Below are 57,671 nucleotides of genomic sequence, written 5' to 3' on the forward strand. Positions count from 1 at the left end.
CCAGCAATAACTAAGCCACCCCAAACGCCATCTACACCTGGTTCCATAACTACTGGGTTAGCTTCAGTTCCATTTATGTTTATAGTGCCACCTTTTTGAACGACTAAATAAACATCTGTACCAGTTCCTGTTGTGATATTAGTACCTGCTGGGATAGTTAAAGTTGCTCCATCCTCAACGCTTAAAATACCAGGTAATTGATAATTTACAGCGACATCTAAGCTAACATCACCTGTAATGCTACCAGAAAGTATTTCTGATTGATTTCCACTATTTCCAGTTGCCCAGTCAAACATGTTTATGTCAACCGTAGCGGGTCCAGTATAACCCATAGCAGGATCTGCATCAGCCCCATCAATTTGAACATTAGCTAATGGACCATCATCTCTCATATCAACTGATGTCTCATAGCCTGAAAGAGAAATATTATTGATTGTAGCTCCAGATTGAGCTTTAAATTGTAAAGCAGTACCACCAACAGTAGAAACCGCTGTTAAGTTTTGAAGTGTTGGGTTACCATTTTGACCGTCTGCTTCAACTGCAGTAGAAAAGTTAGCATCAGTATGAAGAATATAAGCATTTTCTAAAGTTCCATTCCAGCCTTCAGTCCAATCTACAGCATCATCTTGAAGATTTTCTGCATAAAAATTAGTCACATTAGCAGAGCCACCAAAGAACTCAACACCATCGTCTTGACCACCTAATACAGCAATATTTTCTAGCGTAGTTCCTGAACCAACAGCATAGAGTGTTAAGCCATTAAATTGAGATTCTGGATTGATTTGAGCCCCTGTTTGGCTTAACAATAAATAGCTGATAGAGCCTGAACTATCATTGTCATCAGTACCACCATATAGGATACCTCCAACTTCTGCAACAGCATCAACACCTTCGGTAGTAGTTGCATTACCCGCAATGACTAAACCACCCCAAACACCAGTTCCCCCAGGTTTCATAACTACTGGATTAGATTCTGTACCGTTAATTACGATGTCAGCACCTTTTTGGACTACGATGTAAACATTTGTTCCTGTACCAGTTGTTATACTTGTTCCAGCAGGAATAGTTAAGGTTGCTCCAGATTCAACTGTTAAAATACCATTTAAAGTATAATCTAATGTCGCATCTAGAGTTAAGTTTTCAGTGACAAAATCGCCACCTAACTCGGTATCTTCCCCTTCTATTGGCGGATTTGTTGTGCCATTGTCATCATCACTGCTACAGCTTGTTACCATAAAGGTAAATGCTAAAAGCGTAAGCAAGTAAGCAAAAGATTTAATTGTTGTTTTCATGTTTAAATTAATTTAATTGTTATTTACTGTTTATCAAAATTTATAATTTATACCAAAAGAGATTTGAGCACCTTTTTTGTAAGATCTAACGACTTCTTTTCTTGCAATACCAGTGTTAAGAGGTCTTATGATTTGTGTTTGTTCAATTTCTGGATTTAATAAATTTTTCCCAGAGAGTTGTAAACTTAAATTTTCATTGATGTCTTTTATCACAATAGCATTGAGAATTACGAAACCTTGTTCTACAATTTCTTCATTAAAATATTCATCAGGACTGACTTGATTTTCTGGGTTACCTAATGAGTATATTTTATCAGAAGCAAAGTTTGCAGAAATATTGGCTATAAGTGGATTTTCATTAGTCGTTTCAAATGTTGTATTTAAGTTAAAAATCCAATCCGAAGCACCTTGTAAATCAGTTTTAGTTTTACCATTATATCTAAATGTTCTTAAAAGACGCCTTTCGCCATTAACATCTCCATAAACTTCTTTAAGATCTTGTTCGTGCCACATTCTAGTTGCGTTAAAGTTAAGCTTTAAAGCGTAACCTAAATCTTTGTTTTTACCAATAACATCTAGTTTTGTATCAATTTCTAAACCATATATTTCAGCTTGATCACCTGAGTTAAAGTATGAAAAAATACCTCTTGCTCCTCGCTCTAATACACGGTTGATAGGATCATTGATTTGTTTATAAAATCCAGTTAAAGAAATCAATTGACCTTTTGTCGGAAACATTTCCCATTTTAAGTCTAAGTTATAGTTTTCACTTGCTTCAACTTCAGGATTCCCTTGAGTGACTTGACCTCTTGGGTCAACATATTGAAAAGGTGCAATTTCTTTAAATTCAGGAAGAGTAATGGTTTTACTTGCAGAAAGTCTTAAATTATTTCTTTCGTTTAACTCGTATTTAATATTCACACTTGGTAAGAAGTTATCGTAGTCTTTCGTTGCAGTTCCTGTTCTGCCAGGGTAGTTGTTTACATCCCAATTTGTTTCTATTTCGTCAACCTCATATCTTAGACCTAAATTGAAGTTCCATTTATTCAATTTATAATTTCCAATCATATAACCTGCATATGCGTCTAGTGTTCCATCGTATATGTCTGGTGTTCTGTCTAAAATAGTTAAAAGATTGTTTTCAAAATTTGCTGGAATAAAAACAGCAGAGAGATCATCCAATGATGTTGGGTTTACATTATTTAGGTTTGTTTCTTGAACTCCAATAAACTGCGATAGGAAGTCTCTTTTTTTATGTCTATAATTACCGCCAATATCAAGTCGTAGCCCATTTTCATTATCTACTTCGTCTATATTGGTTATTTTAAATGAGTCATTTATTCTTGCATTTATTTCATCGTCATCAATAAATTGACCACTTTTTCTTTGCTGAAAACCACCAGTTCTTCCAAGCTCTATTGTGTTGTCATCAAAGTTGATTTCATTTCTAATTCTGTTGGGTTCGTCTGCAGTTACAATGTTATAACCAACTGCCCAATCAATTTTGTGATTCCCAAAATTATTTTCTCCTATAAGTTGATTAATCCAAAGTTGAGTTTTTCTTAAATTTTGGTCTCTTATAAATTGAGAAAGACTAGAGTTAGGGTCAACCTCATCAAAAACAACACCTTCACCATTTCTACCTGATTCAAATACATTCCCTTGAAGCTTGTTGATAAACAAACTTGTGAATTTGATGTCATCGTTTTCATTATAACTGTAGCGTAAATCAAGAAGTGCTGAAGTAGTCACGGTTTTTTTGAACTCATTTACATCAGTAAACTTATCTCTAAAGTTATTGTTGTCATACTCCTGAAAGGTTCCTTCTCTGTATTCAAAGTCATTTTTCTGAGATACCGTTAATAAAGTTCTGAAGTTATCCCCAAATTTTTTACCAAGTGTGAAGTCATAGCTAGAGTTGATAGGTGCATCTTCTGTTGACGTATTCCAAGTTTGTTGTGTGATGGCTTGAAGATTAGTGAAATCTTCACTGTGAAAACCCAATGTCACTTCGTCTTCGTAAGCACCAATAAAGAAGTTGTCGGCATCAATTGCTTTTGTGTTAACTCCAGTCTTAAACCCTATAGAATACTCTTCATTACCTACTAACTCTCTAGAAGAAATATCAATATTACCAGATGCTTGATCACCATAAAGATTTGAAGTATAAGCTTTACTTATAGAAATATTAGATACAACTCTTGTTGGGAAAAGGTCTAAATCTATATTTTTCCTTTCCACATCATCAGATGGAATTGGCAATCCATTCATAGTTGTAACCAAATACCTATCACCTAAGCCTCGAATAAAAATATCTCCAGAACCCTCAGAATTAGAAACTCCCGAAATTTTTGTTGTAGCGACTGCTACACTAGAAATCCCCATTTTTGATAATTCAATTGAACCGATACTTTCTTTAATATTGATTGCTCCTTTTTGATCTAATAATAAAGCCACTTCAGAATCTTGCCTAGCTACTGTTGTGATTACAACTTCATCTAAAGTTCTTGCAGTAGCTCCCATTGCAGTATTTACTTCTGTTACTTTGCCTGCCACAACTTCTACATTTTCAACTGTAATGGTTTCATAACCAACGTATGAAAATTCTACGGTATATTTTCCTGGTTGAAGATTACCAATATTGTAAAGTCCATCAGCATCTGTTGTAGTCCCTTTATTTGAACCTTTAAGAACAACATTAGCAAATGGCAAGGGTTCGTTATTGAACTCTTTATCTGTAATTTTACCTACGATGTTTCCTGTAGTTTCTTGAGCCAATACTTGTAAGCTCAATAATCCAATCAAACATAACAGTGAAAACTTTCTCATTCAGAATTATTTTGATGCAAATAAAGCAATTCAACAACTGTAAATGTTTAATTGTATATTATTATGAAATTATGTTATGTTAAATAATCTTTAAGCAACTCGAACAAGTGAATTAGTTAAAACACTGTAAATGTGCGTTTTAATAAATATATAAAAATATAAAAATTTACATAAAATTTACATTGAGTGTATTATAAGTTAACAAAAAGGCGTTTTTGTTTTTTGATTGATAAACTAGTTTTAACATTGATATTAATTTAATGCATAAATTTGCTATGTAAATTTCTTAATCATGAAAAAAAAGAACATTAGCATTCTCATTGTAGATGATGAACCTGATATTTTAGAAATACTCAGTTACAATTTATCTAATGAAGGTTATAAGGTTGAAACTGCTGATAATGGGGCTAAAGCCGTAAAGCTGGCTAAAAAAGTTAAACCTCAACTCATTATTCTCGATGTGATGATGCCTGAAATGGATGGTATTGAAGCTTGTGAGCAGATTAGAAAAATTAAATCCTTAGAAGATACAGTCATCGCATTTTTAACCGCAAGGGGTGAAGATTATTCAATGGTAGCAGGTTTTGAAGCGGGTGCAGACGATTATATTACCAAGCCTATAAAACCCAAGGTGTTAATCAGTAAAGTCAAAGCTTTATTACGCCGTTTTAGATCTGATAAAAAAGAAAAACAAATCTATAAAGTCGGCAATATCACCATCAATAAAGACGAATACAAAGTCATAAAAGATAAAACCGAAATGCCTTTGCCCCGAAAAGAATTTGAACTCTTATCTTTGTTGACCTCAGAACCTGGCAAAGTCTTTAAACGAGAAGATATTCTCGATAGTGTTTGGGGCAACGAAGTGGTGGTTGGTGGCAGAACTATTGATGTGCATATCAGAAAGTTACGCGAAAAACTCGGCGATAAATCGTTTAAAACCATTAAAGGCGTCGGGTATAAGTTTGTAGTCTAAATGGGTGAACAACAATTTAAACGATCTTACAGATTTGCGTTTTTTTCATCGCTTTATATCACTCTATTTTTAAGTTTAACTCTATTACTCATTGAATATTTCTTTTTTGATATCTTATGGCTGAGTGTTTTAATTTTTGCCATAATTGCTTATGTATTGGCTTTTTTGGTCATACAATTGCGCATAGAGCATTTTATATACAAACGCGTAAAAGCCGTTTATGACTCCGTAACTTTACTGGATGCCTCTTCACTTCAAGAACAACGCGTTACTACAGATATGGCAACTTTGACCAAGGAAGTTGAAAAATTTGCTCAAGACAAAAAAATAGAAATTGAAAGTCTTAAAGTTCGTGAAAACTATCGAAAAGAATTTATGGGCAATGTATCTCACGAACTTAAAACGCCACTGTTTACCGTTCAAGGCTATATTTTAACCCTACTTGACGGTGCTTTAAAAGACAAAAAAGTCAGAAAAAAATACCTCAAACGTGCCAGTAAAGGCGTTGATCGTTTGATCTACATCGTCAATGATTTAGATATGATTACAAAACTCGAAACAGGTGACCTGCACCTTTACGAAGAAGAATTTGATATCATTGAAGTTATTAAAAATGTTTTTGAACTTCTGGAGATGAAAGCCGAGAAAAAAGAAATCAATTTAAGTTTTGACAAAGTTTATGAACCTCTTATGGTGAAAGCCGATCAAGAACGCATTCAACAAGTCTTGACGAATTTGATTGTCAACTCCATTAAATACGGAAAACAAGGTGGAACCACAGAAGTCAGTATTGAAAATCTGTCAACTCAAAAAATTTTAGTGAGAATAACCGATAACGGAGAAGGTATAGGAAATGAGCATCTGCCAAGGCTATTTGAACGCTTTTATCGAGTGGACAAAAGTGGTTCAAGAAGCGAAGGCGGTTCAGGACTCGTACTTTCAATTGTCAAACACATTATTGAAGCCCACGATGAAAAAATCTATGTAGAAAGCGACCACGGCGTAGGTAGCGAATTTTCATTTACCCTCAAAAAGGCTGAAAGCATCAATCAAGCTGAGATCTCTACTGAAGATCGAAGCATTTAATCCACTATAAAAATCAATTTCATCTAACTGACTCAACTTAAAATTGTCTTGCTGACAGTAAGGTGCAATATGGTGTCTTTGAAGTCTTTTGGCTAAATATTGTTGTTCAAATTGCCCTGGCGTTGGTATAAAAAGGGCTTTTTTATTAAGCTTAGCCAAATCCATCAAAGTGGTATAACCCGATCTTGCAATGACAACTTTACTCTGTAAGATTATAGTTTCTAAAGGTTTTGCAGTGAGATAATCATAAATTTTAATTTTTGAATCCTCTAAAATATTGTCTTTCCCATCAACCAAACCTCTGACCAAAACAACTTTTCCTTTGTAGTGTTTTAATTCTTCTAAAAGCCTTTTTTCCAGTAAACTTCGTTGTGGTTCTGGGCTAGAAAGCAAGATTAAAATATCGTATTTGATAGGCTCTTTTCTCAATTCAAACCGGCTCAAAACACCGATGTATTTCAGGTTCAGTTTAGAGTGTTTGAGATGACCTAATTTTCCACTTAAATAAGGACGTTCAGCTTTATCTGGCACCCAACATTCATCGTATTTTTTAATATAAAATTGATGCAGTTTAGATGTTAACCAAGTAGAACTGCCAGAAAATACGCGAAGTTGATGTGAAATAACAACTGAAGGAATTTTAGAATGATATAAACCTAACCGATTATCAGCAATGATGCCTTCTATCTCAATTTGTTGAGATAAGTTTTTGATAAAATGCCGTTCTTTTCTGATGCATTTGATAAGTTTAAGGAGCTGAATTATAATTTTAAACTTAAACCAAAAACCACGTTTAGCATATTTGATTTTTAACGAAGGCAACTCATACCATTCCAAATCTGGAAATTCTTCTTTGAGCAAGCTTAGTGCCGCACCATCTGAAGCTAAAACGGGTTTATACCCATCAACCTGAAGTGCTTTGATGATAGGAATACAACGTGTAGCATGACCTAAACCCCAATTGAGCGGTGCAACTAAAACCAAGCCTTTTTGCATTAGATTTTTTTAAGTTTAAAAATTAATTAAATTTACAATTTAAATCTAAACAGTATTGGGCGACAAAAATAAATTACGAAGATTTAAAGATAACGAAACATTCGGCAACGTTATTCAGCCAAGCCGAGAAGAAGTTGTCAATCAGGGTTTTAAATATAAAAGCCATTGGAACGCTTTATATTTTAAAAACACCAACCCTATAATAGTTGAACTCGGTTGTGGCAAAGGTGAATATACAGTTGGTTTAGCAAAAAAATACCAAGATAAAAATTTTATAGGTATCGATATAAAAGGTGCTCGATTTTGGCGTGGTGCAAAAACGGCAATTGAACAAAAAATGAATAACGTCGCCTTTTTAAGAACCCAAATCGAATTAGTGGCTGATGTTTTTGGAGAAAATGAAATTAGCGAAATTTGGATTACCTTTCCAAATCCGCAAATTAAATATAAACGCAGCAAACACCGTATGACCAATCCTGAGTTTTTAGACAAATACAAACATATTCTCAAGCCTGAAGGTATTGTTCATCTAAAAACCGATAGTGAATTTATGCACGGCTATACTTTGGGGATCCTTGAAGGTTTAAATCAAGAAATTTTGTATAGCCATCACGATATTTATGTCAATCATGAAGCTCCAGAAGATGTCGTTGGTATTCAAACGTTTTATGAAAAACAATATTTAGAAAAAGCTAAACCGATAACATATCTAAAATTTAAACTGAACTGAACCTATTTTGCACGAAGTTAACCTGTTTATTATCACCTTTTTTGCGACCTTAGCTGGAGTTATTCCACCTGGGTTAGTCAATATGGAAGTGGCTAAAACCTGTGTTAATGTGAGCATAAAAGCAGGCAAATTCAAAGCCTTTGGTGCAGCAAGTGTTGTGTTTATTCAAGCTTTAATTGCTATACTTATTGCAAAAGCAATATTAAAAAATCCGAGTTTTAAAGATAATATACTATTTGTGGGCATAATCGTTTTGTCTATTTTATTTGTCTATTTTATAATCTCTGCAAGACGACAAAAGTATAGTGCCTTACAACCTAAAAGCACAAAATTGACCCAAAGTTTTTTGAAAGGTGTCTTTATTTCAGGGCTTAATGTTTTTCCTATTCCTTATTTTGTCGTGATATCAACATTGTTTACGCCTCAAAACCATATTGAGTTTTCTTGGACAACCAAACTTGTTTTTTCTTTGTCTCTGCTTTAGGCAGTTTGACTACGTTTTTGTTGTACGTCTATTTTTTTGATAAAATTATCAAGCAAAATCTGTTGTTCAAAAAATATTCAAATTACTTTATGGCAGCGTTGATGTTGTCTTTATTACTAATAACCCTTTATCGATTGTATGGCTAAAACCTCTTCAGATTTTTTTGAAAAAGTTTACGACATTGTGCGTCAAATTCCACAGGGAAAAGTCACAACTTACGGGGCAATTGCCAAAGCACTTGGAGCCGCTAAAAGCTCAAGAACAGTAGGTTATGCCATGAATGCTTCACATCAATACGACGATGTACCAGCTCATCGTGTGGTGAACCGTAATGGAGTTTTAACTGGTAAACATCATTTTCCAGGAACAGATGTTATGCAACAAATGTTGGAAGCTGAAGGCATAAAAATAAAAGATGATAAAATTATCAATTTTGAGCAACATTTGTGGACACCTGAAATTCAGTTTTGATTATACGAATTTTTGAACTTTTAATAAGGATATCCTCATTCTTCTATAAACCACTAAATAGTTGGATTGGAGCCATTCTATTTATAACAAATCCGAAATCTATAACTTTAAATTCTGACTTTCTGTGGAAACCCTAATAATTTGGACTTTAAAATTAAATTTCGAGTTAATGCTTTGGCGTTTTATAAATCAAACTCAACATCAAAGACAACAGGATCATTGCCAAAATCAGGACAAATGACCACCATAGACTACTAAAATCAGCTATAAAACCTAAAAAAACTGGACCGATTAAAAAGCCAATATATCCAGAACCTGCAATTAATGCAATAGCTCGAGATTTTTCTAAATATTGATATCGACCGCCCATTCTAAACAATTCTGGAATCACTACAGAAAGCCCAAACCCGACCAAACCAAAACCGGAAATTGTCCATAAAACATCTTTTAACAACACTAAACCAAACCCTAAAACAGAAGTCAACAAACCAACCACCAAGACTTTTTTACTCCCATAACGATCACTAATGGCATCGCCTAAAAATCGACCTAAGGTCATAAAAACCGAAAAAGACAAAAACCCAATCGCCAACCAAAATGGCTCTGCCTTTGATATATCTTTAAGGTATAATGCACTCCAATCGGCCACAGCACCTTCTGCTCCCATGCAAATAAACCCAATGATGAGTAACACAAATAATGGCTTGATATACCTTAAATCAAATGATGGCGAATTGCTGTGATCCAAATCAATATTGATGTAAAATTTTGAAAAATAAATATTTAAAGCCAAAACCAAAACACACAAAACAAGCACATAACTCAATGGGATGTCTCCAAAATATGCCATACATAAAGCTCCTAAACCTCCGCTTAAAACCCCACCTAAACTAAAAAAACCATGATTTGCTGACATGATATTAACATCTTGTATTTGTTCTATTTGTGAAACTAAAGTATTCATCCCAATATCAATAAATCCTGTGCTGAGTCCAAGAATAAATAAAGCTACACATAAAATCACATAAGAAGAAACAAGATATGACTCTAAAAAACTTAACCCAACAAAAATTATACCCAGTAAACAGGCTTTGCCTAAACCAAAACGCTTGATGAGATTTGGGGTAATCAAAAGCATTATAAACGTCCCTAATCCAAAACATAAAATGGCAATACCTAACTCGGCTTCAGAAAATCCAATTCTAGATTTTATCTGAGGAATACTCACAGCCCAAGTTCCTACACACAAATTGAGTGATAGAAAAATAAATGCTGGAGCGAAATAATACTTAGATTTTAAAATTAAACCAAGTGCTTTCATAGGAAAATATAAAGCTTAAATATAGGAGAAAATTTATAAGTCTTCACACTTAATTATCATTCTACATCACACGACCAATTTTGTCTGAGATCAGCATTTCTAATTTTTTGTAGTCTTTGGTTTCCATCAAAACTTCAATATGGCTCTCCTGAACATTTTCTTTTATACTATAACTTAAATCTTCAATTTTTTTTTGAATCAATAATCGGCGTAGGTTCAAGATGGTTTGTGTTACTTCTTTAGGGTCAATGTCTTCTTTTGGAGTAACAAATATGTTTTTGTCTTCCCAACGGTGTAAATTATGACTTTCATTGTCAAGCAAAGCTGAAGATATTTCAGCATTAATGTCTTGGTTGTCTTGTGATGATAAACTTTTATGATCTATGGATTGATACTTTGAATATTGTTCACAAATCAATTCATATATGGTCTTAAATATTGGGTTTGTAAATTCAATTTCATCTTCTTGCAATTCCATATAAATTTTATTGAAGACTATTTCCTCATTTTTTTCAGTAGCCAACTCAAGTTCACCTTCATCATTTTCTTTGAGAAGATAATCTACAAACTCCGCTTTTTGATTGCCATAACGCAACAACAAACTGATAATGATGCGTTCTAACTCTTCTTGTTGATTGACTTTTTTTTGTGAAGCAGGTTCTTGAGTAACCACTGCCATTTGTTGATTTTGACGGCTTTGTCTTTCAGTGCGTCGGGCTTCTTTTTCGTTTCTGGTTTTAATCTGAGCCAAAGTGCTAAATAAAACCTCTTCAGAAACTTGCATGATTTCTGCACAAGTTTTTACATACAATTCTTGTTGGATAAGATCAGGAATTTTAGCAATGCTGTTGATAATGTCGCGAGTAACTGCCGCTTTTTGGCTTGGGTCATCTTTTGCTGTAGCATTGAGCAGTTGAGCTTTATAGCGTATAAAATCTTTAGAGTTTTCTTCTAAATAGGCTTTGATTTCCTCTTGACTATGAGCTTTAGCAAAACTATCTGGGTCTTCACCTTCGGGAAAGCTACAAACTTTGACTTGCATATCTTGCTCCAAAATCATATCAATTCCTCGAATTGAGGCTCGAATTCCTGCATCGTCTCCGTCGAATAAAACTGTAATATTAGGAGTGAGCCGCTGAATAAGTCTAATTTGTTGCTCGGTTAATGCCGTTCCAGATGAAGAGACAACATTTTTAATTCCCGCTTGATGAAACTGAATCACATCGGTATAACCTTCTACAAGATAGCAATTGTCAGCTTTGGCAATTTCAGCTTTGGCTTGATACAAACCATACAAAACCTTACTCTTGTGGTAAACCTCGCTTTCTGGTGAGTTGAGATATTTTGCTGTTTTTTTGTCCTGCGACAAAATACGACCACCAAACCCGAGAACACGCCCAGTGAGTGAGTGAATAGGGAAAATGACTCTGCCACGAAATCGATCAAATTTTTTATCGTCTTTAACAACAGTCAGACCTGTTTTTTCTAAAAACTCAAGTTTGTAGCCTTTGCTGATGGCTTTGTCAGTAAGTGCTTGCCAAGCTTCTGGCGAATAACCTAATTTAAAAGTTTTTATGCTGTCTTCATTAAAACCACGTTCTTTAAAATAACTTAAACCCACAGACCGACCTTCGTCGGTTTTCATCATTTGATTAACAAAAAAATCTTGTGCAAAACTATTAACCAAATACATGCTCTCACGCTCGCTGCTGCTTCTTTTTGCTCGTCGGTTTGTTCGGTTTCTTCTATTTCAATATTGTATTTTTTGGCGAGATATTTGATGGCTTCGGGATACGAAAAATGCTCGTGCTCCATGATAAAGGAAATGGCATTGCCACCTTTGCCACTCGAAAAATCTTTCCATATTTGCTTAACAGGAGACACCATAAAACTCGGCGTGCGTTCGTCTGTAAAGGGACTTAAACCTTTAAAATTACTCCCGGATTTTTTTAGTTGAACAAAATCGCCTATCACCTCTTCAACCCGAGCGGCGTCAAGAACGTTTTGGATGGAGGATTGGGAAATCATCAGGTTTTATTTTAGTCAAATGTAAAGATAAAACATCCTCAAAAATAACATCATTATTTAAGAACCAAATAAAAAACTAAACATCTAATTCCAAAACCACCTGATTTCTTACCAAATCTTCAAAAGTTTCTCGTTGGCGAATCAAATGGGCTTTGCCTTTATGCCATAACACTTCAGCAGGTCTAAATCTAGAATTATAATTACTAGCTATAGTTTGACAGTAAGCACCAGCATTTTTAAAAGCCAAAATATCACCTTCACTGATTTCGCTGATCATTTTGTTGTTGGCAAACGTATCGGTTTCACAGATGTAACCCACAACAGAATAAAATCGTTTTTTACGATCAGGATGCGAAACGTTGATAATATCGTGTTGTGCACCATAAAGCATCGGACGAATTAAATGATTGAAACCCGAGTCAACTTGTGCAAAAACCGTTGATGTGGTTTGCTTAACAACATTCACTTTCACTAAAAAAAATCCAGCTTCACTCACCAAAAATTTACCTGGTTCAAAGGCTAAAGCCAACTCACGGCTATAAGATTTGCAAAATGCATTAAAACGCTTAGTGAGTTTTTTGCCCAATTCATCAATATCGGTTTGAATATCGTTGTCGTGATAAGGCACTTTAAAACCGCTACCAAAATCTAAAAACTCTAAATCCTTGAAATTTTCTGCGACTTCAAACAAAATTTCAGTCGCATGCAGAAACACATCAATATCTAAAATATCACTTCCCGTATGCATATGAACGCCGTTGATGTGCATTTTGGTGTTTTCTACAATACGTAAAATATGTGGCATTTGGTGAATAGAAATCCCAAATTTAGAATCGATATGTCCGACAGAAATATTGGTGTTACCACCAGCCATCACATGCGGATTGATACGAATACAAACTGGCACCTCAGGATGTTTTGTACCAAACTGTTCTAAAACTACAAGATTGTCTATATTGATTTGAACCCCTAAGCCTATCGCTTCTTCAAGCTCTTCAATTGAAACACCATTAGGCGTATAAATAATTTTAGAAGGCTCAACACCAGCTTCTATACCGAGTTTAACTTCTTGAATAGAAACCGTATCTAAACCACTACCTAATTGATTGAAAAGCTTCAGAACACTCAAATTTGAAAGCGCTTTAACAGCGTAATGCAAACGCAAATTTTCTACATTTTTAAAAGCATTAGTCAAGCGTTTGTATTGTGAAATAATTTTTTTACTGTCATAAACATAAACAGGACTTCCAAATTCTTCGGCAATGTGAACTAAATCTTGTGTTTTCATTTTTTTAAAATATTAAACTAAAAACCCCACCAAACTGGCAGGGTTTCAAAAGTATTGAAATTTCTGCAAAGTTAAGCATTAAAATATTTGCTTTGCCAAATCGCCGTATTAAAATTTTTACCTTTAGCAAATCCATAATAAATTGCCATTCCCAATAACCATTTAAACATAAAAATAAATAAAAGGAAAAATTCTGTGTTAGAATTTTCGTTCATAAAAAGACCATTCGGCACTAATGATGTGATAATTAAACTCAACGCAAACATTGAAAAAACAAAATTTTCTAAGGTTTTGACTGGCCAAACCAAAAACCTGCGTAAAGGATGTAAATCGTCACCCCATTTGTGGATAAAATAATAGTAGTCATTTCCCATTGATGCCATTAAAATAGGATCATCAGCGTTTTTTAATTTAAATAATTTTGATGGTGCTATGATTTTAAAGCCTTTTAATTCTGTATGGTGTTCAGTATTAAGGCGTTTGATTTCTTGTATTGCTTCCTGTGGCAAATCACCTTTAAATAAGTTAGAATTTAAAAACCGCAAACGGTAATTCACACATATTTTTTCAATCTGAGAGATATGATAAATGCGTTTGGTGTCTAAATCGTCAAATACAAAATCATTCACATCATCATCAGAATCTATGTTTTTTAAAACTTGCTTTCTAATGTTTTCATCCTCATTTTGAAGTTGATTTAAAAAACTCTTTACATCATCCAAAAGCTTATCTTCATTTGCTTTAGAACGTTCTTTATCTAATTTTTTTAATAAATTAAGCCTTTTCATCTTTCAATTTTTTATAAAACTATAAACTACTTTTTATTTGTGCAACAGAATTTTTAAAATTTAACGTCCGTTAAGTAGATATTTAATTAGAATTGATAATTCGGTTTTTAATTTTAAAAAAATAGACAATGTTTAAGACATGTGTTTTATATTTGAGAATTTAAGTTAAAATGTATGAGCAAGACTTCACAAGAATTTGATGATGTAATCAAAAAATGCAGAGAACTTTTTATAAAAAAAATGTCTGATTACGGTAGTGCGTGGCGTATTTTAAGATTACCATCACTGACCGATCAAATTTTTATCAAGGCCTAGCGCATCAGAAGTTTGCAAGACGGTAAACCTCAAAAAGTTGCCGATGATATAGAAGGTGAATTTATTGGTATTATCAATTATTCGGCTATGGCTTTGATTCAACTTAAAAAAGGCGTAGCTCAACAACCCGATTTAGACGTTGAAGAAGCCACAAAACTTTACGATCAAGTGGTCAAAGACACGAAGGCTTTGATGGAAAACAAAAACCACGATTACGGTGAAGCTTGGCGAGATTTGCGTGTGAGTTCGCTTACCGATTTAATTTTACAAAAACTATTGAGAGTCAAACAAATAGAAAACAACAAAGACCAAACTCAAGTCAGTGAAGGTGTTGATGCCAACTATCAAGATATGCTGAACTATGCTGTATTTGCTTTAATATTAATGAAAGAATCAAAATAATGAAGTTATGAAATATATCTATCAAATTGCAAGAATAATAGTAGGAGCTTTATTCATTTTCAGTGGATATGTTAAGCTCGTTGACCCTTTGGGTTTTTCGTATAAGCTAGAAGAATATTTTGGTCCTGGTGTTTTTGAATTAGAATTTTTAGTCCCATTAGCATTGCCTCTATCAGTTTTTATCGTAATTTTTGAATTGCTTCTCGGTCTAACTTTATTACTCGGTTTTGCTCCTAAATTCACACGATGGAGCTTGTTATTGATGATTATCTTTTTTACGTTTTTAACCTTTTATTCGGCTTTTTTCAATAAAGTAACAGATTGTGGATGTTTTGGTGATGCTATTCCATTAAATCCTTGGCAATCATTTTATAAAGACCTGATTTTATTGGTTTTAATTCTATTTATTTTCTTTAAAAAACAATATCTCAAACCCATTCTGCCAAAATCTGTGGCGTTTGTGGTGTTTTTAATTGCGTTTGTGGTTAGTGGATATTTAAGCTATTATGGCTTAAACCATTTACCTGTTGTGGATTTTAGACCATACCACATCGGTGCCAACATTCCCGAGTCGATGACTGTGCCAGAAGGTGCACAAAAAGCTGTTTATAATTATCATTGGAAATTTAATATTGACGGTGAAGAAAAAACCATAACCACTCAAGGCAGTTATCCACAAGTTGACGGCGAACTTATTGAATATGAAACTGAGCTTGTTGATGAAGGTTATATTCCGCCAATTCACGATTTTTCATTAGAAAAAAACGGAGAAGATTATACCGAAGAATTGATGGCTGAACCTCAATTGCTTATGATAGCATCTTATAATTTATCTAAAAGCGAAATTGAAGCTTGGAAAGCGATTCAACTTGTTCTTGAAAAAGCAAAATCAAAAGGCTATAAGCTGATTGTGTTGACTTCATCAGGCATAAAAGCACAAAACATAATAAATGAACAATTACAAACCGAGCTCGATTTTTACTTTGCAGATGAAACCGCTATCAAAACCATTGTGCGTTCTAACCCTGGGTTATTAGTTTTGAACAAAGGTACCATCAAACAAAAAGTGCATTGGCATGATGCTGAAGATTTAGAGTTTTAGATTACGCTCAATCAGAGTTTAAAATATACAACTTTGCTGATTTTATTATTTAAAAGAATAGGCTACGCATTACTCACCTTATTTGGTGTGGTCACGGTTATATTTTTTATGTTTTCGGTATTGCCTGGAGACCCAGCTCAAATGATGTTAGGTCAAAACCAATCGCAAGAACAAATTGATAAAATCAAACAAAAATATGGTTTTGATCAACCTATTTCAGTGCAGTATTTATACTATTTAAATGATTTATCGCCATTATCCATTCATAAAAAAGATGACAATCATTACACTTCGTTAAGTTCAAATAAATATAAAGCAACACAATTATTTAGTATTTCAAATTACGAAATCGCTCTCAAAACGCCATATTTAAGAGAATCATTTCAGCAAAATGGTCGAACTGTAGCTTCAATTATTGCTGAAACTTTGCCTAATACCGCTATTTTGGCTATCAGTGCGATTACGATTGCATTACTCGTAGGAATTTTACTCGGTATTTTTTCAGCTATTTTCCAAGACACGGTTTTAGATAAAAGTATTCAACTGCTAAGCACCTTAGGGATGAGCTTGCCTTCTTTTTTCAGTGCTATTTTATTTGCTTGGTTTTTTGCTTATGTACTTAAAGATTTAACGGGTTTAAACATGACAGGAAATCTTTATGAATTAGATGATTTTGGTGAGCAAAGACATTTGATTTTAAAAAATTTACTGCTTCCTGCTGTGGTGCTTGGCATTAGACCTTTGGCGGTTGTCTCACAATTGATGAGAAATGCTTTATTAGAACAGTTGCAAGAAGATTACATCAGAACCGCACGTGCCAAAGGGCTTTCTGAGTTTAATATCATTTACAAACACGCACTTAAAAACGCATTAAATCCTGTGATTACTGCTATTTCAGGTTGGTTTGCATCAATGCTTGCTGGAGCCGTTTTCGTTGAATATATTTTTGGTTGGAATGGTTTGGGAAAAGAAATTGTTAACGCTTTAGAAACCTTAGATTTACCAATTATTATGGGTGCTGTGCTTATCATTGCACTTATGTTTATCATTATCAATATATTTGTAGATATAATTTACACTTGGCTCGACCCAAGAATTAGATATTCTACTTAACCTAAATAAAAATATGATGAGAAAACACATTGTTGCTGGAAACTGGAAAATGAACAAAACCCTTGAAGAGTCTCAACAACTCACAAAAGAATTAACCACTAAAGTGCCTAAAAATACTAAAGTTGAAGTGGTTATTGCACCGACATTTCCAAATTTATATTCCGTTAACGAATTGATAAAAAATTCTAATATTTCACTTGCGGCTCAAAACGTGCATTTTGCTGATAGCGGTGCTTTTACAGGTGAAGTCAGCACAGATATGTTGAGTAGTGTTGGCGTTTCAACGGTGATTATTGGACATAGCGAACGCCGTTCTATTTTTAACGAAAGTCACGAACTATTAGCACAAAAATCATCTAAAGTGGTTCAATCTGGAATGCAGTTGATGTTTTGTATTGGCGAAGTTCTAGAAGACAGAAAAAACAACAAACATTTTGATGTAGTGAAACAACAACTTGAAGATTCTGTTTTTCAATTGAGCAAAGATGAATTCAAACAAGTGGTTTTAGCTTATGAACCTGTTTGGGCTATCGGCACTGGCGAAACCGCTTCCCCAGAACAAGCCCAAGAAATGCACGCGTTTATACGTTCGCTTTTGGTTGAAAAGTATAATCAAGAAACGGCTGAAAATACGTCGATTTTATACGGCGGTAGCGTGAAGCCTAACAACGCCAAAGAAATTTTTTCTCAACCCGATGTCGATGGCGGTTTAATCGGTGGTGCTTCGTTAGAAGCAGATGATTTTGTGAGTATAATCAAGGCTTTCTAAAGTTTTAAAAATGACATACACGGAAGTTCGTTTTAAAATAAAACCTAAAGAAGAAGGCACACAAATTTTAATCGCTCAACTCGACGAACTCGGTTTTGAAAGTTTTGTTGAAGAAAACAATCAGCTTAAGGCTTACATTAAAACTGAACACTTATCAACTCTAAACATTGATGATTGTCAAATATTTCACAATTCAGATTTTGAGTTGAGTTACACATTGCACGATATTGAAGATGTCAATTGGAATCAAACTTGGGAAGATAATTTTAAACCCGTTTACATCACTTCAAACTGTGTGATAAGAGCTCCATTTCACAAGGCTTTTAATGTTGAACATGAATTGATCATCGAACCTAAAATGTCTTTTGGCACAGGTCATCATCCTACAACACATATGATGATGGAAATGCTCCTCGAAGAAAATTTAAAACATCTTTCGGTTCTCGATATGGGTTGTGGCACTGGCGTTTTATCAATTCTATCAGAAAAACTGGGTGCAAAACATATTTTAGCTATTGATATTGACGAATGGTGTTTTATCAATACTTTAGAAAATAAAGACCGAAATCAATGTAAAAATATCACTGTAAAACAAGGTGGCGAAGAACTAATTGAAGGTCAATTTGATGTGGTGTTAGCCAATATCAACAGAAACATACTTTTAGAACAGTTACCTGTTTATAATCGACATTTAAAGAAAGGTGGCAAAGTTTTTTTAAGCGGATTTTACGAAAATGATTTAAGCAAAATTGATGATGTTTGCCAAGAATTAGACTTAAATTGTGTTAAATACCAATTAAAAAACGACTGGATTTGTGCAAAATATATGAAAAATTAATTTTGGACTATTATATTTGCAGTATGAGTCAAAAAGAACAAATACAAGAAGATGTTGTCTTAGAAGAACAGATTTCAAAAGAACACGAAATCATTGTTTATAATGACGAAGTCAACACATTTGACCATGTCATTGAAACATTGATTCAAGCCTGTGATCACGATCCTATCCAAGCTGAACAATGCACAATCCTTATTCACTACAAAGGTAAATGTGCTGTAAAATCAGGTACATACAAAGACTTAAAACCCCGATGTTCTAAGATTTTGGATGAAGGAATCAATGCTGAGATTGTTTAAATAACGAGAGTTCGACTAATCAAATTTACGGCAGTCAGGATAGAGAAAGAATTGTATTGATGTCAAATTATACCAATCTGAAAGAATAATGTCATTAAAAAAAGCATAATACCGATGTATCAGCCTGTGGTAAACAGGTGTTTTAAGAATCTCGTATATATGGGAGACATCTAAAATAACATTAAACAATAAAATCCCACTTCTTTTTTTAAAGAAGTGGGATTTAAATCAAAACTAGGATATATGTCTCTTTCGTCGCTATTTTAGTTTTTTATAACCAATCGTCGCTCCAACAATCACTCCTAAGGCTACCAAACCAGAAATAGGTGCTGGTGCTGTGGTGTCATCTACATTGGTATCGCCAAAGCCAGGTGGCAACTGTGCATAAAGTGATGAAGTTGTAACCAATATCACGGCTAAAATTAAACTTGTCTTTAAGATTGTGCTTTTCATTTTGATTGTTTATTTAATGATTAATTTGCTTTTATATCTTTGGTCTGCTTGATTAAGCTCTACCATATAAACGCCAGATGAGAGTTCAGATGCGTTAACTTTTACTTCGCCATTAGCTTCTACGTTAAACGTTCGGCTCAAAACTTGTTGACCTAAAATATTGTGAAGTTTTACATCAACCTTGTCTCCATTTAAGTTTCTCGTTTTGATGCTAAATACCCCATCTTGAGATGGGTTAGGATAAAGGCTAAAGCCTGCACCAAAGTTGCTATCATTGACACTTAAAGTCGTGTTATCAAAGTTTAAGCCAAAACGGGTTTCTGACATACTTTCTGGAATACTTGTATCAACACTAAAACTATAGGCTTGATTTGGTGTTATTAATGTTTGTGTGTTGAGATAATTATCAACCACATATACATTAATCGCATCATCCCAGTTGGCGGTGTCTAATCTGAACTCGTATTGTGCGGTTTGGAATTGTGTGATAGACAATGGCACAATCTCATCTGCTTGAGGCATATCTCGTCTTTCAATAGACAAGAGTGTATTTCCGTTAACAGAGGCTAAATTTTCAGTTGGGTTTGATAATTTACCCGCATCAAAATCATCAATGCCGTTATTGGCTCCAGCTTCAAATCTAAACTTGACAATATCTAGACGCACATCACTCGGATTATACAACTCAAGGTTTGCTATTGCGATTTGATCTGTGTTAAACACACTTGTAATCATACCTGAAGTATTTTTAGCCGTTTCTGTAAATACCAATCCAGGAGCAGTTGTAACTGTTGCAGAGTTTTGTACAAAGAAACTTTGTCCAGGTTGTATCACTTGTTGAGCTGGTCTGCATTATCAATAGCTTCATAAGCACCTTGTGTGGAGGCATTAGGATTCCAAATAAACAACATATTGCTATTAATGTCACCATTAAAAGTTAAGGCATTAAAATCAACAATGGCTTGGTAAGGATTACCGAGCAAACTCCATTCGGCATTGCCTGTAGCAAGACTTGATGATAAATCTAAACTTCCAGTAGTTAGACTTCCTGTTGCTCGTAAGGTAGTGTTGGTGGGCGTTTGAGGACTGCTTGTTAAGTCAACACTTCTGTCTCCACGAACAAATAAATTATAGGCATTACCAACTTCTAACGTATTAACATCAGTATTGTCAATTGGACTCCAGATTTGAGTTGAATTATCAAATAGCAATAAAGATGGGTTTCCAGAGATTGTTCCATCAAAACCATTTGTACCATCTATAGTTGAGCCTGTAATGTGTGTTCCAAATCCTGGATTTGGATCATCTGTATTGCTCGCGACACCTTCTTGCCAGTTCATTCTGATAGAATTGCTTGTGGTTACAGGTGAAGCGAGAAATCTAAAGGCTCTAAGGGTGTTGTCTCCTGCAGGAATGAAGCGTTCAACTGTTACGTTTCCAGTAATGCTTACACCAGAGGCATCAGCAAGTTGGGCTGTGCTAGTTGCATCGCTTTTGAAAGTAAAAGTTCCATTATTATTTATCGATGAGCCAATATTAAGCACATTGCCAGAGCTTATTTCAACATTAGCACCAGATAGAACAGAAATAGAATTTAAATTGATATCACCAGAAGTTACATATGTTCCGTCTTGAACCAAAGCATCATCTGCACCAGTAGAAGCACTTGGAGCGTTTGGAGACCAAGCTCCAGCAGTATAAATTAAGTCGCCGTTATAGACTCCTTCTAATTTTATATTATCAAATGCAGAAAAACCATCTCCTCCATTATTTCTAACAGAAATAAGTAAACTTACACTGGTTGAGTTATCAGGAACATTAAAAGAAACACTTCCAGATCCATCAGTAGCATCAACGCCACCGTCAACAAGAAAAACTTCACCTTGACTTACGCCATCGACTATAATTTCATATTTAGCATCATCATTATTAGCATTATAATTGATCACTTGCCAATCAAAACTAAGAGTTATATTTGAAAAATTAACAACAGAAATTTCTTCAAAAGTTACTGTGGCAAAACCAGTAGTTCCATTATCTCCTTCGTCATCTAAGTCATTTTCAAATAAAACGTTTTGAGAAAAATTAGGGTTATTTAAACTTGGATTTGTTGACACAGGAAATACACCATATTTGCCGTCAGTTCCATTGTCAAAAAATAGTATGTCATTAGAAAAAGTCCAGCTTGGCGTAGAACCATCAAAATCTTCTATTGCAATGGTTGTTAAGCCAGCTACTGTAACTTCACCAGCTAAACTGAGGTCTTGTTGTAAAGCACCTGAGCTTGTTGCTGTAAGAGTCCCACTAAAAGTGTTAACAGTTAAGCCAGAAGATAATCTTACATAAATTGTTGTAGTTGCAACTTCGCCACTTGTGGGTGTTAATGCAATTGAGTTTGCAAAACCTGAACCTGAAGTTGTTGAGATTTCAAAATTTGTCGGTGCTGTTAGATTGAGATCACCACTTAAATTAGTCCCTTCTACAGTAAAAGTTTGCTCTGAAGATGGACCATTGCCTTCTTCATAAGTAAATCCAGAAAGTGAAGTTTCAGACAAAGTTATGATTGGTGTAGAACCTGAAATGATATTGATGTTTTGAATTCTCCAATCTTCAGTATCTGCACCTGTAACGGTTTCGTCATAAATAAAGGCTAAAAAAGCCGTTCCAGAAACTCCTGATGCATCAACATTAAAGGTTGAAGGTGCTGACAAGCCAGAGCCAGTTGAAGTGTTATTTGGGTCAAAGGTCAAGTCTGTCCAAGTTGCCGTAGTGGGATTGCCTAAACCGTCATAATCAGTTGAGTAAACTAATCTAAATTCGCCGGGTTCATTAACTACACCACCAAATTGTTCAGCAGTTGTAACTGCTATGGTAACCGATGCAAAGTCATCAAAATTGATTCTAAAATCAGAGACTAACCAATCAATATCATCGCCAGTGCCACCAGAAAAACCATTCATTGCATATTCTCCACCACCGCAAGTCCAAGAATTTGAACCCGCTTGGTCAAATGCTGTCCATTCTGCTGTGGCACAACTTGCAAAGTCTTCATTGTAAGGTAAAGCTATTGGTCTTGCTAATTCATCATCTTGTATCGTTAAATCAAATGTGTTTTGAGCACCGATTTGGGCATTAGTTCCTCCTGTAACGTTTTGCAATGTAAAAGTTAAATTTTTATCGGCTTCATCTATTGCATTATCTGTGACATTAACCGTTAGCGTTTGATTAGCGACTGAACCCGCAGGAAAAGTTACCGTTTGTGTGGTATAATTACCAATATCGGTGGAGTTACCTGTGGTTAAGATCACATCAACCGAAGTGGGGTTGGTATCGTCTTCATTGGTGATGCTCAAAGTTAAATCAACGCTACCAGCATTTTCTAAAACTGAAGTTGATGCCGAGGCAAAATTGACTTGGGTGTCTGAGGTTAAGGGTGTTCCAGTTACAGTAAACGAAGATGTTTCATAACCGTCGCCTCCACCATTTTCATTAAATTCAAATCCTACTACTAAAGTTGAAGTAGCTGAAACATCTAAATTTAAGACATTGTAGTTAACAGCATCACTTGTGATAGTAGCACCAATATTTGTATTAACTCTCGCACCACCATCTAAAATATAGAAATAAGTGAAATTATCATCATTGGCACCAGAATTCACTGAAGTAGCACTAATATCAACACTAGCCATCCCTGAAACATCAATTACTTGACTCTCAAAAATACCTTGCCCGCCCCAGTCATCTGATTTTAAAACTCCGCCTACAACCTTAAAAGAATTAGCAGTGCCATCAGTCCCTGGAATTGATGTATAACTTAATATCCAAGAATTTGGTGCAGTACCAAATGGACCTACACTTGCTGGTGCAGGAGCAGGAGGGTTAGAAGTTGTGTGATCTGCAAAACCATCTCCCTCGTTGGAAAAGTCTGCGTTGTAAATCGTCGTCTGTCCAAAGGCATTTGGTATAGCCAAAAGGGCTAAAACACCGATGAGTAAAAGTTTTTGGTAAAGTGTTTTCATGTTTAGTTTTTTTTTATAAAACAAAGTTAAAGTATTTAACTACTTATAAAGAAAATGAAGTTTAAGAATAAGTTAATTAATTAAAATATAGTTTAGTGTGATATGGCATAAAAAAATCTCTTAATTACTGTTGTAAATATTCTTGCTTTAAAATTTTGATGTCTTTAATTGCTTGTTCAATTTCTTCGGGATTGGTGCCATCATAAACGCCACGAATGCGTTTTTCTTTGTCAATCAATACAAAATTTTCAGTATGAATCATATCGTATTTTCCGCCATCGCCTGTGGTTTTGGTGGTAAAGTAAGACTGGCGAGCTAATTTGTAAATTGCTTTCTTATCGCCAGTGACCAAATGCCATTTCCCTTTTATGGCGTTGTGCTCTTCTGCGTATTTTCGCAAACGCTCAACATCATCAATTTGTGGGGTTACGGAATGTGAAAGCAACATAACCTCATCATCATTTTTAAAAGTTGCTTGAATTTTTTCCATATGTTTGGTCATAATTGGGCAGATGCTTTGGCAAGTGGTAAAAAAGAAATCTGTGATGTAAATTTTATTTTTAAAATTGTCTTGAGTTACAGTGTCGCCGTATTGGTTAATCAGCTTAAAATCACTAATATGATGGAATTTTCTTACGCGTTGAAGTGAAGTATCTACAAGTTCTTTGGTAAATTCATCAGGTTGATAAACTTTTAATCGAGGTTCGGGTTTGTAGAGATTATAAATTATTGTGACGATAATTACAGATAAGATAAACATCACCACAGCAATAAACTTATATCTTGAAAAAAACTTGAGCATTCTAATTTTTTACAAATATAACCAATGCTATAAAGAGTTTGAGTGGATGTATTCTACAATATTTTGTTAAGATGAAAATAAAAAAAAGGCATATTTTTTTATGCAATTTTAAAAGTCTATTTTTGTCAACTTTTTGATATAAAAATTTTATGGAAACCTTTTGGATAAAAGCTATACAACTCATTTTAAGTTTATCAATCTTAGTGGTATTGCACGAATTAGGACATTTTATACCAGCAAAACTATTTAAAACTAGGGTTGAAAAATTTTATCTCTTTTTTGATGTAAAATTTTCTTTGTTTAAAAAGAAAATTGGAGAAACCGTTTATGGCATTGGTTGGTTGCCACTTGGTGGTTATGTGAAAATTGCAGGAATGATCGATGAAAGCATGGATAAAGAGCAAATGGCAAAACCACCTCAACCATGGGAATTTAGAAGCAAACCCGCTTGGCAACGACTCATAATTATGCTTGGTGGAGTTACTGTAAATATTATTGTGGGAATTGTCATTTATATCATGGTGCTTTTTGTTTGGGGTACAGATTATATTCCTAAGGAAAATTTAGACAATGGCTTAGCCGTAAACGAAGTCTTATACGATTATGGGTTTCAAGATGGTGATGTGATTCTAAGTGTGGATGGCGAGCCATTAAAAAATCAACCTGAAGTCAATAAATATTTGATGTTAAGAGATGTCAGCACAATCACTGTAGAACATGCTGATGGAAACAGAGAAACCATTAAACTTCCTGAGGATATAGGCAGTCAATTATTTCAGAAAGGTGTGATGTTTCCTTTTGGTTTTAAACTAGAACCTATAATTGATTCCGTATTGCCTAATCAACCTGGTGTCAAAGCAGGATTAGCAAAAGGCGACAAACTTTTAGCCGTTGATGGAAAATCAACACCTTATTGGGATGATTTTACAAAAGCCGTTGCTGGAGCTAAATCCGATACCATCCAGTTGACTTATATCAACTCAAATTCAGAAAAAATCACTACTGAAATTGTGTTAAATGAAGACAAGAAAATTGGTATTGCTGTTCAAAATTCACTAGCTGATCGATTTGAGCATAAAAGTTATTCACTAAGTGAAAGTATTAGCTCTGGGATTAGTTACGGATATTGGACCTTAAGAGATTATATCGCACAGTTTAAATATGTGTTTACCAAAAAAGGGGCTTCACAAGTTGGTGGTTTTGGGGCTATTGGTAGTTTATTTCCACCTGCTTGGGATTGGCAGTCCTTTTGGATGACTACGGCTTTAATTTCTATTATTTTAGCCTTTATGAATATATTGCCAATTCCAGCTTTAGATGGTGGTCATGTCGTTTTCTTATTGTATGAAATGGTAAGTGGCAGAAAACCTAATGAAAAAGTTTTGGAGTACGCCCAAATGATTGGATTCTTTTTGCTGATAGCTTTAGTGCTTTATGCTAATGGTAATGATATTTATCGTTTTGTGTTTAAAGATTAAATCGGTCTATTTTTTTTGAAAAATCAAGAATTTTGTTTTTTAGTATTTAAAATTTAAATTATATTTGCACTCGCAAAATCCATTTTTAGCTCAGTTGGTTATAGTCCCGCACATGCGGGATTAATCAGAGGAGCTATCGAGATTGAAATAAAAAGAGTTAAATTCCTCCTTAGCTCAGTTGGTTAGAGTCCCGCACATGCGGGATTAATCAGAGGAGCTATCGAATTGAAATAAAAGAGTTAAATTCCTCCTTAGCTCAGTTGGTTAGGTCCCGCACATGCGGGATATCGAGAGCTTGAATTGAAATAAAAAGAGTTAAATTCCTCCTTAGCTCAGTTGGTTAGAGTCCCGCACATGCGGGATTAATCAGAGGAGCTATCGAGATTGAAATAAAAGAGTTAAATTCCTCCTTAGCTCAGTTGGTTAGAGCATCTGACTGTTAATCAGAGGGTCCAAGGTTCGAGTCCTTGAGGAGGAGCAAATATAACCTAGCATAACGCTAGGTTTTTTGCTTTTTAGATGTTTTACCTTTACATTTTATACTCAGATAAATTTGATAAATATTATGTCGGTTCTTCGCTGAACTCTTGGAAAAGACTAGTGAAACACAACTCTTCTAAATTTAATACCTTTACTTCTAAATACAGACCGTGGGTTTTGAAAGCGGTTTTTGAAGCTGGCAAAACTCGTGGCGAAGCGGAAAAAATTGAAAAATTTATCAAAAAACAAAAAAGCAGAAATCTGATTGTCAAACTTTCACAACCTGATTTTATTCCCAACGGAAAACTAGCTCAGTTGGTTAGAGTCCCGCACGTGCGGGATTAATCAGAGGGTCCAAGGTTCGAGTCCTTGAGGAGGAGCAAATATAACCTAGCATAACGCTAGGTTTTTTGCTTTTTAGATGTTTTACCTTTACATTTTATACTCAGATAAATTTGATAAATATTATGTCGGTTCTTCGCTGAACCCTTGGAAAAGACTAGTGAAACACAACTCTTCTAAATTTAATACCTTTACTTCTAAATACAGACCGTGGGTTTTGAAAGCGGTTTTTGAAGCTGGCAAAACTCGTGGCGAAGCGGAAAAAATTGAAAAATTTATCAAAAAACAAAAAAGCAGAAATCTGATTGTCAAACTTACACAACCTGATTTTATTCCCAACGGAAAACTAGCTCAGTTGGTTAGAGTCCCGCACGTGCGGGATTAATCAGAGGGTTCAAGTTTTTTAGCCTATTGAGGCTGAAGAGTTGATACCGAGTTTATCGAAGTAAGTCCTTGAGTGTAGTTTTAAAATCGAAAATTTAAATAAGTGTACTGCTTTTTAATTATCAACTGAAACAAATTTGTAACACAAAAGAGCTCTTAACAACGTTTTTGATATTATTATACCTTATTATCTATTAAATAACAGGAATATTTGTTTTTTCCCGTAAAGTTTGTAGGCTTCCCTTAATTATAACTGTTTATTATTCAAATACTGTTACAAATTTCTTGTATTTCATATTTCATTGGTATAATTTGAAATTTAAAATATCACTCCAATCTATCAGGGAACTTAATTACATAAACTACTCGCGATTTAGAAAAGTATTAATGCAAATATTTTTTTCGAAATTCTGTCGGATTTTCTTGAGTAATTTTCTTGAAAACACGATTAAAATACGACAAACTATCAAAGCCAGAACTGTAGCAAGCATCGCTTACAGTATTACCTGACATCAAAATTCTTTTTGATTGACTAATTCGGTAACGATTTAAAAATTCAGTAAATGTGTGTTTTGTCATTTTTTTAAAATAACGGCAGAATGCCTCTTTAGTCATATTACTGAGATTCGCCATCTCTTGCAGTTGGATTTTGTTTTGATAGTTTTTATCAATATAAGTAAAGATATTTCTAATCCTTTTTTGATTTTTATCACTTCTCAGATTGTTGTATGGTCTGTTGTGTAAAAGCTCAACGTCATCAATATTCGAAAGCTTATCTAATATTCTGAGTAATTTAAAATATTGCTCAACTGGATCAAGCTCTTCTAGTTCAAATAACTCTATTCCTATTTGCTTCTTTAAACCGCTATTGAACGCAATACCATGTTTTGATTTTTCAAATAGTTTATTGATAGTTTGCAATTCTGGAGTACCATAAAAATAGGTCTCCACCAATTCTTTTTTGAGATGTACTACAACTTTTTTATAGTCTGATTCTACCCCATAATCAAAATTTAAATGTGGAATATTTGACCCTATTAATACTAGGTCACTATTTTTATAGGTAGTGATATGATTCCCAACATGACGTGTGCCATCCGCCCCTTCAATATAGACCAATTCATATTCAGGATGAAAATGCCAAAAGAACAGATCATTTAGTCTCGGATTAAACATCAAACTGAACGATCTATTCAAGTTGTTAGTGATGGTTTCTAGCTGAACTTTCATTGAAAATATTTACAAACACACATATATATAAATACAAAATTAAACGAAATATATCAATATAGTACAAATACTTGTTAAGGCTATTAAACTTTTATTCATGATTATAACTAATCTTTGTAATTGAATATTTAGCACAATTCTAATATTAATAGAGTTTAATTTATTCATAATGTATTTTTAAAACTGATATATTGAATTAAAACATTAATATCTTAAATATCAATTATATAAATGAATTACGACATAATTATTGACATAATAATGTTTTTATTTAATCACATTTAAAAGTAGCTAAGCTGTTAGTATCACGAGTTAACAAAACAAATTATTATCTGTTTAGCTAAAACTCAAGATACTTTGAAAAGAGATAATTTGATTTAAAAAAATAAAACAACTTATAGGTATCAAAAATTATATCAATAAAGTATAAATAAGTTAAAAAAAAAATAAACGCTTATAAATCTAATTTTAAACTTTAAGACAATGGAAAAAACAAAACAAAAAATTAACACGGGTAACGAACACCGAGATATTCCTGGAAATCCTTCTACTTCAAAAAGTAGCAAAAGTAAATTACGAAAAACCGCAACTGCTGATTCTCTTAAAGTCTTATCATTAAAACAATGGAACTTTTGGAAAGAAAACGGTTATGTTGTCATTAAAAATGCTGTGTCACGTGAACAAGCTAAGAATACAGCGAAATTTCTTTGGGAATACGAAGAAAAAAATGCTGAGGATAAAGAAACTTGGTACACTGCTCCACGAGCCAAAATAAAAATGAAGGAACTCGCTGGAACAGGTATGGTAGAAGTGTACAACAACCAGCACCTCTGGAACAATCGTCAAACACAACGTGTCTATGATGCTTTTGTCGATATTTGGGGAACCGAAAAATTGTGGGTAACAATAGATCGTGCTAATTTGAATTTCCCAATGCGTCCTAGTCACTGATACAAAGGTTTTATACACTGGGATTATGATCCAGAAACAAAACCTCAAAATGTTCAAGGCGTATTAGCTTTAGCGAAAGTCTCTATGGAAGCTGGAGATTTGTTGATATTTAATAGTTTACAACCACACGGCATACGACCCAATCGTTCTGAAAATGGAGTGCGAATTGCCCAGTATATTTCAATGATGCCCGCAGAGGAGGACAATCTAGAACTAAGGAAATGGCGTATCAATTCATGGAAGAATCGTGTTGCACCCGAAGGATATGCCTTTCCTGGAGATCCTCGAAATTGGGAACAGACTAAGTATAAAAGAGCAGTATTGTCAAATTTAGGTGAGAAATTACTAGGTTTAAAAAAATGGTGATTTTAAAAATGAACTTATCGAAAGTAAAACACCAAAGGGGGAATCTCATTTTAGGTGTTTTAGAAATATAAATTTATATTTACAAACCATTTGAGTAATATCGCACATGCGGGATTAATCAGAGGGTCGAAAGTTCGAGTCTTTCAGGAGGAGCAAAAGCCTTACATTAGCGTAAGGCTTTTTTGTTTGTTATCATGTTTTACCTTTACATTTTATACTCAGATAAATTTGATAAATATTATGTCGGTTCTTCGCTGAACCCTTGGAAAAGACTAGTGAAACACAACTCTTCTAAATTTAATACCTTTACTTCTAAATACAGACCGTGGGTTTTGAAAGCGGTTTTTGAAGCTGGCAAAACTCGTGGCGAAGCGGAAAAAATTGAAAAATTTATCAAAAAACAAAAAAGTAGAAATCTGATTGTCAAACTTACACAACCTGATTTTATCCCTGATATAGTTGAAGTTTTTTTAAACATCAAATTTATGCTCCAATTATAATACATCAAATATGTAGTTAGTCGGTGGGATACAAATAATAATCACCTTTTGAGTTTTATAACTTTAGGGTGATGTTTTCTAAAACAAAAAAGCCGCCAAAAATTGACGGCTTTTCAGGTTTAAATTTAAAACTTAGAAATTAATTTAACGCTTGATAAATTTCAAGCTATTTCCTTTTTCATTTTTGATAATATAAATTCCCCTTGATAAACTCTGAACATCAATTTTTGAAGAATTTTTAATTTCAATCAATTTTTGTCCATTAAGATTAAATATGGTATAATCCCCAACTTGATCTGCTTCTAAAAGTGAGTCCACAGGGTTTGGATAAACTTTGAAACTCAAATCGTTTAAATCAAAATCTTGTGTAGAAAGCGTAATATTACTCAATTCATAAATAGATAAAGTTGCACTGACTTCATTAGACAACACCAATAAAGCTTTACCAGTGCCACTATCTTCAGGAGCAATATAAACAATACCTTCAGGACCTAAATCTCCACTTTCTTGTCCACCTGGCGTGGCATCTCTATTGTTTTCATATTCTAAAAACACAGGTGCAGAAGGATTTGTAACATCGTAAGCCATTACTCCACCAATACGTTCTAAAATAATAAATGCGTAATAATTGCCATTGATTTCTTTAACAATCACATTTTCAGGCTCAACCCCTTTATTGTCACTTCTATTTTTAAAAGAATTATTACTGTTACTGGCATTAAATATAGCACCGTAAACTGGATCAGTTGCCGTAATATGAGCAAAATCATTGCCACTATCGTAAACCAAGTTTCCAGCATCAGCGTTAAAAATACTAAATGAACGACCACCTAAAATATGAATTTCTTCAAACAATCCGTCTCCATCAGCATCACCAGAAGCATTGGTTACATTTATAGCTCCAAGGTTTGCTTCAAGGGCTAAGATATCTATATCTTGAAAAACGGCTGGATCTAAGGTATAATCAGCATCTGTAATATTTCTTTCTTCTTCAAAAGCATCATATTCTCTAGCATCTCCTTCATTTGCAGTAATGAGATAATTAACTCCGCCAATATTATAAGTAACAATGCCATCAGGCATATACAAGCCTTTTATCGGCCAATTGGCATCAAAAATAAAGTCCGTTTCGTCAGAAGTATCTAAAGTGTTTTCTGGTAAACTGTGATCTTTTAAACCAAAAGATTTAATGTCTGTTACAGTATTTGTGGTCAAATCTATAATAGCATAAGCGTTGTTTTCTTGACAAACTACATAAGCTGTTTGAGAGTCTTCACTTACTGTAATATATTCTGGCTCCAAATCTTGAGAAACACTAGCTCCTGGACCAAAAATTCTAATGTCATTGGCATTAAAAGAAGCTTCTTGTCCATCAAAAGCATTGAAATTAATTTCTGTCACATTAGCTTGGGTAATTCCTGCTAAACCACCAGTAACATCAATTTTACTTATACTGCCTTCTGGATCAATAGTATAGTCTTGACTAGGTTGACCTTCATTAGCCACTAAAACTGAATTACCATCAGGTGTAAAAGTTAACATATCAGGTAAAACTCCAACCATTACTTGAACGGGGTTGTTGCCATCTACGTCTGTAAAAACAACAGATCCTGGATTAGTTTCTACATTATCGGCAACTGCAATGGCAACAAGTCCATTTCTGACGTCAACACTTTGTGCACTTGCACCAAAAGGTGTTATATCAATATTACTAATGGTTGAAGGTGCGGTTGGAACAGATAAATCTATGATTTCAATTTTAGTATCGTTGACTACAAATAAGCGTTGTGTAGTTGGGTCAAACTTAGAAATTTCTGCTGTACCATTTGGGTCAACGGTATAGCTGTTCAGGTAATTTATATCCAATACAGTTTCATCTGCTTGTGGCACATCGTTGTCATCGTCTAAAATATAAACTGGTAGAACAGAGTTGCCTAAAGTAGCATTAACTGGGTTTGATAACTCTAAAACAAAGAATACACTACTATCATCTGTATTGTTATCAATAATAGGAATCGTTACACTTTGTGCTACTGTAGAACCAGAAGTGAAATTTAAAGTTGAAGTTGAAAATGTAAAATGTGTGCCGTCTAAAGCCGTTCCTCCCATCATAACAGAAACATCTACGCTTGATGCATTAGAAGGTGCTATTGATGGTGAAACATTAATAGTTACATTACCTCCATTTTCATCTACTGAAACAACTGTTTCTTCAAAAGCCAATTGAACTTGAGTAGATTCTGGTGCATTTCCTGGAGATGCAATATTAGGTGTATCTGCTTGATCACCGCCTAATTGTAAGGTTGCAACTGCCCCGTTTGCATTGCCAACTGTGCTAAAAGTTGCCAATTCCACATCATAAGATTGACCATCGTTGGTCGCTGTATCAGGATAAGAAGCGGTTTCAAAAGGTGAAGAAGCTAAAGGATCGCCTAACCAAAGATTGACAGTATCGCCACCACTACCAAGTCCAGCACCATCAACAAACCCAATTTCTACGGTGGATAAATCTAAAACTTCACCCCAAACATTTTGAAAAGTAGTAATATCAGCAGTATTGCCTGTGATTAAAACCACAACAGACTCGCCTGGTTGAATGTCTGTAATTCCTTGAATTAAATCGGCGGTTGTTGCATCTGCTGATTCGTCATCGTAATATAAATCTGGGTCAACGCCTGATATCCAAGCCACTCCACCATTATTTTTGATTTCAAACCAATCTTCGGTTAAATCGTTACCTGCTTGACCTGAGAATATTTCTGTAATTTGAAGGTCAAAACTTCCAGGACTTGGTGCAACACCAAAACCATCTAAACCACCATTTGCAATATCTGAAGGCGTAGTGTTGATGGTTTCAAATCTTGTGCTTGGATCTGTGAAACCCGTTAATTCTCCAGTAGTAATACTGCTTAATAATGCAATATTTTGGTTTTGTGTTGAAACGCCATTACCTTCCCAAGCACTCCCAGGATCGGTATTGGGACTTCCAAAAACATCAGTAGTTGTCGTCCCAAGTTTCAGAACTAAAGCATCATCACCGTTAAAAGTAAAAGCTTTTTCATAAAACAAAACACCATTTGAAGTGGCTACAGTCTGCATGTCAATGGTGCCAACAACAAGAACTTCTCCAGGTTGTAAAACACCACTATCAATAGTAAAATCTGAACTTGGAGCTCCACCATTGGTTCCTTTTTCTATGATGAGATTATCAACTGAAAAATCAATTGCTACACTTGTGTTGTTCAAAATTTCGAGACCTTTTGGGGATGTCCCGCTATCGGTTTCTACATATTGACTGATAATCTGAGCAGATGCCCAACTAGAAATCAATAATAAAGCTAATAAAGTAATGTGTTTCATAAGACTATAATTTTAGATTAAATTTTGGCTAAAATTATTACACTAAATCTTAAAACACATTAGCTAAAAATCAATAAATTGTTTAGAAATTTAGAATGAAAGTTAAGTTATGGTTAAATCTAAAGAAGATTTGTTTTTTTGATAAAATTTAATTTACATTCTCAATATTGTAACCTAAATATTCTACCATATGTTCTTTAAATTTGATATCATATTCCTCTAAATCTTTTAGAATAGGATTGTAAATATCTGGATAAATGGGTCTTAACACGCCTTTACGGGTTATATCTCCATTTAAAATTTTAAGTGTAGCCATACCTACGGGAAGTCCTACTGTTTTAGCCATAGCGGTGTAAGTTTGGTCTTCGCCAATACTGACCATTGTAGAGTCAATTTGATGTTTTTCATTGTTTAATTCATAACCAAATTTATGATACATCACAATCATGTCTTTGTCGTTGGGTTGCAAAGTCCATTGATCTTCTAATATTTTTTGCAGTGCTTGAGCTGGTGTGGCTTGATCTAAACCTATTTTTTTATCAGGGTTAAATAAATCAAGCTCTAAAAGCTTTTCCCAAATCAAATCATCTTGATCAATTTTAAGATCATGTCGCAACTTCAACTCAACAGAATCTGTTGGCGAATAAGGTAAAAATGAATTAACAAACTCACGGTAACTCATATCTTTGGTGTTTTCCATAATATATGTATCGTCTGTCATACCGAGCTGAACAAAAACATTCCAAGCTTTTGAATAACCAACTCGACGTAATGTGCCACGATATATAGTGGGAATATTTTCTAAACCGTAAATATCTCTATATTGCAATGAATTTCGATTGGCAATACCTTCAAATCTACCATATTCTGGCACATTCATAAACTCAGTTCGTCTAAACAAACGCTGATAAGGAATGTATTTGTATTTGCCTTCTTGGATAAATTTTGTCGCACCACCTTGACCAGCTACGACTACATTTCTGGGGTTCCAAGTAAATTTATAATGCCATAGATTATCATCGCTTTCAGGGGCAACAAGACCTCCTGTAAACGATTCAAACATCAACATTTTGCCGCCTTGATTTTTAATTCGATCTATCACTTGCATTGCACTCATATGGTCAACACCTGGGTCAACGCCAATTTCGTTCATAAAAGTTAAACCCTTGGATTTCACTTCATTATCTAATGCTTGCATCGCTTCAGAAACGTAAGAAGCTGTAACCATATTTTTCCCAAATTTCAAACAATCTTTAGCCACTTCAATATGAAATCTCGCAGGAAGCATTGAAACAATAATGTCAGCTTGTTTTATAGCTTTCTGTCTATCATCTGCATTAAAAATATCTAAACTTTCAGGTTTTAAGTATTCTGAAAATTTAGTCATTTTTTGAGCTTGCTTCAAGTCCTTGTCTGCAATAGTGATTTCTAATTGTTGTTCTTGAGATTTTTGGGCTAAAAATCGAACTAAAGAAGCAGTAGATTTTCCTGCACCAATAATGAGTATTTTACGCATAAATTTATATGATTTTTGTCTGTTTTTGTTGTTTTTACGAAGGTATATAAATCTACCATTTTGACTAATAATAAGCCGATAATATTATATGCTAATTTTAAAAATACCTGAATTCAACAATTAAAAGTAACTTTTGATTTGATAATCCAAACTTAATCTCTACCAATTTAGTAGGAAATAAAAATTATTGTAATTTTGTAACTTATTCTTAGTTTATGAAAAAAGAATACAAACAGGCTGTATTGGTCGCTATAACTGGTGGTAAAGAAATTTTAAAGGTTTACAATACCGATTTTGAAGTTGAATATAAAGGAGATAATTCGCCCTTGACGCTCGCCGATCAAAAGGCTAATGAAGCCATTGTAGAGAAATTAAAGCCATTGGGCATTCCTATGATTAGTGAAGAAAATAAAAATAAAACTTTTACTGAAAGAAAAAACTGGTCTCAATGTTGGATCATTGATCCATTAGATGGCACCAAAGAATTTGTAAAAAGAAACGGTGAGTTTACAGTAAATATCGCTTTGGTTAAAAACCAAAAACCCATATTTGGGGTCATTTATGTCCCTGTAACAAAAGAGTTATTTGTTGGTTTAGTTAAAGAAAACAAATCTTACAAGTTGATTTGGGATGACACAAAAAATTTTGATGACAATTTTAATGATGCAAAAACATTAAAACCAACGGAATCTGAAACAATGAGAGTTGTCGGTAGCCGTTCTCATATGAACGAAGACACACAAAAATTTATTGAAGAATTAAAATCCAATCAAAACAAACCCGTAGAAATTGTCTCAAAAGGCGACTCCTTAAAATTTTGTCTCATCGCTGAAGGAAAAGCTGATGTTTACCCACGATTTGCACCGACAATGGAATGGGATACTGCAGAGGTCAAGCCATTTGTGAAGCTGTTGGACTTCGAGTTGTTGATCAAAAAACACAACAACCTATGCTTTATAATCGAGAAAACTTACTCAACAATTATTTCTTGGTGACTAAAAGTTAACAAATATGAATAATACGGTTTTTCATAATTATAACATCACAAGACAAGATCGCGAAAAGCAATTGAAGCAGTCGGGCTTGGTTTTATGGTTCACGGGTTTATCAGGCTCTGGAAAATCAACGCTTGCCAATGCTGTTGAACAACAATTGTTTAATTCAGGTTATAAAACTTACACCTTAGACGGTGATAACATACGTCAAGGCATTAACAAAGGTTTAGGGTTTTCTGCCGAAGACCGTGCTGAAAACTTAAGACGAATAGCTGAAGTGGCTAAACTTTTTGTGGATTCAGGGCAAATCTGTATTGCAGCATTTGTTTCGCCAACACAAGCTGACAGGCAACAGGTCAAAAACATTATTGGACCAGATGATTTTTTTGAAATATTTGTAGATACACCACTTGAAGTTTGTGAAAAACGCGACGTCAAAGGGCTTTATGCCAAAGCAAGAAAAGGTGAAATAAAAAACTTTACAGGGATTTCAGCACCTTATGAAAATCCAAAACATCCTGATATTACAGTTAAAACAGTAAATAAAAGTGTAGAACAATCTGCCCAAGAAGTTATCAATAAAATCAAACCACATTTGAAATTAACACGTTATGAGTAAATATTATCTCAATTATCTCGACGAATTAGAATCTGAAGCCATATTCATCCTAAGAGAAGTTTGGGCACAGTTCCAAAATCCTGTCATTATGTTTTCAGGCGGAAAGGATTCTATTTTAGTTACACATTTGGCTAAAAAAGCATTTTATCCTGCAAAAATTCCTTTTTCACTTTTGCACGTTGATACAGGCTATAACTTTCCTGAAACGATTAAATTTCGTGATGATTTAGTGAAAAAACTTGGGGTTAATCTACTCGTTGGTTCTGTTCAAGAATCTATAGATAAAGGTCGAGTGCTGGAAGAAAAAGGCAAAAATGCAACCAGAAATGCACTGCAAATCACCACTTTACTCGATGCCATTGAAGAACATAAAATTGACTGTGCCATTGGTGGCGGAAGACGCGACGAAGAAAAAGCCAGAGCCAAAGAACGCTTCTTTTCTCACCGTGACGATTTTGGACAATGGGATCCTAAAAACCAACGACCAGAATTGTGGAATTTGTTGAATGGAAAACATTTTGAAGGTGAACATTTTAGAGCTTTTCCTATCAGTAATTGGACTGAAATGGACGTATGGAACTATATTTTAAGAGAAAACATATCAATTCCGTCGCTTTACATCGCTCACCAAAGAGAAGTAGTTTGGAGAAACGGTTCTTGGATTCCTAATTCAGAATTTTTAAAATTGGAAGATCATGAAGAAGTAGTTACCAAAAAAATAAGATTTAGAACACTTGGCGATATCACCATCACAGGCGGTATTGAGTCTGATGCCGATACATTAGAAAAAATTGTCGAAGAAGTTTCAACTATGCGTCAAACCGAACGTGGCAATAGAACTGATGATAAACGTTCAGAAACCGCAATGGAAGACCGTAAAAAAGAAGGTTATTTTTAAACAAAACTGAAGAAAAAACGATAATATTATGAATATTCAACATAATCAACTTTTAAGATTCACAACAGCTGGAAGTGTTGATGATGGAAAAAGCACTTTGATAGGTCGCTTGCTTTACGATTCTAAATCAATTTTTGAAGACCAAATCGCCGCCGTTGAAAACACCAGTAAACAAAAAGGTATAGATGGCGTAGATTTAGCCCTATTTACCGATGGCTTAAAAGATGAGAGAGAACAAGGCATCACTATTGATGTGGCTTACCGTTATTTTACTACACCAAAACGCAAGTTTATCATCGCCGATACGCCAGGTCACGTTGAATATACCCGAAATATGGTAACTGGTGCTTCAACAGCCAACGCCGCCATTATTCTTATCGATGCTAGAAATGGTGTGATTGAACAAACAAAACGCCACGCTTATATTGCCTCTTTATTGCAGATTCCACACATTTTAGTCTGTGTTAATAAAATGGATTTAGTCGATTATAGTGAAGAGCGTTTTAACGAAATTGTGAACCAGTTTGAAGAATTTGCTTCAAAACTTTACATCAAAGACGTGCGTTATATTCCAATCAGTGCTTTAAATGGCGACAATGTAGTCAACCGTTCTGAAGAAATGACTTGGTATAAAGATTCTCCACTTTTAAACGCTTTAGAAACTTTACATATCAGTAGTGATATTAATAAAATCGATAGCCGTCTAGCCGTTCAAACCGTGATAAGACCTCAGCGAGAAGGTTTTATTGATTACCGTGGTTATGCAGGCAGACTACAAAGCGGGATTTTTAGAACTGGCGATGAAGTCACTGTTTTACCTTCAGGATTGACTTCAAAAATAAAAAGTATTAATGCTGGTGAAGATGAAGTGCAAGAAGCTTTTGCTCCGATGTCGGTTTCAATAACATTAGAAGACGATATAGATGTTAGTCGTGGTGATATGATTGTAAGAAAAAACAACCAGCCCCAAACCTCACAAGAATTTGATGTGATGCTGTGTTGGTTGAATCGAGATCTTGCCAGACCGAGAACAAAATATACCATTATGCATACCAAGAATGAGAAAAAAGCAATGATCAAAGATGTGGTTTACAAAATGGACATTAATACTTTTAAAAGAGATGAGACTGACAAGATGTTGAATATGAATGATATAGCCCGTGTAAAAATAAAAACCACAAAACCTTTAATGATTGATGCTTACCGTAAAAACAAACATACGGGAAGTATTATTTTGATAGATGACGCTACAAAAGAAACCGTTGTCGCTGGTATGATTGTTTGATACCCTATTATTTTCTAAAAAACAAAACTACCCGAAGTTGAAATCAGCTTCGGGTTTTTATTTGACTCAGAGCTTAAGTTTCTATTCTAAACTAACGTGAGTGTGATATAAATTCCAATAAAATATATTCATATAAAATACAGATATTTATCCATTTGTCATGACGACAGAGCGAAGCATGAGCGACGAGACATCTCAGTAGGATGAGATTTCTCCTCATGCTTCGTTCGAAATGACAAATTTGCTAACAAAAAGATGTAATCATCTGATTTACATATTTCAATAAATCGAACTCACGTTAAACTAAACTTCCAAAACACTGTTTTCTGAGCCCAAATCGTTCCATTTGTAGCTGTCGGCTTGTTCTTCGTTTTGCCAATTTCCGTCAACTAAATATTTGAATTCATAAGTTTTGCCTTTTTCTAAATCAATAGTGCCTTTAAAATTACCGTTTTTCAATTTTTTGAGTTCGTTTTTAGTTTGACTCCAATCGTTGAAATCACCACTAACAAAAACTTGTTTGGCGTCTTTGGCTTCTACAGTAAAAGTAACTTTGCAGACAGGTTTGGATTTTAAATATTGTTTCTTGATTGCCATAATAATATTTTTGAAACAAATTTAATATTTATACCTATATTTTAAGTATATAATTTTAATATAATGTTATTTTTATGTAAAACATATAATAAACCTTAAAAATATAAATAAATATAAACACGAAAACGTTATACAAAAATGATTGTTTAAAGAATTAGTAAATCTGCTGTATTATATTTCTTATAAATTTGATTATTAATTGTTTACAATCTTCAAAAGTTGGTCTAAATCTTCTAAATCATTGTGATAATGAAAGCTAACACGCAAACCATTTCCTCTTTTTGAGAGACTAATATTAGCTTTTTCAAAGTCTTGAAATCGTTTTTGATTGATACTTAAATTAAAAATGGTTGAATGTTGAGATCTTTTAGACACTACTTCATCAATAAGTTGTTGATTTTTAAAAGTTTCAAAGGCTTGACGAGAAATATTTTGTAAATGGTTTTGAATGTTTTCTATTCCAATTTGGTTGTAATGTAATTCCAAAGCCGTTGCCAAAGATTTTATGGCAATTAAGTCGTAATGACCTGGCTCTAAAAAGCCCATAGGTTTTGATGCTTCCTTGGTTTTGTCTATCAAACTATTGGCACCGATTTGCTTAGGGTTGAGCTCATCAAGTAGAGCTTCAGAAAGCATCACAATACAATTGCCAAGTCCAGCGTTGAGCCATTTATAGCCACTTGAAATCATTAAGTCAATTCCTGAATTTTTAAAATCATAGGCTTCAACGCCAAGATACTGTGTGCCATCAACCAAAATTTTTAAGTTGGGAAAATCTCGCTTTAGTTTTTGAAAAAAAGAGGTTTCAAGGTGAAGTCCACTAAGATATTGAACTTTACTTACAGCAAAAAAATTGGGTTTATATTTGGCGATATACTCATAAATATCATTCTCAATTTGACTCGTTATAGAAATACTTTTACAATCAAAACCTCTGTTTTTTATAGGCAAACGAATAGAAGGATAATCTTCATTGAGATACAAAAAAGTAGCAGATTCATTTATGGCGTCTAAAACAGCATTAAAAGCCAAAGAAAAATTAGCCGAAATGGCTACTTTATCTTGGTCAACATTAAAAATCCTTGCAATATTTTTTTTGGTTAGAGTGATAATTTTATCTTCATCATTCAAAAAAACACTGCCTTGATTGTAAAAATCTTCGTTGTCTTTTTGTTTTTGTAAAAGCACATTTATAGACAGCAACCCACAAGTCGCCGTATTGAGATAGGTGAAATTTTGAGTTTGTGGAAAAATAGTCTTGGTATTCATCAACATTTAGCTTAAATTTGGAAGACTAAAATACAATTTATTATGACTTCTTCTAAAGATATTGATATCGATCAAAAAGAGTTGTTCAAAAACGCTAATAGGCGCTTAAATCAAAAAAAGCGTTTAGTGCATCACCTCGTCTTTTTTATAGCAGGTGCCGTGGTTTTAATTTTTGTCAATTTAGTTTTAGAATATCAAATTGATTTTAAGCCCTTAGGCTGGCATTGGTTTGTTTCAGCTATTTTGATTTGGGCATTTTTTCTCCTTGCTCACACCATCAATGTGTTTTTTGTTGAAAAATTAATGGGCAGAGCTTGGGAAGAAAAATATATGAGTAAACTTGTTGAAAAACAATTGGTTAAACTAAAAAAACTTCAAAAAAAAGTAGATGAAAAATACCCATTAGAAGGCACAAGTCAAGATAAACAAGATGAAAATCAGTCTAAAACTGAACCCCAAAACCCTAAAAAATCTTGAAGTTAATTGCTATTGTCGCCGTTGGAGAAAGAAACGAGTTGGGTAAAGACAATCAATTGCTTTGGCATTTGCCCGATGATTTTAAGCGTTTTAAAGCTTTAACGAGCCAGCATTTTATTATTATGGGCAGAAAAACCTTTGAGTCTTTTCCTAAACCTTTACCTCACAGGACTCATATTGTGATTACACGACAAGATAACTACCCTATCAAAGATTGCATTGTTGTAAAAAGCATTGATGAAGCCATCAAAATAGCTAAAAAACAAGACAAGGTTTTTGTGATTGGTGGTGGCGAAATCTACAAGCAATTTATGCCATATGTTGATGAAATAGAACTGACCCGTGTTCGTGGACAATTTGATGCAGACACATATTTTCCTGAAATCAATTTGAATACTTGGACATTAACCCAAAGCAAACATCATCCAAAAGATGATAAACACAACTACGCCTTTGATTACGAAACCTACACCCGAAAATCAGTTTCATAATGCAACATATTAAAAAAATATGTGAGTTAAACGGCATCAAATTTCAAAATATAAATCCGCTTAATGGCGGTGATATCAATGACACTTATAAGATTGATTCTCCAAAGCGAGATTATGTCATTAAAGTCAATCAAGTCAAGCGTTTTCCAGATATGTTTAAGCTTGAAGCTAAATCGCTAAGTCTTCTTTCAAAAACCAAAAGTTTTGTCATTCCTGAAGTCATTGCTTATGGCGATTTTAAAAATTACACCTATCTCATTTTAGAATATATTGAAAGTGGACAGCCTGAAAATTCATCTGAAACCTTTGCAGTTGCCTTAGCAAAACTCCATAAAACCCAATCGGAAACATTTGGTCTTGATTTTAACAACTATATCGGTGGCCTACCGCAACCTAATCTACCAAATTTTGATAATGCTTTAGACTTTTATATAAATCTGAGATTAGAACCTCAATTTAAGCTCGCACGGCAAAAGGGATTTGAATTTAAAAATCTCAATAATTTCTATAAAAACTTAGAGGAAATTATCCCAACAGAAAAATCCTCTCTAATTCACGGCGATTTATGGGCGGGCAATCATTTATTTACCAGCAATGGCAAAACCTGTATTTTTGACCCAGCCATAGCTTATGCACCGCGGGAAATGGATTTGGCGATGATGAAACTATTTGGTGGCTATTCTCAAGATATTTTTAAAATATACAATGAAATATCTCCATTAGAACCCAACTGGAAATCTCGAATATCGCTTTGGCAACTTTACTATATTTTAGTCCATCTCAATTTGTTTGGATCTTCGTATTATAGTCAAGCAAAACATTTTTTAAATCAATACCAATAAAAAAACCTGTTGAGTGTCAACAACAGGTTTGTGAGATAATGTGAAATAAGGAACTATTTCTTTTTAGTTTTATACAATTGTTTGATTTTAGCAATTTCTTTTTCTGAAAAATTTCCTTCTAAAATTTTTACAAATGATTCATCAATTTTTTTGTTGGTTGATGCCAGTTGCTCAGGATCATCAGACAAGTTATTTTCAGCACGAGCACGACCTAATTCAGTAGAATAAATAGCTCTATAGAGTAAAAGACTCCTATCATCATCAAGTTTGAGCTCTTGACTGATTTTGGTAGCAGTTGCTTTACTAGATTCTGCTAAGCTTTGTGGGTTTGAGTCTTGTGCATAAACTCCAATACTCATAAATGTAAAAATAGCAATGTAAATAATTGATTTCATAATTTTAATTTTGCGATAAATTTAATCGTTTTTTTAATATAAAACAAATCTAATAGATTTTGTTTCAAAATTTAAGCTATTTCAAATATATTTAGTTTATTTTACTAAGATTGCGTTAATTAGATCCTTTTGGATATTTACTAATTTTACTTTTAAAAAAAATTTTTTATGAAAAGTTTTATTACACTCATGATGCTATTGTTTTTTTATATATCGTCAGCTCAATCTGTTGAAGGTTATGTTTTTGACAAAAAAAAACAAACTCCAGTTGTTTTTGCTAGCGTTTATACCACTCAAAACACTGGTGTGATTACTAACCAAGAAGGTGCTTTCAAAATTAAAATTGACAATTTATCAGAAATAGACAGCTTAATCATCACAAGTTTAGGCTATGAAAAATATTCTTTAGCCTATAATCAGCTCAATAATTTAGACACTATTTTCTTAAAAGAACAAAAAGAAATGCTTAACGATGTAGTGATTTCTGCAAATAAGCTAAGTGCAAATCAAATTATCCAAAAATTTAAAGATAGTATTAGTCAACGGCATTTTATAGAGCCAACGCAATTCAAAATTTTTAAACGAACGCACTATATAGACAATCCTAAGTCTTTAGAAGTAGAGATTAATAAATCTTCATTTATGACACGCAAACAAAGAAAATCGTTCAATGATAAGATTGTAAAATATTTTAAAGATATCGATGGCAATATTTCAAATACCTACGAAGATCTGCTTTACAACGCCTATTATTTTAAAGATTCTATGAATGTAGATTATGTTAAAGGCACAAAACTCATCAATTTAAGTCAAAACACATCGGTTGAAACCCTTCAAAAAGAAGTATTTAAAGAATTGCTTACCGCTTTAGATACTGAATCAACTTTTAAAGTCAAATCAGGTCTTTTTACTGTTGATGATAGTTTAAGCACTAAAAAATTTATTCAGTTTAGCGATAATTCTATCAAAGACACATTAAAAAATTCAACTACCGAAAATTCAGCTTTAAAATCGCTAACCCACAACCTTCCAAATCATGATATATTTGAAGATTTAGACCATTACAAATTTAAACTTATCGATACAAAATTGTATGAAGACGAAGTTGTTTACGTGTTAAGCTTTGCTCCTGATCACAGAAAAGCCAAATACCAAGGCAATGTATATATCAATGCCGTTGACTTTGGGCTAATGCGTATGGATTATAGACTTATTGAAGGCGAAAAAGAAGCTGGTCGTAATATGAAGTTTTTATTAGGTATAAAGTATAGAATTGACCAAAGTGAATATCAGATTATTTATCAAAAGCATAAAAACAACATATATTATCCCAAATATTTTCGTTCAAAATACAATCAGTATGTTTATGTAGATAGAAACATTAAATTTAAAGAAAATATAGATGACAGAAGCGAAAGAATTCAACTCAAACTCGATTTTCATGTTGAAAACAACAACCAAATGATTACCGAATTTTTATTTATGAGCCCCAAACCCATAGACAAAAACAACTATTCTTTTGATAAAAATGGATTTGCATTTTCTGAATACATCAAAACCTACGACCCAAAAATTTGGGAAGAATATGATATCATTCAAGTTACAGAAGGCATTAAAAATTACGAATACTAAAATTTATTTATGACCCAAAGTAATCCTCTATTAAACCATTTTGAAATTCCACCATTTTCAAAACTCAAGCCTGAACATTTTAAACCTGCTATCAAAGAATCCATTGAAAAAGCAAAACGAGAAATCAATGAAATAACCCAACAGAAAAATCCAACTTTTGAAAACACCATCGTCGCTTTAGACAATGCAGGTTATGATTTGGAGCGGATTTCTCAAATTTTGTTCAACCTCAACTCTGCTGAAACCAATGAAGATATTCAGCAAATCACACAAGACGTGTCACCGTGGTTAAGCAATTTTCAAAATGATATCATGACCAATGTTGAACTTTTTGAAGCGGTAAAACAAGTTTACAAACAAAAAGATGAGCTAAATTTAAACCCAGAGCAACACACACTTCTCGACAAACATTATAAAAGTTTTGTGAGAAATGGTGCCAACCTGAACAAAGATCAACAAGAAAAACTGCGTGAAATTGATAACAAACTTTCAACCTTGAGCTTGAAATTTGGTCAACACGTCTTGGCAGAAACCAATGCATATCAACTGCATATCAAAGACCAATCAGAGCTTAAAGGTTTGCCTGAAAATTTACTTGAAGCAAGCAGCAGATTTAGCAAAACAACAAGATAAAACAGGTTATATTTTTACACTGCAATATCCGAGCTATGTGCCGTTTATGAAATATTGCGAAAACAGAAAATTGCGTAAAGAAATGGCTCTCGCCTTTGGCAAACGTGGCTTTCAAAAAAACGACAATAACAACGAAGAGATTGTAAAATCTATTGTAAAATTGAGACACAAACGTGCCAATCTGCTTGGCTTTAAATCTCACGCCGAATATATTTTGGAAGAACGCATGGCAAAATCTCCTAAAAAAGTCAATGATTTTTTAGAAGATTTGCTTTCAAAAGCCAAACCCGCAAGACAAAAAGAATTTGAAGAATTATCAACTTTTGCAAAAGACAGAGACGGTATCAACCAATTACAAAAATGGGATGTGGCGTTTTATACCGAAAAACTCAAACAACAAAAATTTAATTTAGACGATGAATTGTTAAAACCCTATTTTCCACTCAACCAAGTTATAGATGGTGTTTTTCTGATTGCCAATAAACTTTATGATTTGAATTTTAAAGAAGTTGATAATATTGAAAAATACCATAAAGAGGTCAAAACCTATGAAGTTTACGATGACAATCAAAATTTTAAAGCGATCTTTTACGCTGATTTTCATCCACGTGCAGGAAAACGCGACGGTGCTTGGATGACCTTGTATAAAAATCAGTTTAAAACCCAAACAAAAAACGAAAGACCGCAAGTGTCTATTGTTTGTAATTTTAGCAAACCCACTCAAACCCAACCGTCTTTGTTAACTTTTAATGAAGTAACAACTTTGTTTCACGAATTTGGACACGCCTTACACGGAATGCTTGCCAATACGCAATACCGTAGCCTTTCTGGACCATCAGTCTATTGGGATTTTGTTGAATTGCCAAGTCAATTATTAGAAAAGCGGTGTTACGAAAAAGATGCTTTAGACTTGTTTGCCAAACACTATAAAACCAGCGAAACCATTCCTGAAAAATACGTTGAGCAAATCAAAGTCGCAGCCAATTTTAATGAAGGCATGCAAACTTTAAGACAACTCAGTTTTGGTTTGCTTGATATGGCATGGCATACCACAAATCCAGATGATATTATAAATGTAAAAACTTTTGAAAAAGCCGCTTTTGAACCTACGAGATTAGTTGATGACGTTGAAGAAAACTGTATGAGTACGGCATTTTCTCATATTTTTCAAGGTGGTTACTCGGCAGGTTATTATTCTTACAAATGGGCAGAAGTCCTCGATGCCGATGCGTTTGAAGCTTTTAAAGAAAATGGTATTTTTGATGCTAAAACCGCAAAAGCTTTTAAAACCAATATTTTAGAAAAAGGCGGCACCGAAGAACCAATGTCGCTCTATAAACGCTTTAGAGGTCAAGAACCCAATCCTGAAGCTTTGCTCAAACGTGCTGGTCTTTTGAAATCTGAAAAAAATTAGTTATTTTTTGATTCAATACAAATATGAATGCTAATTGAAATAAAACATCTTTAATCATGGCATCAAAAAACTTAATCGTAAGCATCATCCAAACCGAATTAACTTGGGAAAACAAAGACGCTAATTTTAAAAAGTTTGATGACCTTATCAACGCCATAGAATTAGATACAGACTTGATAGTTTTGCCCGAAATGTTCTCAACAGGATTCAGTATGAATGCCGAAAAACTTTACGACGAACCTGAAGGACAAACCTTAGATTGGCTACAACATCACGCCAAAGCCAAACAAGTCGCCATTACAGGAAGTGCCATTATCAAAGACCAAAATCAATATTTCAACCGATTGTTTTTTGTTGAACCCAACGGTAATTATAAAACTTACGACAAACGCCATTTGTTTACCTTAGCTGGCGAAGAAAAACATTATTCTGCTGGACAAGCCAAACTTATTGTTGATTACAAAGGCTGGAAAATCTGTCCTTTGGTTTGTTACGATTTACGTTTTCCCGTTTGGATAAGAAACCAAGAAGACTATGACTTGCTCATTTTTGTCGCCAACTGGCCAGCTATGCGCGTCAAAGCTTGGGATGCTTTATTGCAAGCTCGAGCCATTGAAAATATGAGTTATACCATAGGTGTCAACCGCATTGGCGAAGATGGTAAAGGCTATCCACATTGTGGACATTCTGCCATTTACGATGCCTTAGGCGAAAAAATCACAACCGATTTATTTGAAGAAGCTTTTGTAGAAACTAAAACTTTGTCTAAACAAGGTTTACTTGAAACTAGAGAGAAATTTGGGTTTTTGAGAGATAGAGATGAGTTTAAGGTAAACTGACGCACCGCACAACATCCCAATTGGCTCTAAGTTCTAAAAGCGTTGGACTGTATTTGACGTCTTCAGGCTGAATATTTTCAAGATAATCGCCACTGTCCCAAACCCCATTGTTGTTGTCGTCATAAATCACTTTGATATAATATTTGCCAGGGTTGACGTGCTCAAAAGTATGTGTGTTGGTATTGGTTAGTATAACCGATTTTTCAACTTTTTCTTTATCATCTACCAGTTGCACTATGGCAGGATAGCGATCAAGGTTGGTGATGGTTAAAACTAAAACACTGTAATCTGATAAGGGTTTTGTTTTGAGGTTGAGCTTGATAGTGTCGTTTGTATTGCCATAAAAATCTTTAACCGCACCAGGCAAAATACTCATTTGATATTTAGAATTTTCAACTTTATCAAAGACCATTTCAACTTGATTTTGAAAAGAATCAACGCGAAATTTAAACTTTATTTTTAACGAATCGGTATCAATTAAATCTATTTTACTGGTATCGATATATTCTATGGGTAAATTAGCTTTGATAAAAACACGTTCATCAAATTTGATCATACTCTTGGGTTTGGTTTCAATTTGAAGCGAATCGGCTTCCATATCTTTTGTTTTAACCACAAGAGTGTCAACTTGAGATTGATGCTTAAAAGCAAATAATAAGCTATCTCTTTGAAAATAGGGTTTCATCCAATAATTTAAAGTGTCGCTTTCTCTACTTTTCGTAATTCGCGTCTGAAATGTGTCGGGTGCTTTGGTCAGTAGTTCAATATTATAATCCATGGTATCTAAAACGCCTTGGTAACCAAAAATCAAATGGTTTTTACTCACTTGTTTTGGACGAATAGGTTTAAAATCTTTATATGTATTAAATAAGTTAATTTTATAATTTTTTGTTGTCGGCAAAGTGATAAAGCTATCGATAAAACCTATTTTTTCTCGACCAGGATTAAATTTATAATCCCGGTTTTTATCCTCTAAAGCTACTAATTTGTATGTGCCTTCTCGCATATTTTCTAAGCTAAAGACGTTGGTAGAATCTTTTGAAAAAGTTACATAAGTCGGTAACTTTTTAAATACAACAGAATCTGAGTAAGTACTGTCTTTTTCATACAGCAACACACTGACAAACTCTGGCGTTTCTCTAAAATTCATATCATTCACAAAACCGTCAAGTTTCAGAGAATCAATATAATCTCCAGTAGAAAATACATATTTAAAAAATGGGAGCGGATTACCTTCATTGTTGTCTTCTATACTTTGCCCAAAGTTGATGGTATAAGTGGTGTTGTCTTGAAGCGAGTCAATAGGTAATTTTATTCTAATTTCTTTAGAGGCTGTTCCCATGGGTGTTATTTCGGGTCGTGGCAATATAGGTGGCGAAAAAATAATTTGTTGTTGTGCATTTTGCAGTCTAATAAACTCATTAAACTGAATTCTAATTTCTTCTTGATCGAAATAAGTTGAATAATTTTGTGGACTTGAAGAAACAAATTCTGGTGGCGTCACATCTTTTGGTCCGCCTTGAGGACGACCAATTTGAGCACAACTGTATATAAGTGTTGCAATGAAAACTAAACCAAAAATTAATCGAAACCGATTCAAAATCTATTTTTTTACAAAGAAACAATTTTTTCATTTGATAGTCGCTATGTCAAATCATTCTATTACTGAGAACTTGAACGCGTCGAGTTTTAATTATGTAAATTTGCAATATGAATAAAGATATTATTTTAGAAGACCTAGGATTAAAAGATTATAAAGCAACTTGGGACTATCAAGAACAGCTTTTTGATAGTATTTTGAACACCAAAATTAAAAACCGACGTCAAAATTTAACCGATAAGACGTCTAACTACTTTCTATTTGTTGAACATCCACACGTTTATACTTTAGGAAAAAGTGGAAAATTAGAACACTTATTACTCAACGAAGAACAGCTAAAAGCTAAAAATGCCACATTTTATAAAATCAATCGCGGTGGCGACATTACTTATCACGGTCCAGGTCAAATTGTGGGCTATCCGATATTAGATTTAGACAATTTTTTCACTGACATTCATAAATACCTAAGAACTTTAGAAGAAGTCATTATTCGTACGCTTAAAGATTACGGTATCGAAGCCACAAGAAGCAAAGGCGAAACAGGTGTTTGGCTCGATGTGGATACGCCATTTGCTCGTAAAATTTGTGCTATGGGCGTTCGGGCTTCGCGTTGGGTAACAATGCACGGATTTGCATTTAATGTCAACGCTGATTTAGGTTATTTTGATAACATCGTGCCTTGTGGTATCAAAGACAAAGCCGTGACTTCACTCAATGTAGAATTAGGGCAAAAAACAGTTGATATAGATGAAGTAAAGGAAAAGCTTAAACATCATTTTGAAACTTGTTTTGAGGCTAAACTCATACTGAAATAGCCACAAATTCTCGAATGAAATATTAGTGCATTAGTGGCTGAAAAATTAAAGCCACGAATTCACGAATGAAATATTAGTGCACCTGCCTTTGACGGCAGTCGGGTTAGTGGAATAAAAAAACTTTATGTATTTTTGATAAATTAAGGTTATGAGTGAATTGATATATAAAGATGAATCTTATTCTATAATTGGAAAATGTATGGAAGTCCATAATCAATTAGGATCAGGATTTTTAGAAATTGTTTACAAAGATGCATTAGAATATGAATTCAAGAAATGTGGAATTGAATACGAAAGAGAAAAAAGATACAAAGTAAATTATAAAGGTATTATTTTACCTCATAAATTTTATGCTGATTTTGTCGTGATGGATAAAAGTATTCTGGAAGTCAAAGCAGTTTCCGCTATTTCTGATGCCTTTGTAGCTCAGGCTATAAATTACCTCAAAGTTTCAAATAACAAATTAGCATTAATTGTAAATTTTGGAGACTTAAAACTCAGCTACCAAAGAATTGTTTGTTGAAATAGATGCGAATTTATTAGTGCATTAATGGCATAAATTAAAAGCCACAAATTCACGAATGAAATATATTAGTGCATTAGTGGCTGAAAAATTAAAAGCCACGAATTCACGAATGAAATATTAGTGCATTAGTGGCATAAATTAAAAGCCACAGATTCAAGAATGAAATATATTAGTGCATTAGTGGCTGAAAAATTAAAGCCACGAATTCACGAATGAAATATATTAGTGCATTAGTGGCTGAAAAATTAAAGCCACGAATTCTCGAATGAAATATTAGTGCATTAGTGGCTGAAAAATTAAAGCCACAAATTCTCGAATGAAAAAGATGCTATAGAAATTTTTTTGATTTCACAATAATTTTTGAATAGCATTATTTCAACCATTTCTTAAAACTCAATTCCGCCTCTAATATTGATTTCAATTCTGCAATTTTCACCCGCTTTTGCTCCATACTATCACGATAACGGATAGTTACAGAATCATCTTCTCTGGTGTCGTGGTCAATGGTAATACAAAACGGTGTTCCTGCCGCATCTTGACGTCTGTAGCGGCGACCAACGGCGTCTTTTTCGTCATAAGCTACATTGAAATCCCACTTGAGATCTTCAACGATTTTTTCTGCAATTTCTGGTAAACCGTCGCGTTTTAATAAGGGTAAAACAGCTGCTTTTACTGGTGCTAAAATTGAAGGCAGTTTTAAAACTGTTCTCGAAGAGCCGTCTTCCAAAGTCTCATCTTGAAGTGTTGCTGAAAAGACAGCAAGAAACATACGGTCTAAACCAATTGAAGTTTCTATCACATAAGGCGTGTAAGACTCGCTTTCTTCATGGTCAAAATATTGTAATTTTTTACCTGATAATTTTTCATGGGCTTTCAGGTCAAAATCGGTTCTGGAATGAATGCCTTCTAATTCTTTAAAGCCAAACGGAAAATCAAATTCAATGTCTGTTGCCGCATTGGCGTAATGTGCTAATTTCTCATGGTCGTGAAAACGGTAATGCTCTTTGCCTAAACCTAAGGAATCATGCCAAGCTTGGCGTTGTTCTTTCCAATATTCAAACCATTTGAGTTCGTCTCCAGGCTTGACAAAAAACTGCATTTCCATTTGTTCAAACTCGCGTTGTCTGAAGATAAACTGACGGGCAACAATTTCATTTCTAAAGGCTTTACCGATTTGAGCAATACCAAACGGGATTTTCATCCGACCTGTTTTTTGCACATTGGCAAAATTTACAAAAATTCCCTGTGCCGTTTCAGGTCTAAGATACAAGTCAGATGCCGACTCTGAAGACGCACCCATTTTAGTACCAAACATCAAGTTAAATTGTTTGACGTCGATCCAATTTTTTGACCCTGAGGCAGGACAAGCTATGTCTAATTCTTCAATCAAAGCTTTGACATCAGCAAGGTTTTCTTCAGTAAGCGATTTAGCCAAGCGTTCTAAAATTTCTTTTGAACGTGCTCTGTATTTCACCACACGTGGATGAGTGTTTACAAACTGTGCTTCGTCAAAATCATCGCCAAAGCGTTTTTTGGCTTTTGCAATTTCTTTTTGCACTTTTTGCTCTAGTTTTTCTACATAATCTTCTACTAAAACATCAGCACGATAGCGTTTTTTAGAATCCTTATTGTCGATTAACGGATCATTAAACGCATCAACGTGTCCAGAAGCTTTCCAAGTTTTAGGATGCATCAGTATAGCCGCGTCTAAACCAACGATGTTTTGGTGGAGTTGCGTCATACTTTTCCACCAATAGGTTTTGATGTTATTTTTGAGTTCAACGCCATTTTGACCGTAGTCATAAACCGCGCTTAAACCATCGTATATTTCGCTCGACGAAAAAATATAGCCATATTCCTTAGCGTGAGCGATTACCTGCTTAAATTTATCTTGATTATTTGCCATAGTGCAAAAATATAAATTAAAGCCTGATTATGATTTAGAAAGATACATATTTCTATGTTTATGTGTTTATAGGTTTTTAAGTTTACAAGCTGAAAGTATTATGTAAGCTTTTTATATGAGTAAAGATAATTAGAATAAGATCCTTACTAACATAACGTTAGGCTTTGCAAATCTTATGGCTAATAAATAATTGGTATAACAACAATAGACTTCGCATAAAGCAAAATCTTATAAACCCATAAACTCATATTATGACATTGCTCATATTTTATAGACCAAAATTTATTGATATTTGGAATACAATTTAAAACCTATTAACGATGAAAAATCGAGATATCATATCAAAAATAATGACCAAAAACTTGGTTAAACTCAATTTAGACGACAGTTTATCAAAAGCCGAAGCCCTATTCAAAAAAAACAAGATTAAACATTTACCCGTTGTAAAAGGGGATAAAATCGTTGGTATGTTGAGTTATTCAGATTTGTTGCGTATTTCATTTGCTGATGCAACAGATGAGTCTGGTAATTATGTAGAATCTACTGTTTACGATATGTTCAGTCTTGAACAAGTTATGACCCATAAAGTGATTTGTGTCAACAGTGATGATTCTATCAAAGATGTTGCTGAGATTTTGGCTCGTGAGCACTTTCATGCCTTGCCTGTTATTGAGCATGATGAACTCATTGGCATTATCACCTCAACAGACATTATCAATTTCTTTTTAGATCGGTTCTATTAAACCATTCATCTATATAATAACGTGAGTTCGACTAACGACATATACTTTTATTTTAGGATTGTTTAAAGCAGTTTTTCAGCTAATGAAGTCTCTAACCAACAGCAACTGAGAATGCCAATTGGTTTAGAATGTTTCAACATGCTTAAACTCAATTTTTCTCTTTATGATTATGGCGTCATTAACTACAAAAGGTTTAGGTATCATATGAGAGGAACGTTTGGGGACATCAAAAACAGCCTTGTCTAATAAATCAAAACGGCTCTCATAAATCACAAACTCAGGTAATGGCAATTTGCTTTTAAATTGAATAATTAAATTTTCGCGATTTACCACATGATATGTCAACAGACGGTCTTGATAACGCTTATAGAAAATATGATAAGATTCATTTTTACTAAATATTGAGTCAGCAGTTTGCCCATTAACTTCAAAATGTTCAAAATTATATTTTTTATCGGCATAGATTTCTATTCGTCTAATTTCTATTTCTGGGGCAATACTCAGGTTGACTTCTACTTTGTTTTGACTTATAGTATCAACAGTGATTTCATATTTTGATTTTGACAAATTTATGTAGGGAGCAATTGCTTTTCTATTAAATCTCGTTTTATACTTGCTTTGCAAACTCGTGCTATCAATTGGTATTGTGTTTTTAAAAAACCCTTTATTCCAAGCATCTAAGTTTTGGTCATAGGTAGCCCAAAAGGCTTTTTTTGTATCAACATCTTGCAGGTAAACTAAACTATTGGGTTTAGGTCGTGTTTTAGAAAATCCCGAATTAAAATGTGCAACAATAAGAAAAGCTACTCCTAAAAGGAACAATACACGTGATAATAACTTTTTGAAAGGTAAATAACCAATAAAACTATATACAAGTCCAAAAACTAAAACACAAAAAACAGTAGATATGACAAGCATATTTAAACCTAAGCCAACAGGGAAAAACTGAATTAATGGAATGACAAGCCCAATACATGGTAGGCTCAAAAACCAAACTATAAAAAGATTTGGAATTTCTTTAAACGTAGCCATAGCAAATGCAATGATTCCAAAACCAAGTGGAATAATAAAATAAGAAGCCCCGGGCAAATAAATATTTATCAGTGCACAAATAATAAACCAAAAAAGTATTGGTGCAATTAAAGCATTTTGTGGATTGAGTTTTTTTTGAAATCTTGTATATATCAAAAATGTTAACCCAAGTGTTAGGCATACAAATGCAAAAATATAATTGTGCCCATTGTAAGGAAAACCCTGTAGAATTTCAGAATATTCTGGATATAACCAAAGCAATGCTTTCCAACCCAAAAAACCAAATGCAAATGCACTTAATAATGAAATAATAAAAGGCAAAAAACCTAAAAACATTTCACGCCTGTTAATAGATTTTGATTTAAAACCAAAAAATATAATAATCAAAAAAAGTAAAACGTTTGCAAGATAAGCCCACCAAATCCAATCAAAGGGATAATGAAACATACCAAATTCAGGCAAGTTAAAATAAACCATATCTAAATCACTCATAAGATTGTCATCCAATGAGACTTCACTAAAATGCTTCAAAAGATCAATAGCATATTCACCTTGATGAGAGAGCGAATTTTTATCTAAGCGTTTTGGTATATCAAGAGAAGTATGATAATCAAAATGGTCGTCAATAAAGGCAAAGAAAAAACTCGGTATATCTGCTTTTTCTCTGAACACAGTAGAATCAGTGTCGTTTGGCAACATTTTATAGACACTATACATAAGAGATGTTGCCATAGGATGTTTGATTTCAGATTCGGCAAACGCCTTTATCATTTTAGAGTTGCCGTGATTGGTTTCGATAATCATATTACTTGGACCACCGCTACCACGAGCTTCAAAATTCAATACTAAGCCAACATTTTTAGCCCAAGGATGATTATCTACAAATAGATTTGCACCAAGAAGCCCAACTTCTTCAGCATCTGTGAAACAAATAATAATATCATGTTGAGGTATTGTGCCTGAGGCTAAAAACGCTCTTGTGGCTTCTAAGATTGTCGCAACTCCACTAGCGGCGTCACTTGCTCCAAAAGATGAATGTGGTTCAGAATCGTAGTGAGACATCAATAGTAAAGCCTTAGATTTTGGATTTGTGCCTTCAATTTTAGCAATAATATTTTCTGGAATACTAAACTCACCGTATTTGTTAAGGCTATAGCCTTGTTGGGTATGGACTTTTAGACCGAGATTTTCTAACTGATTGATAATATAATTTCTAGCATAACTATGTTGATTAGAGCCAACATAATGTTCGTCTGAAGCTAAAGCTTCAACATGCTTAAAAGCTCGGTCAGTAGAAAACTCTACTTTTTTTGAATTAAAATCTGTAGAATATTGAGGTGAAAAATCATAAAAAACATAACCAATACTAAGAATAAATACCAATAGGGCAATAAACGGATATAGCCTTTGTTTAATCATTTTTTATACGTTTTACGAGGGCATAATAATTATCATCCAACGAAAGGTAGCCTTGATCATATACAAAATAGTAAATTTTACCAGCTTTGGTTTTATAAATACTGGTAAAATAGTTGAAGTTGAACCCTTTTCTAAGCAAATTATCTTTAGTTGTTTTTGTTTTTTGATTTGGGTTTAGTTTTTCTAGTATTCTGTAGTTTTTTCTGAGTAGGTTATTTGTATTTCTTAAGATATTTTTGGTGTCACGATTTTTTTTATTGTTGTAAGCATTACGACAATAGTCAGAGCAAAATTTTTTATCTGCTCTGCCTATAACTTCAATCCCACATTCTAAACATTTCCTTTTCATCAGTTTTTAGTTATGCTATTTCAAAAACTATATATTCTTATTATATATGATGTTGAGCGTAAAATTAACAAAAAAACCTCAACTCTATCGTTGAGGTTTTAATTATATTTATTTGATTTAGATATTATTCTACAATAATAAATTTAGAACGTCTGTTTTTCTCGTGTTCTTTTTCAGTACAACCATTGCTACAATCTATGACTGGTTCGGTTTCTCCTTTTCCTACGGCAGACAATCTAGATTCATCTATACCTTTGTCAACGAGATATTTAAGTGTGTTTTTTGCTCTTGCCTCTGAAAGGTTTTGGTTGTAAATTTTTGATCCTCTAATGTCAGTGTGACTTTCAATTCTAATAACTAAATCAGGATATTTTTTTAAAGTGGCTACGATTTTATCTAATTCAAAAGCGACTTCAGGTCTGATAGATGCTTTATCAAAATCAAATAAAATATTGGAGAGTGTAACTTCTCTTTCTTCGATAATTACTTCTATTGGTTTAAGTCTAAGGTCAACTTCCATTAAATCACCTATTGCTGTTATGGTTTTAGAATCGCTTTCAAAATCTTTTAGATTGGCTTGAATATCGTATTCTAAATTGCTGATTACTATTTCTTGAACCTGACCATTAATGTCAGTAGTTAAAGAAGCTATTTCATTGTCATCATCATCGTAAAAAAGAACACTTGCGTCTTTTAAAGGTTCGTCTGTATCATTATTTAAGACATTAACAATAATATTAGTCTCATCAAGAGGTTTGATAAGTTTGACTTGATAAATATTATCATTTAGTGGATTTTCACCTCTGTTGCTTGATACATAGCCTCTATCAACTTGATTGAAATAGCTAAATGCAAAATCATCATTTGAGCTATTGATGGGTGCACCTAGATTTTCTGGTTTAGCGTAAGAGCCATTGTTCATACTGGTATGAAAAACGTCTAATCCACCAAGTCCTAGATGACCATCTGATGAAAAGAACAGTTTGTTATCTGCATCAACAAATGGGAAGCTTTCACGAGCAGGCGTATTAACTTTTGAGCCAAGATTTTTAGGTTCGCCAAAGCTACCATCATCATTAATGCTTACCATATATAAATCGGATTTGCCGTAACCACCATCCATATTGCTAGAAAAATATAGCGTTGAATTGTCAGGGCTTAATGCAGGATGACTAACGGAATATTCTGAGCTTGTGAAAGGTAAAGCTTTGATGTCTTTCCACTCTCCATTGACTTTTTTGGCTTGATAAATCTTTAATTGCCCTATACCATCTTCGCTTTTTTCGTAATCTCCGTCTAAATAATCATTTCTAGTAAAATATAGGGTTTGCCCATCATTACTAATGGCAATTGTACCTTCGTTAAATTTTGTATTTACATCGCCTTCAAGCAGTTTTTCATTTTTAAATGTACCAGCTACATTATCAGCCTTATAGATATCAGTTGTAGGTTGATCATTCCAGCCATAAGTTCGTCTAGATTTGTTTCTAGAGCTCACAAAATAGAAATAGGTGTCATTTTCGTAACCTCCAAAGTCCGAATATTCAGAGTTTAAATCCATAGCTTTAGCTTCGTAATTTGGTGCCATGTTTTGGAGTTCTTGAACAAAATCTTTATTGGCTAAAAAAGCTTTAGCTCTACTGTCATTTGGTGCTTTGGTAGCAAAATCTTGATAGGCCTTTTTGGCTTTATCATATTTTTTGTTTGAAAGTAATATTTGGGCATAATTAAAGTAGTCTTCAGCTTGTGGGTTTTCAGCGTTTTTAAAATACTGTTCATAATATCTCTCAGATTCTTTGGTGTTTGAAATATTATAATTGGCAATAGCAAGTTGCTTATAGACATAGGCATTAGCCTTATCTTTTGAAATTAGTTTTTCATAACTTT

General features: G+C 33.8%; 49 protein-coding genes, 1 tRNA gene and 3 pseudogenes (2 of these 53 only partly in view). 31 read left to right on the top strand and 22 right to left on the bottom strand.

Annotation, left to right across the window (positions count from 1 at the left end):
* Together IGB25_RS09780 and IGB25_RS09785 are read right to left on the bottom strand one after the other, a co-directional pair.
* Positions 1–1,292: the 5' end (the start) of a hypothetical protein gene (locus IGB25_RS09780; RefSeq protein ID WP_247653475.1), read on the bottom strand. It extends 1,546 nt beyond the left edge of the window; 1,292 of the gene's 2,838 nt are visible here — the first part of the coding sequence; the start codon lies at positions 1,290–1,292; its stop codon lies off the left edge, out of view.
* A gap of 33 nt (positions 1,293–1,325) precedes the next feature.
* Positions 1,326–4,121, bottom strand: a complete 2,796-nt coding sequence (locus tag IGB25_RS09785; RefSeq protein WP_211064848.1) for a TonB-dependent receptor — start codon at positions 4,119–4,121, stop codon at positions 1,326–1,328.
* Between the two features lie 292 nt (positions 4,122–4,413).
* Here IGB25_RS09785 and IGB25_RS09790 point away from each other — a divergent pair, with 292 nt between their 5' ends.
* Both IGB25_RS09790 and IGB25_RS09795 read left to right on the top strand, forming a co-directional pair.
* Positions 4,414–5,097 (top strand): response regulator transcription factor, encoded by a 684-nt coding sequence (locus IGB25_RS09790; RefSeq protein ID WP_211064849.1) that lies wholly within the window; start codon positions 4,414–4,416, stop codon positions 5,095–5,097.
* Positions 5,098–6,183: a cell wall metabolism sensor histidine kinase WalK gene (locus IGB25_RS09795; protein ID WP_211064850.1), complete on the top strand. Its 1,086-nt coding sequence runs from the start codon at positions 5,098–5,100 to the stop codon at positions 6,181–6,183.
* Here IGB25_RS09795 and IGB25_RS09800 read toward each other — a convergent pair.
* Positions 6,115–7,179 (bottom strand): glycosyltransferase, encoded by a 1,065-nt coding sequence (locus IGB25_RS09800; RefSeq protein WP_211064851.1) that lies wholly within the window; start codon positions 7,177–7,179, stop codon positions 6,115–6,117. The genes IGB25_RS09795 and IGB25_RS09800 overlap by 69 nt on opposite strands.
* 55 nt (positions 7,180–7,234) lie before the next feature.
* Between IGB25_RS09800 and trmB the strand changes: the two genes are divergently transcribed.
* The 3 genes from trmB (at position 7,235) to IGB25_RS09815 (ending at position 8,864) form a co-directional block, all read left to right on the top strand.
* Complete coding sequence (trmB, locus tag IGB25_RS09805; protein ID WP_211064852.1) at positions 7,235–7,909, top strand: tRNA (guanosine(46)-N7)-methyltransferase TrmB; 675 nt, start codon at positions 7,235–7,237, stop codon at positions 7,907–7,909.
* 7 nt (positions 7,910–7,916) lie between these two features.
* Positions 7,917–8,393, top strand: a complete 477-nt coding sequence (locus IGB25_RS09810; RefSeq protein WP_211064853.1) for a LysE family transporter — start codon at positions 7,917–7,919, stop codon at positions 8,391–8,393.
* Positions 8,394–8,531: 138 nt separating this feature from the next.
* Positions 8,532–8,864, top strand: a complete 333-nt coding sequence (locus IGB25_RS09815) for an MGMT family protein (RefSeq protein WP_211064854.1) — start codon at positions 8,532–8,534, stop codon at positions 8,862–8,864.
* A 166-nt stretch (positions 8,865–9,030) separates the two neighbouring features.
* Here IGB25_RS09815 and IGB25_RS09820 read toward each other — a convergent pair whose 3' ends face one another.
* The 4 genes and pseudogenes from IGB25_RS09820 to IGB25_RS09835 all read right to left on the bottom strand — a co-directional run bounded on the left by IGB25_RS09820 (position 9,031) and on the right by IGB25_RS09835 (position 14,289).
* The gene (locus IGB25_RS09820) at positions 9,031–10,185 is read right to left on the bottom strand and encodes an MFS transporter (protein ID WP_211064855.1); all 1,155 of its coding nucleotides are present in this window, start codon (positions 10,183–10,185) and stop codon (positions 9,031–9,033) included.
* Between the two features lie 61 nt (positions 10,186–10,246).
* Positions 10,247–12,213, bottom strand: a pseudogene (gene dnaG / locus IGB25_RS09825) (DNA primase).
* Between the two features lie 76 nt (positions 12,214–12,289).
* On the bottom strand, positions 12,290–13,501 hold the full coding sequence (gene lysA / locus IGB25_RS09830) for a diaminopimelate decarboxylase (protein ID WP_211064856.1): 1,212 nt from the start codon (positions 13,499–13,501) through the stop codon (positions 12,290–12,292).
* A gap of 71 nt (positions 13,502–13,572) precedes the next feature.
* Positions 13,573–14,289, bottom strand: a complete 717-nt coding sequence (locus IGB25_RS09835; RefSeq protein ID WP_211064857.1) for a hypothetical protein — start codon at positions 14,287–14,289, stop codon at positions 13,573–13,575.
* 174 nt (positions 14,290–14,463) lie between these two features.
* Between IGB25_RS09835 and IGB25_RS09840 the strand changes: the two are divergent.
* The 6 genes and pseudogenes from IGB25_RS09840 to IGB25_RS09865 all read left to right on the top strand — a co-directional run bounded on the left by IGB25_RS09840 (position 14,464) and on the right by IGB25_RS09865 (position 19,127).
* A pseudogene (locus tag IGB25_RS09840) lies at positions 14,464–15,006 on the top strand (DUF1599 domain-containing protein).
* A 7-nt stretch (positions 15,007–15,013) separates the two neighbouring features.
* Positions 15,014–16,108: a BT_3928 family protein gene (locus IGB25_RS09845; protein WP_211064858.1), complete on the top strand. Its 1,095-nt coding sequence runs from the start codon at positions 15,014–15,016 to the stop codon at positions 16,106–16,108.
* A gap of 33 nt (positions 16,109–16,141) precedes the next feature.
* Positions 16,142–17,221 carry an ABC transporter permease gene (locus IGB25_RS09850; RefSeq protein ID WP_247653476.1) on the top strand — a complete coding sequence of 360 codons (1,080 nt, stop codon included), beginning with the start codon at positions 16,142–16,144 and terminating at the stop codon, positions 17,219–17,221.
* Between the two features lie 16 nt (positions 17,222–17,237).
* Entirely contained in the window at positions 17,238–17,990 is a 753-nt protein-coding gene (gene tpiA / locus IGB25_RS09855) for a triose-phosphate isomerase (RefSeq protein WP_211066897.1), read from the top strand.
* Positions 17,991–18,000: 10 nt separating this feature from the next.
* Entirely contained in the window at positions 18,001–18,828 is an 828-nt protein-coding gene (gene prmA / locus IGB25_RS09860; protein WP_211064859.1) for a 50S ribosomal protein L11 methyltransferase, read from the top strand.
* Between the two features lie 23 nt (positions 18,829–18,851).
* Positions 18,852–19,127: an ATP-dependent Clp protease adaptor ClpS gene (locus tag IGB25_RS09865; protein WP_211064860.1), complete on the top strand. Its 276-nt coding sequence runs from the start codon at positions 18,852–18,854 to the stop codon at positions 19,125–19,127.
* 258 nt (positions 19,128–19,385) lie between these two features.
* Here IGB25_RS09865 and IGB25_RS09870 read toward each other — a convergent pair whose 3' ends face one another.
* The 4 genes from IGB25_RS09870 to IGB25_RS09885 form a co-directional block, all read right to left on the bottom strand.
* Positions 19,386–19,580, bottom strand: a complete 195-nt coding sequence (locus tag IGB25_RS09870) for a hypothetical protein (RefSeq protein WP_211064861.1) — start codon at positions 19,578–19,580, stop codon at positions 19,386–19,388.
* A 9-nt stretch (positions 19,581–19,589) separates the two neighbouring features.
* Complete coding sequence (locus IGB25_RS09875) at positions 19,590–20,414, bottom strand: T9SS type A sorting domain-containing protein (protein WP_211064862.1); 825 nt, start codon at positions 20,412–20,414, stop codon at positions 19,590–19,592.
* Complete coding sequence (locus IGB25_RS09880; RefSeq protein WP_211064863.1) at positions 20,411–23,599, bottom strand: Calx-beta domain-containing protein; 3,189 nt, start codon at positions 23,597–23,599, stop codon at positions 20,411–20,413. Before IGB25_RS09880 ends, IGB25_RS09875 begins: the two co-directional genes overlap by 4 nt.
* 124 nt (positions 23,600–23,723) lie before the next feature.
* Positions 23,724–24,401: an SCO family protein gene (locus IGB25_RS09885; protein WP_211064864.1), complete on the bottom strand. Its 678-nt coding sequence runs from the start codon at positions 24,399–24,401 to the stop codon at positions 23,724–23,726.
* Between the two features lie 149 nt (positions 24,402–24,550).
* Between IGB25_RS09885 and rseP the strand changes: the two genes are divergently transcribed.
* The 4 genes from rseP to IGB25_RS09905 all read left to right on the top strand — a co-directional run bounded on the left by rseP (position 24,551) and on the right by IGB25_RS09905 (position 27,086).
* Positions 24,551–25,879 carry an RIP metalloprotease RseP gene (gene rseP, locus IGB25_RS09890; RefSeq protein ID WP_211064865.1) on the top strand — a complete coding sequence of 443 codons (1,329 nt, stop codon included), beginning with the start codon at positions 24,551–24,553 and terminating at the stop codon, positions 25,877–25,879.
* Between the two features lie 404 nt (positions 25,880–26,283).
* A tRNA-Asn gene (locus IGB25_RS09895) sits at positions 26,284–26,357 on the top strand.
* A 41-nt stretch (positions 26,358–26,398) separates the two neighbouring features.
* A complete protein-coding gene (locus tag IGB25_RS09900) occupies positions 26,399–26,704 on the top strand; it encodes a GIY-YIG nuclease family protein (protein ID WP_211064866.1) in 306 nt (101 codons plus the stop codon).
* A 76-nt stretch (positions 26,705–26,780) separates the two neighbouring features.
* Positions 26,781–27,086, top strand: a complete 306-nt coding sequence (locus IGB25_RS09905; RefSeq protein WP_211064867.1) for a GIY-YIG nuclease family protein — start codon at positions 26,781–26,783, stop codon at positions 27,084–27,086.
* A gap of 383 nt (positions 27,087–27,469) precedes the next feature.
* Here IGB25_RS09905 and IGB25_RS09910 read toward each other — a convergent pair whose 3' ends face one another.
* Complete coding sequence (locus IGB25_RS09910) at positions 27,470–28,261, bottom strand: AraC family transcriptional regulator (protein WP_371815984.1); 792 nt, start codon at positions 28,259–28,261, stop codon at positions 27,470–27,472.
* A 537-nt stretch (positions 28,262–28,798) separates the two neighbouring features.
* On the opposite strand from IGB25_RS09910, the gene IGB25_RS14935 reads away from it, so the two are divergent.
* The 3 genes from IGB25_RS14935 (at position 28,799) to IGB25_RS09920 (ending at position 30,132) form a co-directional block, all read left to right on the top strand.
* A complete protein-coding gene (locus IGB25_RS14935) occupies positions 28,799–29,266 on the top strand; it encodes a hypothetical protein (RefSeq protein WP_247653477.1) in 468 nt (155 codons plus the stop codon).
* 84 nt (positions 29,267–29,350) lie between these two features.
* Positions 29,351–29,632: a phytanoyl-CoA dioxygenase family protein gene (locus IGB25_RS14940; RefSeq protein ID WP_247653478.1), complete on the top strand. Its 282-nt coding sequence runs from the start codon at positions 29,351–29,353 to the stop codon at positions 29,630–29,632.
* A 194-nt stretch (positions 29,633–29,826) separates the two neighbouring features.
* A complete protein-coding gene (locus tag IGB25_RS09920; RefSeq protein ID WP_211064869.1) occupies positions 29,827–30,132 on the top strand; it encodes a GIY-YIG nuclease family protein in 306 nt (101 codons plus the stop codon).
* A 144-nt stretch (positions 30,133–30,276) separates the two neighbouring features.
* On the opposite strand, the gene IGB25_RS09925 is transcribed toward IGB25_RS09920, so the two are convergent.
* Positions 30,277–33,492 carry a choice-of-anchor I family protein gene (locus tag IGB25_RS09925; protein ID WP_211064870.1) on the bottom strand — a complete coding sequence of 1,072 codons (3,216 nt, stop codon included), beginning with the start codon at positions 33,490–33,492 and terminating at the stop codon, positions 30,277–30,279.
* A gap of 148 nt (positions 33,493–33,640) precedes the next feature.
* Positions 33,641–35,056 (bottom strand): saccharopine dehydrogenase family protein, encoded by a 1,416-nt coding sequence (locus tag IGB25_RS09930; RefSeq protein WP_256437275.1) that lies wholly within the window; start codon positions 35,054–35,056, stop codon positions 33,641–33,643.
* Between the two features lie 167 nt (positions 35,057–35,223).
* Here IGB25_RS09930 and IGB25_RS09935 point away from each other — a divergent pair, with 167 nt between their 5' ends.
* Genes IGB25_RS09935 through IGB25_RS09950 form a run of 4 tightly spaced genes read left to right on the top strand, consistent with a single transcriptional unit; the run spans position 35,224 to position 38,805 of the window.
* Entirely contained in the window at positions 35,224–36,003 is a 780-nt protein-coding gene (locus IGB25_RS09935) for a 3'(2'),5'-bisphosphate nucleotidase CysQ (protein ID WP_371815890.1), read from the top strand.
* Positions 36,004–36,019: 16 nt separating this feature from the next.
* The gene (gene cysC, locus IGB25_RS09940) at positions 36,020–36,622 is read left to right on the top strand and encodes an adenylyl-sulfate kinase (protein ID WP_211064872.1); all 603 of its coding nucleotides are present in this window, start codon (positions 36,020–36,022) and stop codon (positions 36,620–36,622) included.
* The gene (cysD, locus tag IGB25_RS09945; RefSeq protein WP_211064873.1) at positions 36,615–37,520 is read left to right on the top strand and encodes a sulfate adenylyltransferase subunit CysD; all 906 of its coding nucleotides are present in this window, start codon (positions 36,615–36,617) and stop codon (positions 37,518–37,520) included. The genes cysC and cysD overlap by 8 nt, the downstream gene beginning before the upstream one ends.
* Positions 37,521–37,548: 28 nt before the next feature.
* The gene (locus IGB25_RS09950; RefSeq protein WP_211064874.1) at positions 37,549–38,805 is read left to right on the top strand and encodes a sulfate adenylyltransferase subunit 1; all 1,257 of its coding nucleotides are present in this window, start codon (positions 37,549–37,551) and stop codon (positions 38,803–38,805) included.
* 303 nt (positions 38,806–39,108) lie between these two features.
* Here the strand turns inward: IGB25_RS09950 and IGB25_RS09955 are convergent, their stop codons facing one another.
* Entirely contained in the window at positions 39,109–39,402 is a 294-nt protein-coding gene (locus IGB25_RS09955) for an isoamylase early set domain-containing protein (RefSeq protein ID WP_211064875.1), read from the bottom strand.
* A 195-nt stretch (positions 39,403–39,597) separates the two neighbouring features.
* Positions 39,598–40,671: an aminotransferase class V-fold PLP-dependent enzyme gene (locus IGB25_RS09960; RefSeq protein ID WP_211064876.1), complete on the bottom strand. Its 1,074-nt coding sequence runs from the start codon at positions 40,669–40,671 to the stop codon at positions 39,598–39,600.
* Between the two features lie 42 nt (positions 40,672–40,713).
* Here IGB25_RS09960 and IGB25_RS09965 point away from each other — a divergent pair, with 42 nt between their 5' ends.
* The 3 genes from IGB25_RS09965 to IGB25_RS09975 are packed head-to-tail and all read left to right on the top strand — an operon-like array spanning position 40,714 to position 42,481.
* Positions 40,714–41,148, top strand: a complete 435-nt coding sequence (locus IGB25_RS09965) for a 2TM domain-containing protein (RefSeq protein ID WP_211064877.1) — start codon at positions 40,714–40,716, stop codon at positions 41,146–41,148.
* Positions 41,145–41,639, top strand: a complete 495-nt coding sequence (locus IGB25_RS09970) for a dihydrofolate reductase (protein ID WP_247653479.1) — start codon at positions 41,145–41,147, stop codon at positions 41,637–41,639. Before IGB25_RS09965 ends, IGB25_RS09970 begins: the two co-directional genes overlap by 4 nt.
* A complete protein-coding gene (locus tag IGB25_RS09975; RefSeq protein ID WP_211064878.1) occupies positions 41,639–42,481 on the top strand; it encodes a fructosamine kinase family protein in 843 nt (280 codons plus the stop codon). Before IGB25_RS09970 ends, IGB25_RS09975 begins: the two co-directional genes overlap by 1 nt.
* A gap of 53 nt (positions 42,482–42,534) precedes the next feature.
* Here IGB25_RS09975 and IGB25_RS09980 read toward each other — a convergent pair whose 3' ends face one another.
* The gene (locus tag IGB25_RS09980) at positions 42,535–42,876 is read right to left on the bottom strand and encodes a hypothetical protein (RefSeq protein ID WP_211064879.1); all 342 of its coding nucleotides are present in this window, start codon (positions 42,874–42,876) and stop codon (positions 42,535–42,537) included.
* 168 nt (positions 42,877–43,044) lie between these two features.
* Between IGB25_RS09980 and IGB25_RS09985 the strand changes: the two genes are divergently transcribed.
* The 3 genes and pseudogenes from IGB25_RS09985 to IGB25_RS09995 all read left to right on the top strand — a co-directional run bounded on the left by IGB25_RS09985 (position 43,045) and on the right by IGB25_RS09995 (position 47,394).
* Entirely contained in the window at positions 43,045–44,508 is a 1,464-nt protein-coding gene (locus tag IGB25_RS09985; RefSeq protein WP_211064880.1) for a carboxypeptidase-like regulatory domain-containing protein, read from the top strand.
* Between the two features lie 9 nt (positions 44,509–44,517).
* A pseudogene (locus tag IGB25_RS09990) lies at positions 44,518–46,555 on the top strand (M3 family metallopeptidase).
* A gap of 56 nt (positions 46,556–46,611) precedes the next feature.
* Positions 46,612–47,394, top strand: coding sequence for an amidohydrolase (locus IGB25_RS09995; protein WP_211064881.1), 783 nt, complete (start codon positions 46,612–46,614; stop codon positions 47,392–47,394).
* Here IGB25_RS09995 and IGB25_RS10000 read toward each other — a convergent pair.
* Entirely contained in the window at positions 47,381–48,994 is a 1,614-nt protein-coding gene (locus IGB25_RS10000) for an Ig-like domain-containing protein (protein WP_211064882.1), read from the bottom strand. The two genes, IGB25_RS09995 and IGB25_RS10000, sit on opposite strands and share 14 nt — an antisense overlap.
* Before the next feature lie 110 nt (positions 48,995–49,104).
* On the opposite strand from IGB25_RS10000, the gene lipB reads away from it, so the two are divergent.
* A complete protein-coding gene (gene lipB, locus IGB25_RS10005; RefSeq protein ID WP_211064883.1) occupies positions 49,105–49,809 on the top strand; it encodes a lipoyl(octanoyl) transferase LipB in 705 nt (234 codons plus the stop codon).
* A 148-nt stretch (positions 49,810–49,957) separates the two neighbouring features.
* Positions 49,958–50,332: a GxxExxY protein gene (locus IGB25_RS10010; RefSeq protein ID WP_211064884.1), complete on the top strand. Its 375-nt coding sequence runs from the start codon at positions 49,958–49,960 to the stop codon at positions 50,330–50,332.
* A 373-nt stretch (positions 50,333–50,705) separates the two neighbouring features.
* Here the strand turns inward: IGB25_RS10010 and IGB25_RS10015 are convergent, their stop codons facing one another.
* A complete protein-coding gene (locus IGB25_RS10015; RefSeq protein WP_211064885.1) occupies positions 50,706–52,241 on the bottom strand; it encodes a glycine--tRNA ligase in 1,536 nt (511 codons plus the stop codon).
* A 320-nt stretch (positions 52,242–52,561) separates the two neighbouring features.
* On the opposite strand from IGB25_RS10015, the gene IGB25_RS10020 reads away from it, so the two are divergent.
* Positions 52,562–52,984 (top strand): CBS domain-containing protein, encoded by a 423-nt coding sequence (locus IGB25_RS10020; RefSeq protein WP_211064886.1) that lies wholly within the window; start codon positions 52,562–52,564, stop codon positions 52,982–52,984.
* A 123-nt stretch (positions 52,985–53,107) separates the two neighbouring features.
* On the opposite strand, the gene IGB25_RS10025 is transcribed toward IGB25_RS10020, so the two are convergent.
* The 3 genes from IGB25_RS10025 to IGB25_RS10035 all read right to left on the bottom strand — a co-directional run.
* A complete protein-coding gene (locus tag IGB25_RS10025) occupies positions 53,108–55,435 on the bottom strand; it encodes a M20/M25/M40 family metallo-hydrolase (protein ID WP_211064887.1) in 2,328 nt (775 codons plus the stop codon).
* Entirely contained in the window at positions 55,428–55,784 is a 357-nt protein-coding gene (locus tag IGB25_RS10030) for a hypothetical protein (protein ID WP_211064888.1), read from the bottom strand. Before IGB25_RS10030 ends, IGB25_RS10025 begins: the two co-directional genes overlap by 8 nt.
* A gap of 124 nt (positions 55,785–55,908) precedes the next feature.
* Positions 55,909–57,671, bottom strand: the 3' portion of a protein-coding gene (locus IGB25_RS10035) for an OmpA family protein (RefSeq protein ID WP_211064889.1). Its footprint extends 124 nt past the window's final position; only the last 1,763 of its 1,887 coding nucleotides appear in the window; the start codon falls outside the window, past its right edge; its stop codon occupies positions 55,909–55,911.

This window comes from Flavobacterium sp. CS20, from assembly GCF_018080005.1.
GTDB lineage: Bacteria > Bacteroidota > Bacteroidia > Flavobacteriales > Flavobacteriaceae > Psychroflexus.

Excerpts from the sequence above, each read along its gene's own strand:
- lysA (WP_211064856.1), bottom strand. The coding sequence starts at position 13,501 with ATGAAAACACAAGATTTAGTTCACATTGCCGAAGAATTTGGAAGTCCT.
- IGB25_RS09920 (WP_211064869.1), top strand. The coding sequence starts at position 29,827 with ATGTTTTACCTTTACATTTTATACTCAGATAAATTTGATAAATATTAT.
- IGB25_RS09975 (WP_211064878.1), top strand. The coding sequence starts at position 41,639 with ATGCAACATATTAAAAAAATATGTGAGTTAAACGGCATCAAATTTCAA.
- lipB (WP_211064883.1), top strand. The coding sequence starts at position 49,105 with ATGAATAAAGATATTATTTTAGAAGACCTAGGATTAAAAGATTATAAA.
- IGB25_RS10030 (WP_211064888.1), bottom strand. The coding sequence starts at position 55,784 with ATGAAAAGGAAATGTTTAGAATGTGGGATTGAAGTTATAGGCAGAGCA.
- IGB25_RS09865 (WP_211064860.1), top strand. The coding sequence starts at position 18,852 with ATGAGTCAAAAAGAACAAATACAAGAAGATGTTGTCTTAGAAGAACAG.
- IGB25_RS09845 (WP_211064858.1), top strand. The coding sequence starts at position 15,014 with ATGAAATATATCTATCAAATTGCAAGAATAATAGTAGGAGCTTTATTC.
- IGB25_RS09980 (WP_211064879.1), bottom strand. The coding sequence starts at position 42,876 with ATGAAATCAATTATTTACATTGCTATTTTTACATTTATGAGTATTGGA.
- tpiA (WP_211066897.1), top strand. The coding sequence starts at position 17,238 with ATGAGAAAACACATTGTTGCTGGAAACTGGAAAATGAACAAAACCCTT.
- IGB25_RS09995 (WP_211064881.1), top strand. The coding sequence starts at position 46,612 with ATGGCATCAAAAAACTTAATCGTAAGCATCATCCAAACCGAATTAACT.
- IGB25_RS09815 (WP_211064854.1), top strand. The coding sequence starts at position 8,532 with ATGGCTAAAACCTCTTCAGATTTTTTTGAAAAAGTTTACGACATTGTG.
- IGB25_RS09880 (WP_211064863.1), bottom strand. The coding sequence starts at position 23,599 with ATGAAAACACTTTACCAAAAACTTTTACTCATCGGTGTTTTAGCCCTT.
- IGB25_RS09960 (WP_211064876.1), bottom strand. The coding sequence starts at position 40,671 with ATGAATACCAAGACTATTTTTCCACAAACTCAAAATTTCACCTATCTC.
- IGB25_RS10015 (WP_211064885.1), bottom strand. The coding sequence starts at position 52,241 with ATGGCAAATAATCAAGATAAATTTAAGCAGGTAATCGCTCACGCTAAG.
- cysC (WP_211064872.1), top strand. The coding sequence starts at position 36,020 with ATGAATAATACGGTTTTTCATAATTATAACATCACAAGACAAGATCGC.
- IGB25_RS09900 (WP_211064866.1), top strand. The coding sequence starts at position 26,399 with ATGTTTTACCTTTACATTTTATACTCAGATAAATTTGATAAATATTAT.
- IGB25_RS09785 (WP_211064848.1), bottom strand. The coding sequence starts at position 4,121 with ATGAGAAAGTTTTCACTGTTATGTTTGATTGGATTATTGAGCTTACAA.
- IGB25_RS09885 (WP_211064864.1), bottom strand. The coding sequence starts at position 24,401 with ATGCTCAAGTTTTTTTCAAGATATAAGTTTATTGCTGTGGTGATGTTT.
- IGB25_RS10025 (WP_211064887.1), bottom strand. The coding sequence starts at position 55,435 with ATGATTAAACAAAGGCTATATCCGTTTATTGCCCTATTGGTATTTATT.
- IGB25_RS09985 (WP_211064880.1), top strand. The coding sequence starts at position 43,045 with ATGAAAAGTTTTATTACACTCATGATGCTATTGTTTTTTTATATATCG.
- IGB25_RS09835 (WP_211064857.1), bottom strand. The coding sequence starts at position 14,289 with ATGAAAAGGCTTAATTTATTAAAAAAATTAGATAAAGAACGTTCTAAA.
- rseP (WP_211064865.1), top strand. The coding sequence starts at position 24,551 with ATGGAAACCTTTTGGATAAAAGCTATACAACTCATTTTAAGTTTATCA.
- IGB25_RS09790 (WP_211064849.1), top strand. The coding sequence starts at position 4,414 with ATGAAAAAAAAGAACATTAGCATTCTCATTGTAGATGATGAACCTGAT.
- IGB25_RS09950 (WP_211064874.1), top strand. The coding sequence starts at position 37,549 with ATGAATATTCAACATAATCAACTTTTAAGATTCACAACAGCTGGAAGT.
- IGB25_RS09965 (WP_211064877.1), top strand. The coding sequence starts at position 40,714 with ATGACTTCTTCTAAAGATATTGATATCGATCAAAAAGAGTTGTTCAAA.
- IGB25_RS09795 (WP_211064850.1), top strand. The coding sequence starts at position 5,098 with ATGGGTGAACAACAATTTAAACGATCTTACAGATTTGCGTTTTTTTCA.
- IGB25_RS14940 (WP_247653478.1), top strand. The coding sequence starts at position 29,351 with ATGGAAGCTGGAGATTTGTTGATATTTAATAGTTTACAACCACACGGC.
- IGB25_RS14935 (WP_247653477.1), top strand. The coding sequence starts at position 28,799 with ATGGAAAAAACAAAACAAAAAATTAACACGGGTAACGAACACCGAGAT.
- IGB25_RS09910 (WP_371815984.1), bottom strand. The coding sequence starts at position 28,261 with ATGTTTAATCCGAGACTAAATGATCTGTTCTTTTGGCATTTTCATCCT.
- IGB25_RS09955 (WP_211064875.1), bottom strand. The coding sequence starts at position 39,402 with ATGGCAATCAAGAAACAATATTTAAAATCCAAACCTGTCTGCAAAGTT.
- IGB25_RS09925 (WP_211064870.1), bottom strand. The coding sequence starts at position 33,492 with ATGAAACACATTACTTTATTAGCTTTATTATTGATTTCTAGTTGGGCA.
- IGB25_RS10010 (WP_211064884.1), top strand. The coding sequence starts at position 49,958 with ATGAGTGAATTGATATATAAAGATGAATCTTATTCTATAATTGGAAAA.
- prmA (WP_211064859.1), top strand. The coding sequence starts at position 18,001 with ATGACATACACGGAAGTTCGTTTTAAAATAAAACCTAAAGAAGAAGGC.
- IGB25_RS09870 (WP_211064861.1), bottom strand. The coding sequence starts at position 19,580 with ATGAAAAGCACAATCTTAAAGACAAGTTTAATTTTAGCCGTGATATTG.
- cysD (WP_211064873.1), top strand. The coding sequence starts at position 36,615 with ATGAGTAAATATTATCTCAATTATCTCGACGAATTAGAATCTGAAGCC.
- IGB25_RS09820 (WP_211064855.1), bottom strand. The coding sequence starts at position 10,185 with ATGAAAGCACTTGGTTTAATTTTAAAATCTAAGTATTATTTCGCTCCA.
- IGB25_RS09905 (WP_211064867.1), top strand. The coding sequence starts at position 26,781 with ATGTTTTACCTTTACATTTTATACTCAGATAAATTTGATAAATATTAT.
- IGB25_RS09935 (WP_371815890.1), top strand. The coding sequence starts at position 35,224 with ATGAAAAAAGAATACAAACAGGCTGTATTGGTCGCTATAACTGGTGGT.
- IGB25_RS09800 (WP_211064851.1), bottom strand. The coding sequence starts at position 7,179 with ATGCAAAAAGGCTTGGTTTTAGTTGCACCGCTCAATTGGGGTTTAGGT.
- IGB25_RS10020 (WP_211064886.1), top strand. The coding sequence starts at position 52,562 with ATGAAAAATCGAGATATCATATCAAAAATAATGACCAAAAACTTGGTT.